This window comes from Pseudorhizobium banfieldiae (assembly GCF_000967425.1).
GTDB lineage: Bacteria > Pseudomonadota > Alphaproteobacteria > Rhizobiales > Rhizobiaceae > Neorhizobium > Neorhizobium banfieldiae.
The window spans coordinates 3,007,501-3,063,924 of the sequence record NZ_FO082820.1 but is presented as its reverse complement, the minus strand read 5'-3'; the positions used below and the strand labels follow the sequence as shown (position 1 = coordinate 3,063,924).

Sequence of the window (56,424 nt, the reverse complement as noted above, 5' to 3'; positions counted from 1 at the left end):
AAATGGCTCGGTTTCCTCAAGAAGATCGTGAACGATGCCGCTGAATCGATCCGCCATCGTTTCGGCGTTCCTTTTCACGGTCGCGAACGGTGCGTTCGGTGCAATACCGCTGATTTTTCTACCTTGGCTAACTCGAGTTTTAAGTCCGACTGAGTATGGTCTCGTGACGATGTTCACCATCGTAAGTCAACTCTTTACGGCTCTCACCGGACTAAGTGTTCAAGGTGCTGTTGGCATACGTTACTTCAAGCGCGATGAAATCGACTTTCCCCGCTACGTGGCCAGTTGCATGGTGGTTTTGATCGGAAGCACGCTGTTCGTGATCGCCCTCGTCCTTGCAACAATGCCGGTTGTGGAGCGCGTCACGATGCTCCCCGCGAAGTGGGTTGTAGCGGCAATCGTTGTGTCGAGCTGCCAGTTCGTGATCCAGATTCAGCTCGCGATCTGGCAGTCCGAGCGGGCCGCGGCCAAGTTTGCATCAATGAGGCTAAGCCAGGTGGGCCTGGACATTGTCGCGTCAGCCTCACTCGTGATTGCACTTAGTTACGCTTGGGAAGGCAGGCCGATGGGGGTGATGATAGCTTCGTTCGTGACTGCGGTTTGGGCGCTGTACCGCTTGAGGACCAATGGGTGGCTAAAGTTTCCGGCAGCGCGCGAGCATGTTGCAGACGCATTACGATTCGGAGTACCGCTTGTTCCCCATGCGCTTGGCGGCATGCTGATTGCCTTGGCGGATCGTCTTATCATTACGAACCTCTTGGGCCTTGCCGAGGCAGGCATATACACAGTTGCCGTCCAGATCGGCCTGGCCGTGCTTCTTATCGCGGACGGAATGAACAGAACGGTCGCCCCATGGATATTTGAGACGTTGAAGGACGATGATCCGACTGCCAAAATACGGATTGTGAGACTCGTTTATGCTTTTTTGGGGATCATGGCTTTGGGAGGTCTTCTCGCGGGCGCGATCGCCTACTACCTTTTGCCTCTCTTTGCCGGTGACGCATTCGGCGAGGCCGCTTCGTTCATGCCGATGATCGCATTGGGGCAGGCGGTCGGCGGCATGTATCTGATGATGTCCAACTTCGTCTTCTATGCCAGCGCCACTGCTCGCCTAGCGAGCGTGACACTCACAGCTGGGCTCTTGAACATCGGCATGTCCTACATGCTGGTGCGCAGCGTTGGCCTGCAAGGCGCGCCATTCGCGTTTCTTGCGGCTCAATTGGTACTGTTCGTAGGCACTTCTGTTCTCGCCATCCGAGTATCCGACCTGCCCTGGCTCAGCCCGCACAAAGTGCGAAAGCGCGTCTGACTTGCCGCTCAAGCGGAATCTATTTGGCAGCTGTTTGCTGGCGTTTCTGGGACGTGGCGCATGCGGCGCCGTAAGCCGGCCCATGCGATCACCACGGAAAAGACGATCGCGATATGAGGATGTCGCAGCAAGTTCTGGAACATGGATCCCGCCAGAATGAAGAGAGCGAGGGGGATCAGCGTATCGGACCACCGCAGTAGGAAAAGCGGTAGAAGGATCAGGGTCATATAGATCGCAAGACCGATCAAGCCTGTCCTGACAACAACTTCAAGGTACGAGTTGTGGAACGAGGCTGCCCCCAGATGGCCAACCCTATAGTCGAGCAAGACGCCGCCTACACCGGTCAAAGGACTCTCAAGCATTAGATCGATGGAACTCCAGAGGATGGCCAACCTGTCCGATATCAAGAGGAGGCGCGCCGCGAATTCGGAGTCGAATGTGCCGGCCAAGAGGATGGTAAGCAGCGCGGCGGCGCCGATAGAAGCGGTGATGACGGCGGCAAGTCGAATTGCGGTGTAGCGCTGCTGACGGAGCATGACGTGCCAGGCAAGGAAGATGGCGACAGCCAGAAATACTGTCCGCGACGTTGTCAAGATAGCGGCCATCAGGCACAGCAAACCGACCAGCCACCTACGCTGGAAGGTCATTGCTGCGATGAAGGCTATGCAAAGCATGGCCGCAAAGAAGTTCGGCCAATCCGGGAAGATGTCCGCACCCCAAAGCCGGAACTCTGGAACTGAGAAGACCAGCATTCCCGCCCACCATGGCAGAAGGAAAACGGATGCAACGATGATCAACGCCGCCTGCACGGCCATCGCGTCGACAAAGCCTTTGAAAAAGCGCCCATAGTTAACGATCGCAAAGAGGTGGCTCGGGAAATCTGCACAGCTAGGATAAGTGGAATTTCTGCCTGACTTCGGCTTAGATGCCGGGAACAGGAGAGACCATGACGAGACGACCCCGCCGGAACCACAGCCCGGCTTTCAAGGCAAAGGTGGCGCTCGCCGCCATTCGAGGTGAGCAGACGCTGGTGGAATTGTCCCAGCAGTTCGACGTGCACGCCAACCAGATCAAACAGTGGAAAGACCAGCTTCTTGAGGGGGCGACAGGCGTTTTCGGCGATGGAACGAGGACGGAACCAGCGGGTCCGACCGTCGACGTCAAAACGCTGCACGCCAAGATCGGCGAACTGACACTGGAGAATGATTTTTTATCCGGTGCGCTCGGCAAGGCGGGATTGCTGGGCGGAAAGAAATGATCGTCCGCGAGCACAAGCTATCCGTGGTGCGCCAGGCGAAGCTTCTCGGCTTCAGCCGTGGCAGCGTCTACTATTCTCCACGTCCGGCGCCTGATGGCGACCTTGCCCTGATGCGGCGGATCGATGAACTGCATCTCGACTACCCGTTCGCGGGAAGTCGGATGTTGCAAGGGCTCTTAAGAGGAGAAGGGCTGGAAGCTGGGCGGCTGCACGTCGCCACGCTGATGAAGAAGATGGGCATTGAGGCGATCTATCGCCGCCCAAACACCTCGAAACCAGCGCCTGGGCACAAAATCTACCCCTATCTTCTGCGCAAGCTGGCGGTCACGAGACCCAACCAGGTCTGGGCGATGGACCTGACATATGTTCCGATGGCGCGGGGCTTCGTCTATCTCTGCGCCGTCGTCGACTGGTTCAGCCGGAAGGTCCTGTCATGGCGGCTGTCGATCACAATGGAAGCAGCCTTCTGCATCGAAGCCGTCGAAGAGGCACTTGCTCGTTATGGCAAGCCCGATATCTTCAATACGGATCAGGGATCGCAGTTCACCTCCATCGACTTCACTGCCGTGCTGAAGAAGGCGGAGATCGCCATCTCGATGGATGGCAAGGGCGCGTGGCGGGACAATGTCTTCGTCGAGCGGCTCTGGCGTTCGATCAAATATGAGGAAGTCTACCTCCATGCCTACAAGACTGTGTCCGAGGCCCGCGTCGGCATTGGCCGATATCTGACCTTTTACAACGCCAGACGCCCACATTCATCCCTTGACCGGCAGACGCCGGATCAGGCCTACTTCAACGCGCTGGCACCAATGATGGTGGCGGCATAATCGAGGCGGAAATCCACTTAGCAAAACGCCCGAAACTGTTCAGACAAACCGAGCCACCTCTCAAGACCGCAGATAAAAAAGAGGTAGAAAAAACTCGTTGTGCTAATCCGGGCGGGGTCGAGCAATTCCCGATAGGGGCTGGAAAGGCTGGACAGAATGGCAATAGCGCACATCAAAATGCCGGCTGCGGCGGCGAAGAGCGCAATATCACTGAGCGGCCTCGTCATCCGCATGAACAGTGCCATAACGCAAATCAAAAGGATAGCGAATGCAAACAAGTAATAGGGTACGGTCGGATAGCTTATAGGAATTGCGGCCAGAACACCCAGCCAGTAAGCGAGGCGATCGTCGCTCGGCGTTCTATCGTGCACGATCACGGTTCTCAAGGCGACCTCGCCAGGGGCCTCTTTAGCCCCAAAAGTGCTTCATGTTGGCGTTGCTGTTCCTCGTCAAATCTATTGCCAAGAGCGCTGGCTGGGTTGCCCGCGACGATACTGTAGGGGGCAACATTCCTCGTTACAACTGAACCCGCTGCTACGATCGCGCCTTGGCCCATCGTGATACCGTTGAGGATAATGGCCCCATGACCGATCCAGCAATTGTCTTCGATCGTGGTTCGGCGCCAATGTTCTCGCGGCGCGGCGAATGTGGCTATTCCTGGGGTGCGAAAGATGTGGTCACCTCCAACAATGGCAACATTGTTTGCCAACATGACATCATTTCCGATTGAAATGTCTCCGTCCAGGTATGAGTAAGCGCCGATATAAACATCTGTTCCAACAGATACGCGGCCTTTGGAGACAAACAATCGCTTGCCTAAACGAACGTTCTCGCCGACCTCACGAAAGTCGTAGATTAGATTAATCTGGAACCATGTGAGCGTTCTTATCGCAAGTCGCTTAAGACGAACTCTCATCACTCCCGCCTCGCTGCACCGTGGGATTTCACCCAGCCTTCGATCGTTGGTGCAAGGGTTTGCAGATCGAAATGTTGATACTCGCCTTCCAGATAGAGCTCAGGGGAGAAGGAGACGTCCTTGAAAACGGCGATGTCCCCCGCGCCGATCAGATCATAGAACGCGGTGGAATTGATCATCAAGAAGAGGCAGCGGCCAAACTCAATATGATTCCACTCTGTAGCAACACTGCAGTCTCTCAATCTTCCGCTTAGGTGCTGAGGGTTCGCATTGGGATGTACCTTCACATATTTGGAGACATGGGCCGGAAGCTTCAGCGCGTCTAAGCGTTCCATGATCTGTTCTTCTACATCGGCTTCCGCCGGCAGCCCCGCACCGCGGAAGTCCTGATGAACGAAAACCACTGACGCGCGGCCGTTCGTCGGAGACGGCGGTTCCGCCAGAACGAAGTTAGCGGTCTGCCGAGGTACGAATTGCGTTTCCGGAGAGCTCCGGCCGTAAAATTCTCGCTGGCTGGCCGTAAGGTACCTGAAGTGACTGTAGGCCGTGCGCGGACAATAAAATCCAACACCATGAGCTGAGTTCACATAGTGCAGGCCGGCCACGCGGAATGCCTGACCTGCGGCTACGGCACCAAGCTCGAACTCGTCGCTCGTGAAGACAGGCCCAGCGCCAGATCGGACGACCTCCGAAGCAAAGTCGACAAACGCGTCGCGTTCGAACTTCGCCATGGCGAGAGCACGGTCGTTTCCCCCGGCAGCAATGAGACCGGCTGCTGAGGAAAGACGATAGGGCAGGCCATCTCGCGTCCAGTCGATCCGCTGGCGCCTCAACTCGTCGAGGAATTCCTTCTGGCGGTGCCGATTGAGCGGAAAGGGGAAAACGCGAACCTGAGCGTTCTTGACCTCACGTGCGTACATCTTCAGCGTCACTTCGACCCACGCGCGAACCACCGCCTTACCCCCGACATAGGGCCTCCGCCTCATCCTATAAAGACGGTGAGCGATCGCTTTTGCTGCTGTTGTCAAGGCTGCCCTTCTGCTGACCAGTTCCGCGTTAAGGCTCTGATTCTCAACGATCGGCATCTGAGGCCGGAAGCGTCTCAAAACGGCACTGATGTTCGGCGCTACCTGCAGTTCCGTGACGGCTTCTGGATCTCTTTCAAAGACGAACAATGCTGCACTCACATCGCGAATAAGGGGCGACTTCAGAGCCAGCAGATTATGTAGCACCGGTTCAACCCCGGGGGAGGTGCATATTGCCTGCGCGTACGCACCTGCCAGATCGTAATGCGCTTGCCGTTGGAAAACGTCTGCGGATAATTCCTCCCGCAGGCTCCAACCATCAACGGAACGGCCATCGGCAAACCGGACGATAACTGAGCGCGCTGTCACGTCGCCGACCTCGGCTCGCTTTCGCCGAACGCATCAATAGCGCGGCTCAGATCGTCTGGCTTTCCGACATCAAGCCAATATTCGTGCAAGGGGAACGCGACCCGGCGGTCGGGGTGGACTTGGTCGAAGAGGGAGGGCATGTCGAAAAAGCGATCGGGCGGGATCAGGTCCAAGATCTCGGGACTGATGACGTAGATGCCGGCGTTGACGAAGAAGTCGAAGACCGGTTTTTCCGAAAAGCCAGTGATGTGGTGTTTTCTCACGTCCACCACGCCGTAAGGCACCTGATATTGGTAGCGGTTAAGGCCCATCGTCGCCAGCGCGGCGTTCTCGTAGTGGAAGGCCAGCATTTGGCCGAAGTTTATTGATGTGAGGATATCGCCGTTCATCACGATCAGCGGCTTTTCCGGCCGCTCCCCCAGCAGCGACAGCGCCCCGGCAGTGCCCATGCGCTTGGTTTCGCGGACATAGTCGATCTGAAGGCCAAACGCCGCGCCGTCGCCAAAATGGCCCTCGATGATTCCGGCGAGATGATTGACACACAGTGACACCTGACGGAAGCCCTGCTCGCGGAAACGCTCCAGAATTCGCTCCAAAATCGGGCGCCCGCCCACCTCAATCATCGGCTTCGGCACCGTCTCAGTGATCGGGCGCAGGCGCGTGCCGAGCCCACCTGCCATGATGACGACCCGGTGCGCGGCGGGATCGGGGAGCTCAATCTGGTCAGCGAGGTGCAGGCCGACCACAACACCCTCTGCGTCCACCACTGGCATCTGGAAGATCATCTCGCGCTTCAGAATGGCGGCGATTTCGGCCATCGGGGTGCCGAGCGGGACGGAGCGAGGATGGCGGTGCATCACGTCGCCGGCGGTGGATTCCAGCGTCGCGCCTCGCAGGATCGCGCGTCGGATGTCCCCATCGGTGATTGTGCCGATCAGGCGGAATTGCTCATCGACGACCAGCGCGATCTGGCCGCCACTCGCCTCGATGCGGGCGACGGCGTCAGCGAGCTTGTGCGTCTCGCTCAAACTGATCGATTTCAGCGTGCTCGTGTCCATTCTGTTCCTGACCTTTTGCGGCCCCGTGTACTTGCCATTAGCGCGCCGGCGTTCCCTTGACCAAGGCTCCGGCTGCTACCCCGCGGACCACCGTTGACCCGGCGGCGACAGTCGCGCCGCGCTCGATGCGCAGGTTCTGCAGGATGACTGCGCCGGCTCCGACGTGGCAACCGTCCTCAAGTAAAATGCCGCCCGACAAGACGGCGCCGGGGGCAACATGGACATGATCGCCGATCCGGCAGTCGTGGTCGATGGAGGCGCGCGTGTTAACGATAACGTTGCGGCCAATTTCGACTCGGGGCTGGATCACAGCACCTGCCATCACGATGGTGCCCTCGCCGATAAGCGCCGACCTGGCAACGATCGCTGACGGGTGAATTGCGGTAAGGGGCGCGAGGCCGGCGGCTTCGCCCGCAATGAAGAGCCGCGTGCGCAGCTCGCCCCCACCCCTAGTTGAGCCGACCGCGACGATGTAATGAGTGAGGAGGCGTGAGGCAACAAGATGCGGAAGATCCGCATCCGTCCCGATGCACGGCAGACCGAGAATAGGTTGCGCAGCGCCCGTTTCGTCGGTGAATCCGGCGATCTCCATATCAGCGGCGGTGCTCACAATTGCCTGCAAGGCATCGATCACGACGACGGCATGCCCGCCACCGCCAATGCAGACGATCCGTCTCGTCATGTCGCGAGGAAGCGTTCGAGGATCCTTTGGCCGGCCCGGCCGCTGCGCTCTGGATGGAACTGCAGCCCGATGATATTGTCCCGACGTATCGCCGCGGTTACCTCAAGCCCGTCATAGTCAACATGCGCGATGCGCTGGGCCGGATCGGCCGGAATGCAATGATAGGAGTGGACGAAGTAGACGGCATCGCCCGTCTCATTCGCGCCTTCGAGCGGCGTTGCCTCCCAGTCCTCGCCGTTCGATGGTAGGAGCGACGCCCAGCCGATATGCGGCACGCGCAGATGCTGGCCTGATGGACTCTGTGGCGCGATGCGCTCGACGGAGCCGGGCACGAAGCCCAGCCCTTCGGTGTTGCCAAACTCGCTGGAGCGGTCCATAAGCACCTGCATGCCAATGCAGATGCCCAAGAATGGGCGCCCGGTAGAAACGAATTCCCGCAGTGCGTCGGAGATTCCCTTGCTGTGAAGTGCGTCCATGGCGCGTGCAAATGCGCCGACGCCCGGCAAGATCAGGCGGTCAGCGTTACGGATGGCCATTAGGTCGCCCGTCAACTCCGCCTCGCTGCCGATGGCGCGCAATGCGTTGCAAACCGAGAAGACGTTTCCGATGCCGTAGTTGACGACGATTGTGCCGCTCATGCCACCTTCTCCAGTCCTACGTGCCGAGTGCTGATGCCCGCTGCGTGGCAGGCATCGCGGAAATCGCCGAGCGTGTGCTTTTCAAGGTGCAGATCACGGGCGACGGCGACGGCACTGACGTCCGGGTTCTTCAGCACGTCGACAACGTGGCGCGGATTGCCTACACCGCCGGATGCGATGACCGGAATGTCGACCTCGCGGGCGATAGCGGAGATCAGTGCCGCATCCATGCCGCGACCGGTTCCGTCTTGGTCGATGGAGGTGACGAGAAGCTCACCCGCGCCAAGCTTTTGACCCTCGACAGCCCAGGCCACTGCGTCGCGGCCCGAATGGTTGCGGCCGTTGTCGGTCATAGCTTCCCAGCCGCCGGTTACCTGCTTCTTCGCCTCGATCGACAGAACGGTGGCCTGCGAGCCGTAGGTATCGGAGATCGCGCGCAAGATGTCAGGATCCTGCGTGGCGGCCGTGTTGACGGCGACCTTGTCGGCACCGACCGACAGCATCTCCCGGACTGCCTCCAAGCTGCGGATGCCACCGCCCACTGTAATCGGGATGAAGACTTCCGAGGCGACTTCGCGCACGATGCCCGAAAGGTTATTCCGGCCATAAAGGCTGGCAACGACGTCCATGTAGAGGAGCTCATCGGCACCTTGCTCGTAGTACAGCTTCGCGCGCTTCTTGGGGTCCCCCACTTTTCGCCAGCCTTCCAGATGTATGCCCTTGATCAGGTGCTCCATCTTCACGTCGAGGCGTGCAATCAGCCTTCTATTCATTATGGGTCTCAGTTTTCCTGGAAGACGGTGCGGCGCAGCTTCCACTCGCCGTTGTCATAGGCCCAAAGATGCGGTGAACGAAACCGGTTGGCGAGGGCGTCGAAGTAGTCGCGATCCATAATAGGATCTTCGAACTGGGCGGAAGCCTCCGGGAACATCTCGGACGGCAGGCTCAGATACTCGAACAGTTCTTCGGCGAAGCGCTCGGGGAACTCGCCGTCATAGCGCTTTACAAGCGCCACGCCTTCCTCGCGCTCGATGTCGCCAGAGCGGATCTCCTGCGCAGCATCGTAGCTGGTGCGACCAATGCCGAACTTCACATGGGTGGTATAATAGTGCAGGTCGTCGATACGGTCGTCAATCGAGTTGTACTTGGAATACGTGCCGGGAGTACGTTCCGGCGAGGCCTCGAAGCCGCCGTGCTCGACGGCGAAGTAATACGCCGCCTGCGGGTGCCACTTCAAATAGTAGCCGAGATAGTGGACCTCGATTCCCTTTTCTTCCAGAATGCGTGGATCAGACGGCATGTATGCGGACAGATCCGCCTTGCGGACGCCGAATTTCGACTGGAGATCGGCGACGGACACGCCGCCCAGATAGGTCTCCTCATCAGAGGCCATCGAGAAATAGTCGTAGTCGCGCTTAGCGCTTTCGTTGTCGGCGATCGGGTTGCCATATTCCGCCTCGTTCTCGCCGTAGAATATCAGCGGGATGCCCATCTTTGCCGCGAAGCCCGGCGCGAAGCCCTTCTGGCCGATGATGAAGGGCTGAAACGGGTGAAACAGGTTTTCCACGGCCAGCCGCGTCATCAGGCGTTTGACGCGGCCATTCGGCGTCATGAGATAGTTGTCGAAGCCGGAGTGAATCCAGCGGTTGAAATTACGCCAGCCCCAGTCGGTGTAAATGTGCGGGGCCCAGGTGCAGGTTAACGGGTTCATGCCAAATTCGTATTTCAGCATCCACGACTGGTAGAACGAATCCTTGCCGCCGGAGCCGGGAACGAGGCAGTCATAGGAGCCGTTGCGTGAGCGGTACCTGTCGCACAGTGCGACCAGTTCGGCGCGGCGGCGATCCCAATCAATCACCGCGTGCTTGCGCTCGGCATTGCGGCAGGCGTCGCAGACGCCCTCATCGTCGAAAGCAATTACGGTCTTCTTACTCTCAGCCGTGTGCTTGTACTCGACCGCCGAATTCGGCCGCTGATTCGAGATCACGCATTTACGGCAAAATTGAACGTGTTGAGGAAGACCATACTTAGTTGCACTCGGTGCCACGTCTGGGCCGTACAGCGACAGGTCGATCGATTCTCTCCGGGGATCGGGATAAATCATACTGGGACCTTCTTGTAGTTTCTCGATTTTAGCGTTGCGCTACTAGCCGCCCACTTCATTGTCAATCCAGCATCGACCAGTCGAGCGGCTCACCCATCTTGACAGAGCGGCTCAGGCGCATCCCGGGCAATCGGGAAAAATCGGCCGGAGAGATGCCTGTTGCAGGGCGCAAGAGAACGCAGTCCTCCATCCCCAGAACTTCTCCCGCCTCAAGGTCTCGTGCCGCTTTCACACCCCGTCTAACGAGTGAACGAGCTTCCAGTTCGGCTGCGCGCGGTACCTTATGGCCGTCGCCCATGATCGCCTCTACCGTTGCAATCGAGTCGATCATTGCCCGTAGCTCGTTCGGCTCCAGGGACGCCGCATGATCCGGCCCCGCCATGGTGCGGTCGAGGGTGACATGTTTTTCAATAACAAGTGCACCGGATGCGACGGCAATCGGCGGTACAAGAATGCCCTGTGTGTGATCTGAATATCCAACCGGAACGCCAAGTTCCGCCGCCATGGTCGCCATTGCACGCAGATTCACGTCGTCCAGCGCTGTTGGGTAGGCACTTGTACAATGAAGAACCACCAGCCGGGGGAGGCCCCCAGGATCCTTGGGCAGATGCGCGGGCATGGCTTCATGTAGGGTCTGCACTGCTGCACGCACCTCACGTAAATCGGCCATCCCGGTCGACAAGATGACAGGCAATCCGCGCCGCGCGCAGTCCTGCAGATAGGGGATGTTCGTCACCTCACCGGAAGGCACCTTGATGCGGCGAATGCCGATGGTGCACAGCAGATCGAGGGAAGCGCTATCGAACGCTGTCGACATAAACTCTATCCCACGATCGGCGCAGTGCGCCGCAATCTTGTGGTGATCCTCATCGCTTAGTTCGAGCTTTTTAAGCATAGTGTGCTGGTCGTCACCCCCGGCGACCTTTTGATAGGCAACCGTCGCGGTGTTGCGCGCGGTGATCGTATCTGCCTTGAAGGTCTGAAACTTTGCTGCCTGCGCGCCTGCCGTTGCAGCCGCATCAACGAGCTTCAAGGCCAAATCAAGACTGCCGTTATGATTGACGCCGATTTCGGCGATCACGAATGTCTTCATCACTCCATCCTTTCCCGGCAGCAAGGCGTTTCACGAAGCTGTTACAGGCACTGCTCTGCGGTGGCAAGCCGGACATCCCATAGTGGCGCACAGGTTCCGATTACCGGCGCGATAGATGTTGCGTATGTGATTTCAGCACCGCCGTTTTCCTGCTTACGCCGTCGCCAAGCACCTTCTGCCAGGGCGGCAGCTAAACTGCCAGCGGAGCGCGCTATGACCCATGGATTACGCTATGTGAGATTTCCTCGACCTGTTGCGTTTAGTTGCTTCTACGGTCAAGAAGGCAGGAATCGAAGGTGTCGGCGCTGTGCCCGCAACCGGTTCAACTTAACCTCCTGTTCATTGCGAGCCGTTCATGGCAGCAAGATGGTATTATAGAAATAACACTCCTCCGCGTAGAGAAGCCATGCGTCGATTACTAATTACAACTGCGGGCCGTTCAGATTATGGGATCTATCATTCGATCCTCAATCGTATCGAGGCGGAGCCAGAGCTCGACTATTCCCTACTCGTCACCGGGCAGCACCTTTCGACAGCCGGTGGTGAGACGGTGCGCGAGATCGAGCGTGACGGTCGACCCATCGCCGCGCGCATTCCTCTTCCGGAAACCATGTCCAACTGCGCCGCCGTCGCTGATGCTATGGCGGCAGCGCTCGCAGGAACAGGCGCACTTCTCGCTAGGGGCGCGTTCGATATCGCAGTGGTGCTTGGCGATCGTTTCGAAATGTTCGCTACGACGGCAGCCTGCGTACCCTTCAACATTCCTATTGCTCATATCCACGGCGGCGAAGTTTCATTCGGCGCGGTCGATGATTCTCTCCGCCATGCCATGACGAAAATGGCGCATCTGCACTTTGTTGCAACTGATGACTACGCGCGCCGTGTTCGGCAAATGGGCGAGGAAGACTGGCGGATAATGGTTTCGGGCGCGCCTGCGCTCGACACGATCATGAATGCAAACCTCCCTGACCGAGCGGCACTCTCTAGTAAATTCGGCATTTCTCTCGACGAGCCGCCTCTGCTCGTGACCTTCCATCCCGTCACTCGACAGTTTGGAGAGGCCGGACACCAAACACGCGCGCTGCTGGCTGCGCTCGAGGCGGTGGATCACCCCGTCGTACTAACCGCGCCTAATGCGGACGTCGAAAGCGACGTCATCCGCATGCTCATGACGGATTTTGTAAGGCGGAGGCCTGGCCGCTCTTGGCTTGTCGAGAGCTTTGGTGCACTGAACTACCTCGCTATGCTGCGCGAGTCACGAGCAATGGTTGGGAACTCATCGAGCGGCTTGATCGAGACACCGGGTTTCCAACTTCCAACTGTCAATATAGGTGATCGCCAAAAGGGGCGCACGCGCGCCGCCAATGTGATCGACTGTGCGGCCGATAAGAACGCCATCGAGGCTGCCATCTATAAGGCCATCGGTCCGGTTTTTCGTGCCTCACTGGCGAGCATGGCCAATCCTTATGGCGACGGGCACGCGGCAGACCGCATCGTTAGCCGGTTGCGAGATATACCTATAGACCATCGGCTGATCGCAAAGAGCTTTGTCGATCTATAGAGCAGACGATTCAAACCATTCGAGCACCGTTTCGATTACCTTATCTTGTTCAGCTCTCGTCAGATGTGTAGAACACGGTAGCGTAACGACTCCCCGCCACAAGGTATCGGTGACCGGCATTTTGGTGCGTGGAGCGGAGGCATAAGGCTTTTGGTCATGCATCGGTTTCCAAAAGGGCCGGGCATCGATACTCTTCTCGCGCAGATAGGCACGCAGAGCTCGGCTTTTCTCGCCTCCATCTTCGCCTTGAAAGGCAAATCCAGAAAACCAGGCTGGACTCGTTGCATATTCCGGATCCGGAAATGGTCCAATGCCATTCAACCCGCGAAAACCTTCTTCGTAGCGAGCTGCGATACGGCGCTTCGCGGCAACGAACTCGTCCAGCCGTTCCATCTGCGCACATCCAACGGCCGCCTGCAGATTTGTCATGCGATAGTTAAAGGCAACAACGTCATGGTCGTAGTCTGTTCCGACGCGACCGGTCGTGGTCAAATGGCGAAAATGCGCCAGAACAGCGTCGGAGTCACCCGCTACTGCACCGCCGCCACCAGCCGTAGTCGTCTTGTTGCCGTTGAAGGAGTACATCGTAAGGTCGGCACCGAGTGCTCCGGATTTTCTACCTTTATATAGCGCGCCAAGCGCAGCAGCGCCGTCGACGACGACCTTCAGGCCGTATTCGCGCGCGGTCGCGAGAATTGGATCCATGTCTGCCGGGATGCCCAGTGTAAATACTGGCACGATTGCGGAGACACGCCGACCCGTCTTGGCGTGGAAAATCTGGCCATCGTGTCGCTGGGTCTCTTCAGCAAGTTCGCGTGACAACAGTGCAGGGTCGAGCGTCCAACTCGCAGGGTCGACGTCAAACAGCCATGGAGTAGCGCCGGTATGCGAAATTGCGTTGGCGGACGCAATGAACGTTAGCGCTGGGCAAATGACAAGATCATCGCGCTGGACGCCGACTGCAATGAGTGCGGCATGAAGAGCAGTCGTGCCTGCCGACGTCGCAACGGCACCTTGTGTCCCTGCAGCCTCCGCGACCATTGTCTCGAAGCGACTGACGAAAGGACCTATGGTGGATACAAAGGTCGAGGAAACGCACTCTGCCAGGTACCTCCCCTCGTTGCCTGAGATATTCGGGACGCAAAGCGGTATCATCTGTCTTCCTCGGAGAGTTCTTGTCTTATCAGCCTAGGTCGTCCTGAGGGGGCCGTAAATTAGCCCATGCGTACCCGGTCGCCGCTGCCAGCGCGCCGGAAAACCGTGCAGTAGATCAAGTGTAGATCACCAAGGAATGACCGGTTGGCGAGATATTCAGCGTCCTTATCGGCGAGCCGGACAGGATCTGACATGTCGATGTTGTTCACTTGCGCCAAGCCGGTGATTCCCGGCAACAATGCCAGCACACCTCGCTGCCGACGCTCCTCGATCAGTTCTGCCTGCGTCGGGAGGCATGGCCGCGGACCCACGAAGCTCATCTCACCACGGATGATGTTCCACAACTGCGGAAGCTCGTCCAATTTGCTTCTACGCAATAACGCGCCGACACGTGTGATGTGCGCACCGCTTGCGTGATGGGTTGGTACGTTGGGCGCATTCACAGTCATGGTGCGCAACTTGTAGCAACGGAATAGCCGCCCATCCAGTCCGACACGTTCCTGTGAAAAGATCACCGGACCTTCCGACTCTCGCCGGATCAAAACCGCGAGGACTGCAATCACGGGCGCTGCAAAAATGAGACCGATTAGTGCGCTCGAGAGATCAAACACCTTCTTCATTTCAGATTGCACGTACTTCCATGTCGCGGGCTACCTGCACCTTGGAAGCGAGATCCGCAGTGCTGTCCTTGTATTCCGGAACAATATGGCGAAGCAGTTCCAGTGCGCGCTTTTCATCCTCGGCCAGTACCGCGGCCTCAATGCCATCTAACGTCCGCATCAGGAAAGCACTATCCACCACTCTGGGGTTCGCCACAACGTAACCATCCTTTGTTGTCGCGTCCTGTACTTCGCTCGGATCGAACAGCTCTTCATAAAGTTTCTCACCTGGCCGCAGCCCGGAAAACACAATGTCGATATCTGCGTTCGGTTTGAAGCCAGCAAGTTGGATCATCCGCTCGGCGAGATCGACGATCCTAACGGGATCACCCATGTCGAGCACTGTGATTTTCCCGCGCTCCGATTGCGCGTTGAGGCCATGAGCAGTGGCGTGCAAGACTAGCCGTACGGCCTCTGGGATCGTCATGAAGTAGCGCACGATGTTCGGATGCGTGACGGTAACGGGGCCGCCAGCGGCGATCTGCTCCTGAAAGCGCGGAACCACCGAACCATTGGAGCCGAGCACATTGCCAAAGCGTACTGTCTTGAAGCGGGTCTTTTGCGAGATCGCCAAATCCATGGTCTGGCAATAGGCCTCTGCCGCTCGCTTAGTCGCCCCCATAACGTTAGTCGGGTTCACCGCCTTGTCAGTGGAGATCATGATGAAGGTCGAGACATGATTCTCGATGGCCGCATCCACCACGTTACGGGTTCCAAGCACGTTGGTTTTTATGCCCTCGATCGGGTTCTCTTGAACGAGCGGAACATGCTTCAGCGCCGCTGCGTGGAAGACGACATCAGGCCGACACCGTGAGAATAGCTCGCGCAAGCGCGCCTTGTCGCGGACGCTGACCAGCCGTGTGACAACGTTGAGATCCGGATAAGCTTCCCTGATCTCCTTGTCGAGCATATAGGTGTTGTATTCCGAATTATCCGTCAGCACGAGCTGACGCGGGCGGAACTGGGCTATCTGACGCACAAGTTCCGATCCGATCGATCCGCCTGCGCCAGTCGCGAGGACACAGCGCCCGGAAATCAACGTCGCCACACTGTTGATGTCCGTCTCGACCTCGGCCCTACCTAGAAGATCGCGCAACTCGATCGGTTTCGGATCCATCAGTGTAGCGCTGGTCAGAGCCGCAGGGTCAGTAAGATCCGGGATACGCGTGACCTTCAAGCCCGCCGCCGTTGCTCGCTGGACGATGTCGCTCAGGCGCTGCCTACTGGGTGAATTCTCCGCAATGACCAACTCGGTCAAGGAGACACCGCGTTTCTCAAAGCGTTCGATCACCTCAGCTAAGTCACCAAAGCTGCCCACGACCTTGACGCCCTGGACTAGTTCCTTGCGTGAGGATTCTGCAGAATCCAGAATGCCTGCCACGTAAAACTTTGACTGGCGTGTACGCCGCCACGCTCGGATAAAGCTCTCGGCCGTATTCGTGAGGCCAAGAATTAGTACGTTTCGGGCACCTTCCTCCGGCCGGCGGCCCCCTAGCGGATTGAGCCAGTGTCCTTCAACCGCCAGCCGATAGACTAGTCGCGGCGTTACCAGTCCGACCACAAGCAGAAGCCCACTCAAGACAATGACACTGCGTGGTATGTGTGTACCGCGCGAGACAAGAAATGCACCTACCGTGTAGATAGCAACCGTCGCAGCAGCCGTCTTGACCAAGTTGAGCACGTCAGGGAGCGATACATAGCGCCAAGTTCCACGATGGACGTCGAATATGAACAGCGCAATGGCGAATAACCCGGTAAAGGCAGCGGCGTTCTCCCACAGCGCCGGTACAAAGTTGAGCGCAGTCGTGTCATATACGATGACGTAAGCGCCGTAGAAGGACGCCCACGCTACGGCGAGATCAAGCAAGACGCTAATCAATCTCCACGCCGCCAGTTTGAAACGTCTATTGAACATGAGCATTGTGCGTTCGTATCCTAAAGCGCGGCTACTATGGGCTGCGGCATGGGCATACAATGTGAAGCGATGCGAGACAACTATCAGTTCGCAGCACGTTTCTGACGACCCAGCGTTGGCCCCGAGGCGTCCGATTCTTCGCCACAAGAGGGAAGGCGGCCGACATCCTTACCTCAGTCTTCTTTCTGCAAGCTTGCAAATCAACTAGGGTCGCTGCGGCTAACACTGAAAGCAGATTAAAAGATGGCAAGAGTTCTCCTGACGGGTTCAACCGGTTTCGTCGGACGAAGGGTGGCCCGCACCCTAAGCTCCGCGGGTTTTTTGGTCACTCGAGCCGTACGAAGTACGGGCGATAAAGATGCGATCAAGGTCGGGTCGATAAACGCAGAAACCGACTGGCGCCCAGCACTCGATGGATGCGATGCCGTCGTGCATCTCGCCGCGCGAACACCGGCAGCCGGAGTAGATACAGAAGAGTTCACCGCGGTAAACGATCTAGGAACAGCCCGCCTTGTCGCGCAGGCGCGGGAAACAGGCGTTGAGAAGTTCATCTTGATGTCGAGCATTTTTGCCGTAACGGCGAATGCGAATGAGGAAGTTGTCGACGATTTCATGTCAACTTGCACAACTCTTCCCTACGGCCGTTCGAAGCTCGCTGCCGAAGCCCACGTTGCGGCTTTCGCCAGCGGAGGCAGGACCGGCATTTCGCTTCGCCCTCCGCTGGTCTATGACGCGACCGCTAAAGGCAATTGGTATCTCCTGCAAAAGCTTGCTGCGACGGGCCTGCCCTTGCCCTTTGGCCGAGCCCATAATCGGCGATCAATGATTTCGCTCGCCAATCTAACGGACGCGGTGCTCGTTGCCCTGCGAGGAGCGTGTCCGGAGCGTTCCGGAGCGTATGCGGTCGCCGACAACGAGAGCCTAAGCCTTTCGCAGATTCTTACGCGCCTGCGTGAGGGGATGGGAAAATCTCCCCGTCTGGTGCCTCTTCCCCTGAGCCTGCTTGAGGCGCCACTAAAGCTAGTTGGCCGCGGCGCCGTTACACAAAGCCTCTTCGGCACTCTGGAGATTAATTCGACGCGGTTTCGTCAGACGTTTGGCTGGTCGCCGCCTGAATCTGCGCAAGAGGCGATACTTCGTTCCGGCCGGGAGTTCTCCGATGTGCACTAGGGATGTACGGCGCGCTTCTTTGCGGACCTTCAGGCCCCAAGGAAGACGAATGGCGTATGTGACAGGATCTGCTCTGTCGCGGAGAGGTGCCGTAAATCGGAAGCTGACAACTAAGCGGCTCTGACCATCTTGCGCTGCGCCGGAAGCCGTACGAAATGATCATGTGGATGCTGGTAGCCGCGCGCTGCCTCCAAGCCTCCGCTCTATAATGTGATGCACCAACGTGGAAAAGGCGAGAGTAGTAATAACGGTCAGCCCGATTCGAAGTGAAGGATTATCCTTCACTAAAGGCGAAACTATCCCAAGATACATGATCGGGTGAAGTAGGTAGATTGGGTAGCTCAGCCTGCCGAGCCATTGGGCTACCCATAGTGTGTGGCCACTTGGCTCCTTCGCAAATGCCACGGAGGAGATCATTAGGAGCGTTGAAGACATCAATAGTGCGCCTTCCCAGCCGGTCAGCAAGCTAATATCATTGTCCACTTGTACAAAAAAGAATGGAACTGCCGAGAGCCCAATCATAGGAAACCAAAGCCAGTGTCCTTTTAGCGCCTGCCGGTAACGCAGGTAAGCTTCGCCGAGCAGGCATCCGAAGGCGAAGTATCCCCAAAAGGCGATTGGCTGTGTATAGGCGCGCCACAACTCGCTCGTCATCTGCTCTTGGCCGGACAAGGTGCTGTTGAGGAAGATCGCCATAAGGATAATGCTTGCCGTAGCAACGGTTGACAAAAGCACGAGTTTGCGATTCGTGAGGATCACGATGACAGGGAAGGCGACGTAAAAGGCCATCTCGATACCGATTGACCAGCCGCCCATCACCATCGATGATGAGTCAGGATTGGCAAATCCGAACATCAGAGACATGTTGAGCATGACCGTCTTCCAGTTCGGCGAGTCAACCAACAGCATCTGCAACAAACACGCTAGATAGAACAGCGGCGCGATACGTCTGAATCGCTTGACCGCGTATGCGCGTACATCACTCATGTTTATCAGACGGTTGACATAAGTGATATATAATGAAAAGCCACTGATGATGAAGAAGGCATAGACGAAATAATAGGCAATTCGCTCAATTGCCACGATCTGCTCGCCGTAGAGCAGATGGTAGAACATTACACCGGTCGCAGCTATGCCTCGTGCTAAGTCTACGTTTCCACGCGTTGCGCTTTCACGTCACTACCTATGTTCGCGGAGCACTCGCTCCGAATGGCCATTTGGGAGCAATATACGAAAACAGATGTCTCTCACAATCCGGGCATCTTGCAGCGGCTTGGTCTCCAAAATCGTCAGAACGGACTTATTACCGGCGAACCCCGCCCGTCGTGGAGCGCCGTCGGAGTTGAAGCAGCGAAAGAAGAGAACCGGTCTGACGGGGTCGCATCGAAGCGTTGGATGAGCAGCGGAGTCGGATGCAAAACTCATGAAGAGAGTTCTTCATAGCGGCCTGCTCTCAGATTCAGATTGCAGTTGCCCTGTAGTCTTGGAAGCGCCACTCCTGACACCGATCCCGCCAGCTCTTGCCATCAATGTAACACGTCATGTAACAAGCGGTGTAGAAAGAAAACTGCTTTTTGGGCCAGAAGCTTAGGCGGCGCAGGCGTTTTCGTGGTAACTGGAGGAGAGTCCCACCCTCTCCGGCTAAATCTAATCGATTTCTCCCCTCGCGATTGCGTGGAAGAAGCTGCCGCTGACGAGGCCGCGGCGGGCGCCGGAGGGGCCGATGGGGGTGCCGAGGCCGTCGGCGATCTGGGCGAGAGGTTCGTCGTGGCCGGGCGATACGACCCGCGCGTAGTGGAATTCGTGGCCACGGATCCTGTCGCCCTTGCGTCCGAGCGGGCCATCGACAAGGAGCGTTGCCTGGCGGTAGCCGAGGTTCATCTTGCGCTTTGCAAAGCTCGTACCGTGCGAGAGCAGTCCGGCCATCCGATGCGTCACGCCGTCGGCATCTTCCAGCTTCTCACCAAGCACCATATAGCCGCCGCACTCACCATGAACGGGATGTCGTTCGGCAAAGCGCGCAAGTCCGGTACGGAAGTTGTCGGCGGCGGCAAGGCGGCCTGCATGAAGTTCAGGGTATCCCCCCGGCAGCCAGCAGACGTCGCATCCGTCTGCAGGCGCCTCGTTGGCCAGCGGCGAGAACGGCACCAGTTCTGCACCGCAGGCTCGCCAATGGCGACCGAGGTGAGGGTAGAGAAAGGTGAAGGCGGCATCCTGTGCCAGTGCGATGCGTTGTCCTGGTGGTGCGAGCGCCAACTCCGCAGAGCCTGAGGGTATGTGGAGCGGGGCCGCCGCTGCAAAGATCGCATCCAGATCCAGTGACGCTTCCATCGCATCCGCCAGCCTGTCGATATGGGCATCGACTTCGGGATGCTCATGGGCCTGCACCAGACCCAGATGGCGCTCCGGCAGGGTCAGCGACGGATCCCGGAGAACGGTGCCGACAACGGGTAGCCCGATGTCGTTGATGGCATCCGTGCAAAGGTGGCGATGGCGCTCGCTGCCGGCGCGATTGAGGATGCAGCCGGCAATGCGAACCTGCGGGTCGTAATGGACAAATCCGCAGGCTATCGCTGCGGCCGTCCGCGACTGACCCGACACATCGAGCACGAGCAGGACGGGGATCCCGAAGAGGCTTGCGAGATCGGAGGCGGCACCAGTACGGCCTGGTTCGCTTCGGATACCATCGAAAAGTCCCATGGCACTTTCGATGATCAGAAGCTCGGTATCCTCGGCGTGTTCACTTACCAGGTGGCGAAGCAGTTCAGGTGCCATAGCCCAGCTGTCGAGATTGAGGCCGGGCGCGCCGGTAGCGGCTTCATGAAAGCCCGGGTCGATGTAGTCCGGGCCGGTCTTGATGCCGCGAACCTTGACGCCGCGGCGGGCAAAGGCCCTCAGCAAGCCGATGGTGACGCTCGTCTTGCCGGAGCCGGATCGCGGGGCGCCGATGATCAGCGCGCGCGCACTCATGAGCCGTCCCCGGAATTGAGCACATTCCGCATGGAGACGATGTCGCCGATGACGATGAGCGCGGGTGCGGCGAAGTCCTGCCGCTGGACCTCCGCTTCCACCGTCGCAAGCGTTGCGACGAGAAGCCGTTCATCAGGTGTCGTGGCGGACATCAGGACTGCCGTCGGTGTCTCGGGCGAAAGTCCGCCTTCGATCAGAAGCCGGCTGATCTCGCCGATCATCTTCAGCCCCATATAGACGATGATGGGTTCCCCGACGCGGGCGAGCGCGCGCCAGTCCAGATCATCCGGAGTGCCGGCCGCATGGCCTGTGGCAAGCGTAATGGAGCGGCTGATGCCACGCATGGTGACGGGAATATGCGCGGACGCGAGGGCGGCGAGCGAGGATGTGAGGCCAGGCAGGACGCGGAATGGGATGCCCGCCTTCGCCAGTGCCTCTGCCTCCTCTCCGCCCCGGCCGAAGACGAAGGGGTCGCCCCCCTTCAGGCGAAGAACCCTGCGACCGGCGCGGGCGAGCTCAATGAGTGTTGCGGTTATGCTCTCCTGAGTGGCAGACGGCTTGCCGCCACGCTTGCCGGCGAAATGCAGCTCCGCGGTTCCTGCGAGAGCGAGAACCTCGGCCGAAACCAGCGCGTCGTAGACGACGCAGTCGCACTTTGCCAGCGCGTCCGCGACCTCGAGGGTCAGGTAGCGGGGATGCCCCGGCCCGGCGCCCGCGAGCCAGACATGACCTGATGCGAAATCGGGCGTTGCGGCGCAGGCCGAGGCGATCATGTCAGTCAAGCTCATGCGGAAACCTTTTGCCGGTGACGCTCGCGGCCGGCGCAGTTATAGAAGCGATCATGGATGTCGAAGGCAAGAACCTGCGCCGCGGCTGGACGACGGGAACCTGTGCGGCTGCGGCCAGCAAGGCGGCCTGTCAGGCGCTGCTCGGAGGTGAATTTCCGGCCCTTGTCGAGGTGACACTGCCGGGCGGGCAGCGTCCGGCCTTTGCGCTTGCCATGGAAGAGCGCGACGAAGGCCTTGCCCGAGCCGGCGTCGTCAAGGATGCGGGTGATGACCCGGACGTCACCCATGGGGCACTGATCATCAGCACGGTCCGGGAAGCGTTCCCGGGCTCGGGCATCACGTTCCGGGCCGGCCAGGGCGTGGGCACGGTAACGCGGGCGGGCCTGCCGCTGGCGGTCGGGGAGCCCGCCATCAATCCAGTTCCACGGAAAATGATTGCCGCCGCGATCGCCGAAGTGGCCGGACCCATGGCAGACCTGGAAATAGAGATCTCCGTTGCGGGCGGTGAACTGCTGGCGGAAAAGACCCTGAACCCGCGGCTCGGTATACTCGGCGGGATCTCCATCCTGGGCACGACCGGCATCGTCATTCCATTCTCCTGCGCGGCATGGATCCATTCGATCTGGCGGGGCATCGATGTCGCCCGTGCTGCAGGGCTTAGCCATATCGCAGGCTCGACCGGCAATACGTCCGAGAAGGCCGTGGCGGCCTATCACGGTCTGCCGGAGATCGCCCTGATCGATATGGGAGATTTTGTCGGTGGCATGCTCAAATATCTGCGCAGCCATCCGGTCGAGCGGGTGACGATCGCCGGCGGCGTCGCGAAGATGACGAAGCTCGCGCAAGGCATGCTCGACGTTCATTCCAAACGCGGTATGGCCGATCTTGCAGCCCTTGCGGAGCTTGCAAGAGATGCCGGCGCTTCCGAGGCCCTGGCGGCGCGGATCGCCGCGGCCAATACGGTAGCCGGCGCGTTCGAAGAGGCTGAAGCAGAGGGATTGGACCTCGGAGAACGGGTCGCCAGACTTGCCTGGCGAACCGCGGCCAAGGCCCTTGGGCGCCCCGACATCGCACTCGAGATCCTGGTGTTCGATCGTGAGGGCAGGCCGAAGGGCAGGGCACCGTTTACGCCGAGCGATCATTCCGAGGCCTCTTCCTCCTGAGGCCAGCCCGGGCGGAATCGACGGACGTAATCCGCGTCATAGAGCCGGCTCTCGCGGAAATTCGTTGTACGCAATCCCCTGCCGACGAAGATCAGAGCCGTGCGTTCCAGCGGTTCGGCGGCCAGCCTTGCTTCGATGTCCTTCAGCGTGCCCTCGACGATCCTCTCTTCCGGCCATGAGGCCCTTACGACGATCGCGACCGGGCAATCCTCGCCGTAGTGCGGGGTCAGCTCGCTCACCACCCTATCGAGCGCATGGATCGCGAGGTGGATGGCGAGTGTGGCGCCCGTCGCCCCGAAGGCGGCCAGGGTTTCACCGTCCGGCATCTTCGATGCGCGGCCCGAGATCCGTGTCAGGACCACGCTTTGTGCCACTTCCGGGATTGTCAGTTCCCGCCGCAGAGCGGCCGCGGCGGCGGCGAAGGAGGGCACGCCCGGCGTCAACGTGTAGTCGATGCCGTGCTTCTCAAGGCGCCGGATCTGCTCCGCTACGGCACTCCATACGGAAAGGTCGCCGGAATGCAGGCGGGCTACGTCCTGACCTTGCCGGTGGGCGGCCAGGTACTCCGTCTCGATTTCCTCGAGGGAGAGGGAACCCGTATCCACGATTCGTGCATGCGGCGGGCAATAGGCCAGCAGTTCCCGCGACATGATCGAGCCGGCATAGAGGCAGACGGGCGAGCGGGAGAGAATGTCGCGTCCGCGTACGGTGATCAGATCGGCGGCTCCGGGGCCCGCGCCGATGAAGTGAACTGTCATGGTATGGTTCTCGATTGAGCAAGAGCACATGTGGCGCCTTCGGCTATCACTCGGGCTACCAGCAGGACGGCCGGACCATCTACTCCAGCCAGGGCCGCGGCTTCGGAAAGGCTGGGGGAGGATGTTTTCGCCAGGCTGTGTCGCGAGACGGTCTGCGTCAGCGGCGCAGCTTCCCGCAGTTCATCGTCTCGGGCAATATGAAGCGGCAAGTTCAGCCGTGTCGCGAGCTGCAAAATGCCCGGCTCGTCCTCCTTGATTGTGCCCGTCGCCAGGGAGTCGATCGACGACAAGTCGATCCCGGCCTTGCTGCAAGCAAGGATCAGCGCTACCTCAACGTCGTCCGCGCTCGTTCCTCTGCGGCATCCGAGCCCCGCGACGATCATCGGTTCTCTCCCGGCTTTGTCCAGATCCATTGCGTGACTGGCATGGCCGAGCGCCAGCCATGCATCGTGCCAACATCCCCGAGGCGACTGACCTGAAGCCGCACCATGCTGCCGCCAAGCCGGGCCTGGGCAGCCAGCAGAACCGCCTCCATCTCGCTTGTCACGGCGTTTGCCACCAACCGCCCAAGGGGTTTGAGCTGTTCGACAGCTGCATCCAATACGCCGGGTGCGCTTCCCCCACCGCCGATGAAGATCGCGTCAGGCTTTTCGGGGTCGTCGAGCACTTTAGGTGCCTTGCCGTGAACGATCCTGAGACCGGGAACGCCGAAAGCCTGGGCGTTCCGCAGTGCGCGTTCCGCTCGAACAGGGTCAGCCTCGAATGCGATAGCGCGCATGGAGGGATCGGCGAGCATCCACTCGATGCCGATCGAACCTGAGCCGGCGCCGATGTCCCAGAGCAGCTCTCCACGGCGTGGTGCGAGCGCGGAGAGCGTCACTGCGCGGATTTCTCGCTTGGTGATCTGGCCATCATGTTCGTAGAGATCATCGTCAAGGCCGGCGGTGAGCGGAAGGATACGCGCATCCGCCCGTGCCTTGATTTCGACTGCGACGAGGTTGAGGTCGTGGATATCGGAGGACGGGAACCCAAGGGCCGTGTGGGCTCGGATACGCTCACCTGGACCTCCCAGCGCCTCCAGTACGGTGAGGTTTGAATCTTCAAAACCGAGATCACAGAGTAGCTTGGCTAGGATCTTCGGACCGTTCCCATCCGAGGTCAGCACCAGCAGGCGGCGGCCAGGATGCAGCAGCGGCCGGATGAGGTCGTCGGGCCGACCGTGCAGCGACAGCGTCTCCACCTTCTGCAGGGCCCAGCCGAGGCGTGAGGCGGCGAGCGAGAAAGCCGATGGGGCCGGGAATGACGCGAATTCATCCGGCGCGACTTGCCGGGAGAGGGTCACGCCGACGCCGAAGAAGAACGGATCGCCGGAGGCGAGCACACAGACAGGCTTTCCCCTCAGAGCCAATAGGTCATTCATGGATGCGTCGAAGGGGCTCGGCCAAGCTTGGGCTTGCCCCTTGATCAGAGGTTCTGCCAGTTGCAGATGCCTTCGCCCTCCGAAGACGACTTCGGCGGAGGCAATCGCCAGTCTGGCGTTTTCTCCCAGCCCCGCAACTCCGTCCTCGCCAATGCCGACGATGGACAGCCAGCGCCTGCGCGGTGCATGGTTGGCGGGTGATTCAGGAGGCACTTTGAAACACTCCATCCTCATTCTGGGCGGCACGGGAGAGGCGCGCCGGCTTGCAGGCCGTCTTGCGGACGATCCTCGTTATACTGTCGTGCTCTCGCTTGCCGGTCGAACCCGAACTCCAATCGAGCACCCGGTTCCTGTTCGAGTGGGTGGCTTTGGCGGAGCGGAAGGTCTCGCGCAGTATCTTCGGGAGAAGAAGATCTCCATCCTGATCGACGCGACGCATCCCTATGCCGCTCGAATATCGGCGAATGCGGCGGAAGCGACGAAGAAGGCATGTGTGCCGATGATCGCGCTCCGCCGTGCGCCTTGGCAACGCCAGCCGGATGATCGATGGACCGAGGTGAGCAGCATCACTGAGGCGGTCCAGCTGTTGGGCGAAGAATCGCGGAGGGTATTTCTTACCCTTGGTCGGCAGGAACTCCTGCCGTTCGAAGCCGCGCCCCACCACCGCTATCTCGTTCGTAGCGTCGATCCTGTCGAGCCGCGGCTTGCGGTTCCCTATGCCGCCTACCTGACGGAGCGCGGGCCGTTCGAGGCAGCAAGTGAGAAGGCGCTGCTGCAGGAGCATGGTATCGAAGTCATCGTGGCAAAGAATAGTGGAGGCCCCGCCAGCTACGGGAAGATCATCGCGGCTCGCAAGCTGGGGATCGACGTGATCCTGATTCGCCGCCCGCGGCTGGCGGAGGTTCCGGCAGTCGACTCCGTGGAAGCGGTCCTGGATCACCTCGCTCATGCACTGCCACCCCTGTAGCTGCGCGGTGAATAGACCAAAGGCTCCTTCCCGCCGCGTTCGATGACCCGCGTATCGCTCGTACCCACAATGATGCAGGTGGCCATGTCTGCCATCTCCGGCGCGGCATCGGTGAGGGTAACGGTCCTGATCATCTCATCCGGGCGTCCAGCAGCCCTGCCGAAGATCACCGGCACCGAGGGGGGCAGATGATGGCGAAGCAGGTCGAAGGCTTCGCCGAGCTGATGCGGGCGTGCCTTGCTGATCGGGTTGTAGAAGGCCATGACGAAGCCAGCCTTGGCCGCCGCAACGATGCGCTTTTCGATGACGTTCCAGGGTTTCAGGTTGGTCGAGAGGGATATGGCGCAGAAATCGTGCCCCAGTGGTGCGCCAGCTCTCGCTGCCACCGCGAGCATGGCGGTGACTCCGGGAACGATCGAGAGATCAATGCTGCGCCATTCCGCGGGTCCCGCCTCGATGGCTTCGCAGACGGCCGCGGCCATTGCGAAAACGCCAGGATCGCCGCCCGAAACGACGCAGACTTTCCCTCCTGCCGCGGCCATGGCGAGCGCTTCCCGCGCCCGCGCCAGTTCCTCGCGGTTGTCGGATGCGTGCCGACGCTGGTCATGGCGCAGGGAAAGCCGGTCGAGGTAGGGGAAATAACCGAAGAAATCCTCAGCCGCGGCAATGGCGGCGGCGGCCTCCGGGGTCATCTGCTCGGGGTTTCCAGGCCCCGTTCCCACCACAACGAGCGACCCGGTCATGGACGTGTTTTCCAGCCGGGAACGAGGATTAGCGAGAAATATGGTGCCGGGGTCTCATCCCGTTCCTCAAGCCGGCATACCTTGCCGGCCGCCATCGTGCCGCGTTCGACATAGACGGCCTGTGACAGCTTGTCGGCCGACTGAAGGGCACGCCGGATTTTCGGCAGGTTGCGGCCGACCTTCATGATCACGGCGCCGTCCGTTCTTGCCAGCCGCTCTGCCAGTGATTCCTCCGGCAGCGTTCCCGGCAGGATGCTGAGGATATCATCGCCCTGGACCAGCGGCAGCCCGGCGACTGACCAGCAGCCCGACATGGCCGTGACGCCGGCAACAACTTCCGTCGTATAGCGGTGCGCGAGCCGCACATGAAGATGCATGTAGGATCCGTAGAAGAGGGGATCACCCTCGCTGAGGACGGCGACATTTCGTCCTTCCTCCAGATGCCTGGCGACATCCTCCGCCGAGCGATCGAAGAAAGCGGCGATCGGCTCCTTGTAGTTCAGGTCTTCCTTATGCGTTTCCGTCGTTACCGGATAAACGAGCGGCAGTTCGATGACCCCAGGGCGGAGATGAGCGTCCACGATGGCGCGGCCATTTCCGGCGCTGCCCTTCTTGCAGAAGAAGGCGACGACATCGGCTTCCTGGAGCGCGCGCACCGCCTTGAGGGTCAGCAGTTCGGGATCGCCGGGACCAGTGCCCACGCCCGTCAAGCGGCCCTTCACGCTGGCTGTCAAAGCCCGGTCCTCGCGAGCGCGTTGACCGCTGCGGCTGTCATTGCAGACCCCCCCATGCGTCCGCGGACGACTGCGTAGGGAATCCCGAGGGGTGCTGTCATAAGCGCTTCCTTTGATTCTGCGGCTCCCACGAAGCCCACAGGCATGCCGATGATGGCGGCAGGCCGGGGCGCGCCGGCATCGAGCATTTCGAGCAGCCGGAACAGCGCGGTCGGCGCGTTGCCGATCGCCACCAGCGCCCCTTCCATCTCGTCCCACAGGTCCAAGGCCGCGGCCGAGCGGGTGTTGCCAATCGTCTTCGCCAGTTCGATGGTGCGGCTGTCGCGAAGCGTACAGATTACCCGATTGTCGCCGGGCAGTCGGGCGCGCGTGATGCCATGGGCGACCATCTCCGCATCGCAGAAAATCGGCCTGCCGGCATGCAGTGCACCGCGGGCCTTCGATACGAAATCCGGAGAGAAACGGAAATGCTCAGCAGCTTCTACCAGGCCGCAGGCATGGATCATCCGGACCGCGATATCGACTTGATCTTCGCTGAAGGACGACAGGTCAGCCTCTTCACGGATGATCGCGAAGGACTTCCTGTAGATGGCGTCGCCCTCGCGAATATAGTCGTAGGTGGTCATGTGCGTCCTGACGTGATGGAGAGGGCGAGTTGCTCTCTGCCGAGCCTTGCGATGCAGGCCGCCGAAGTTTCGTCCTTGAGGCGCTCCTTTCGGACGAGCGCGGCGATGCTGCGCAGTGCATTAGCGGATTCGGCGGCCGGAATGGAAGCGAATGATGGATCCGACGCCTTGCCCACGATGAAGGAGATGTCGCTTCCGCTGCCGCATAGGACCAGTGAAGTTGCCTGGGGATGGGCACATCCCTTGGCGCAGCCCGTTATATGCAGGTTGAAGGACCCGTCCAGCAGCTCTTCGAGTTGCTCAAATGCGAGATGCGCCAGGCTATGAGTGTCGATGGCGGCAGAGGTACAGGAAGGGCTGCCGGGGCAGGCGGCAATCATGCCGCGAGGATCGGTGTCCTCGGTGATGAAGCCGGACCTGCCGGCAAACACCTGCATGGTATTGCAGGCAGAATGGTCGCCGAACAGGATCAGCGCGTGTCCGAACGCCGGTCTGACGGCGCGGATATGTTGCTTCTCAGCCTCGGTGCATAGAGCCGCGAGCTGCACGGCGGTTATCTGGCCGAACGGGAGCCCGATGCCGACGGCCGCGTCGTCCCCTTCCAGCAGCGCGAGATCCAACGATGAGAAGCCGTCCTCCATCATCGCGCATGGCGGCATGGCATCGGTCACAAGATCGCGGCCGCGGGACGTGGGGCCGAGGCTTGAAAGCCTCTGCAACAGGCTCAGTGCCTCGTCTATGGCTTGCTGCGCCTGGAATGTTCCATGGACACGACCATCGGCTTGTGTTCCTCCTAGAAGGACCTGCCAGCCCACGTTGTTGGCCGATTTTGTCGCGACGAGCCTGACATCGGCCAGCAGTTCGGAAAGGCGCATCTGGCCGCTGCCGTCCACGACCACGGACATTTTGGGCGCGAGCCCACCCAGACCTTGCGCCCCGGCGCGGATCGCATCGGCCAGCGGACGGGGGTCTGCAATCTCTGCCGGATCGAGGCCCGCCAGGGGAGGTACTTCGACCGCCAGACCCTCCCGAAGGGGCAGGTTGAGGCTTCTGATGTCGCCCTCAAACTTCCCGGCTGTTTCGGTGGTCAGGCCCCTGACCTGCAGATTCCCGCGTGCGGAGATGTTGATCACGCCGTTGCCGTGTGCTTCGCAGAGGCGGCAGATCGTCGCCAGTTCGGCCGGGCTGATCGGTTCGCCAAGGGATATGCGGCTCAGCAACCCGTCGCCCGTCTGCATGGGGGCGGACAATGCGGGGCAGGCTCCTCTGCGGAAGTCCAGTTTGTCGGCTTCAGCTGCGACCAGTCTCATGACACCGGCTCCGCAAGCAGCATTTCGAGTTCCGCGTCCACGGCGTTCCGACGAGGATGCCAGAGGCCGCGACGCAGAGCCGACCGGAAGCGCTCGGCCATGAAGCGGGTGCCTTTGGGGTTCTGCGACAGCAGGAAGTCGCGCACCTCTTGGCTGCCGAGGTAGGCGTCATAGAGCGCCTCGATCAGCGACTGCGGGATGGCTTGGGTCGTCTCCGCAAAGCCGATCAGGCGGTCGACGGCTTCGACGAGTTCAGCCGCACCGCGCGGACCATGGCGCATCTGCCCTGCGATGAAGCGCGGATTGACCGCTCGGCCACGCACCACGCGCGTGATGGCTTCCGTGATCGACCGGGCGCGCGGCCGTGCCGGATCGGTCGTGTCGAGGGCAATCACCTCGGCGTTGTTCCCAAGGGCGGCGGCGGCGGCCGCAAAGCCGCCGATGAACGCCACGTCTGCCGAGCCATCGAGAAGATCGCGTCCAGGGTCATCGCCCGGGTGAACGAGCAGGTCTGCTGCTTCCACCCGACCCGCGAACTGTCCGCACGCCTCCGTCGCCTCGCCGTCGGCACCCATGTAAGCGTGGCTGGTGGCATCAAGATACAGGCGGCCGAGCTCTTCCCGTTCGCTCCATGTGCCGTCGGAGAGCTTTTCCTCGATGCCAGACCCGAAGGTTCCGGGCGCGGAGCCGAAGATGCGCAAGGGCACATGGCCAAGACGCCGCGCGTCTTCAGCCAAGGGATTGTCGCCAGGCGCCTCGTCACGGGCGGCGATTGCGCGCATCGCCGCGTCCAGCAAGGCAATCAGCGCCGGGAACATGTCGCGGAAGAGACCGGAGATGCGCAACGTCACGTCGATGCGCGGACGACCGATCACAGCAGGAGGCAGGATCTCGATCCCCGTGACACGACCGGTCGCGGCGTCATGGACGGGCCTCGTACCCATGAGCGCGAGCACCTGCGCGACCTCCTCGCCGCCGCTACGGAGTGAGGCGCTGCCCCAGAGGTCGAAGACGAGGCTCGTCGGCCATTCACCATGGTCCTGAAGATAGCGTCGAAGGACCTCATCGGCGGCCTTCTTGCCGAGCTCGAAGGCTGTCGGCGTCGGCAAGGTGCGGGGATCGCTTGCAAACAGGTTCCGCCCCGTTGGCATCACATCCTGACGGCCGCGCGAGGGGGCACCGGACGGCCCGGGCCGGACATGCCGGCCATCCAGGGCAGCGAGGAGCCCCTCCCGCTCGCTCGCCGCGCTTTCGACCCGCAGAGGGTCGTCGTCCCCCGGAGCGACTGCTCCCAAGACATGTTGGCCGTCCTTGATGGCGAGGTCCTTCAGGTCACAGAGGAAGGCGTCGATACGGGTGAGGGCGCTGTCTGGATCGTCGTCGGGGGAAATGCCCACGTCCGCTGCGAGGCCGATCTCGTAAGCTTGCTCGACAATCAGCCTTGCCAGGCGGTCCCGACGGCGACCATCGAGCCCGTCTGCCTGGCTGTACTCATCGACCAGCAGCTCAAGCTTCTTCTGATCGTCGGACAGCCCAGCATCGGTGAGGACGGGGGGCAGGTGGCCGAGGGTAACGGCTGCGATCCGACGCTTGGCAACGGCTGCCTCTCCAGGATTGGAGACGATGAAAGGATAGATGACCGGCACACCGCCGGTCACAATCTCTGGGAAGCAGTTCCGCGAAAGCGCTACATTCTTGCCCGGCAGCCATTCGAGCGTTCCGTGAGCCCCTATGTGCACGATGGCGTGAGCGCCCCAACCATCCGCCATCCACCAGCCGAAGGCCAGCAGAGCATGGCGCGGGGGAAGAGCCGGGTCATGATAGTCGGCGCGGCGATCGGCATTGCGCCCGCGATCCGGCGCCAGCGCAACGGTGATGTTACCGAAGCAGGCAGCGCGAACGTGGAAGGAGTCCCCGCTCAGTTCCGGATACTCATCGGCCGGTCCCCAGGCAGCTTCCACCGCTTCACGAGCATCGGGGGGGCAGGCGGCAAGCCGCGACCGGTAGGTTGCCAGCGAGAGCCCTCGGCCGCCTTTCTCTACCTGGTCGAGCAGATCACGCGGCGATAGGGGCAGGTCGTCGACGTGATAGCCGGCGTCACGTAGCATGCGGAGGATCTCCAAGGCGCTTTGCGGCACATCCAGACCCACGGCATATCCGGTTCGGCCAGGGGCACTCGGATAATCCGGCAGGATCAACACCAGCTTGCGCTCCCGTCGTGGCGTTGAGCGGAGCCTCAGACATCGGGCGATTCGGTCCGCGACCGCTTCTATGCGTTTCAGCTCCGGGCTGTTCACCAGATTTGATGAATTGGTGCCGTGCTTGAAGGATATGGCACCGGCCAGAATCCGTCCGTCGAGTTCGGGCAGGACGACATGCATGGCAAGATCGGAAGGATTGAGCCCGCGCCGTCCCTCAAGCCAGCCGCTGCGTTGTGTGGTCGCGACGATGATCTGGAAGACCGGGACGCCGATGTGATCGAAGAGCGTGTGTCCATCGCCGTCGGTTCCGCTCGCGAAGGCGGTTGCCGCGAGAATGGCATCGGGGCGGACCGATCGAAGGGCCTGCTCCACGAACGTGAGCGAGCCGGCATCCTTCAGTCCGCCGACGAAGATCGGAAGGGGAGCAAAGCCCCGCCTCTCCAGCTCGGCGAACAGGGCATCTATCGGCGCCACATCGTCGGCGAGAAGCATGGAACGGTAGAAGATGATCGGTAGCCGCGGCGCAGTCTCCTCGCGTCCTTCCAGCAGCGCCGTGAGTTCGACAATACCCAGCCCAGGCCGGTAGAAGCCAGCCTTGGGCATTGCGGTAGCAGCGCCCGGCCCGACAGTTCGATCTGCGGCGAGGGCGACCAGTCGATGCGCGAGCAGGCGCATATTGTCCGGGCCGCCTTCACGGAAGCAGGCAAGGATCGCCGCCTGCTCCTGCGAACTCACAGTTGATGCGGCCGCCAAACGATCATCCCGGACACTGCATTCGCCGGGCAGCAGGACGAGCTTCAGGTTTTTATGGCGGGCAAGCCGGGACAGTTCCTCCACTCCATACTGCCAGCGGTCATACCCTCCCAGAATGCGAACCAGGATGACCTTCGCCCGCGACGCCGTCTTGTCGAGCCAAAGATCGACCGACATGGGATGCCGCAGCTCGCTGAGGTTGGCCACCGACAGCGACACCATCCCCTGTCTATCCCAGCCGGCGGATAGCCCGTTCAGGTCGCTGCCGGAGAAAGACAGGACCACCACGTCTGCCGGTGACTGATCAAGGTCCACGGGTTCGATAAGGTCATCCAGAGACGACGATGTGGTGGCCAGGATATGCATCTTTCAGAGCCTCAGGCGGCAAGCATCCTTTCGATGGCGGCCCGATCCATCCCCCTTTCGCCAATAACGACGAGGCGGCTTTCGCGCTTCTCGCTAGGCGCCCAGGCACGATCGAAGTAGTGATTGACGCGCGATCCTACTGCCTGGACCTGCAGGCGCATAGGCTTGTTGGCGACGTCCACGAAGCCCTTGATGCGAAGCACATTCTCTGCCTCGGCGGTGGCTGCGATCTTGCGCGCAAGCTCTTCGGCATCCGTCACGGAAGAGAGTTCCACCACGAAGCTGTCGAAATCGTCATGCTCGTGATCGAACTCGTCGTCATGATGGGTCTTGCGGTTCTCGATGTCGTCCTCGACGGCGAGACCGAGGCCGATCAGGACTGCCGGGTCGACGGTACCGTTGGCGCTGACGACGATCTTCACCGCCCGTGGCAGGTGCGCTGCGACGCGCTCCCTTGCTGTTGACAAACCGTCGCTGCCGAGGAGGTCGCTCTTGGTCAGAACGATCATGTCGGCGCATGCGATCTGGTCTTCGAAGACCTCCTCGACCGGATTGTCGTGGTCGATCGAATCGTCCGACTGCCGTTGCGCCTCCAGTGCTTCATGATCGTCGGCCACGCGGCCTTCTGCCAATGCCAGTCCATCGACGACGGCAACGACCCCGTCCACCGTTACGCGCGCCTTTACTGCCGGCCACTGGAATGCCTGGACAAGCGGCTTTGGTAGCGCAAGACCGGAGGTCTCTATGAGAATGTGATCGACTCGCGGCTCGCGTGCCAGGATCTGGTCGATCGCCGGCACGAAATCATCGGCGACCGTGCAGCAGATGCAACCATTGGCCAACTCGATGATGTTTTCTTCCGGGCAGCTTTCGATGCCGCAACCCTTCAGGACGTCGCCATCAACTCCGACATCGCCGAATTCATTGACGATGATCGCCACGCGCTTGCCGTCGAGGTTCTCGATGAGGTGGCGGATCAAGGTTGTCTTGCCCGCTCCCAGGAAGCCGGTGACGACGGTGCATGGCACTCGTTTCAGGTTGACGCTCATACGGGCATATCCTCGTGATGATGGAAGGGTGGAATGCGCGCTGACATCCCATTGCCGCGGAGGCAGGCGGGGCGGCCGCGAAGCGGAAGGAAGCCGCGCTCGTCGTCTGCAAGCATCATGGCGCCGGTAACGATGTCCTCGACGTTTTCGACGCTCAGGTGACCGAATACGTAAGACCATCCGGTGCGGTGGGAGAAGGCGGCGCTGGGGCTCTTCTGGCAGTTTGCGAGGCAGGTCACCGGCTTGACGCTCAACGGCTTGTCCGCGATCGCTTCACGCAGGGCTGCGATCAGGGCGACGCCCGGACGCAAGTCGCTATCAGACGCATCACGGCAGTTCGTGCATACGAAAATGGTAACATCTGCTTCGCTGGATCGGTCGTCACACAAGGCCGCGTTCCTGCCAGAATCGATATTGGTGGGGCGCGGGACGACCAGCAATACCGATCATCGTGATGTTTCGCCTCGCCCGGAGCACCCCGCCCGGAGAAACGTATTTTTGTCGACGGCAGGTCTCCTGGCTCTCGGGTCCTGACCGCCTGCTGCCTTCCCGGGTTTGCCCAGTGGCTCGTTTGCAGTGGCTCGCCGATTACAGTTGCGGGGGCAGCCGCGGCATTGATCCTTTGGAGGATCGCACCGCATTCCCTTTTAGCCTGTTCCGTTGCCGGGCAGGACCGTCTGGAATGTCAGTAAGCCGGCTGCGGCTGTCATGTCAATGCGGCGAAGGTGATTGCCTGGGCGACCATTTTGGCTATAGTGATCTCGTCGCTGGTGCCTGTTCGGGCCCAGAGGGAACGTGGTGAGACAAGAGATCAATGCCACGGCTGCCCCCGCAACTGTAAGCGGAGAGCTCACGTCCACAAGCCACTGGGAGATCCCGGGAAGGCGGACGTCGAGCGCATGATCCGCAAGCCAGGAGACCTGCCGGCGGCGAGTGCAGATCGACGACCCTCGGGTGGAGGGTGAAAGGACAAGATCCATGACGACCAAATCGGCTTCAAACGTTGCCGTGACCTCAACTTCCAGGACGCTCTCTCTCAGCATGTCCGCCCTGCTTGGGCTGTTTGTCGTAGGGTTTGTGGGCTTCTCGCACATGGACGTCGTCCACAACGCTGCCCACGATTCGCGCCACTCGCTGGCCTTTCCCTGCCACTGAGGACGTCCGACATGTCGCTGTTTCGTAACATCGTTTTCACGGCGGTGGTCGCCGGGCTTTTGTCCGGACTGCTGCTGACGGCAATGCAGAGCTTCTCTACAATCCCCCTGATCATGGAGGCCGAAACTTTCGAAGGCGCCGGCGACCCTGTTGCTGCGGGTGAAGGGTTGTCGGCGGCGCAACCGTCTGTCCCTGCTGCCCTGGAAGTCGAGGAAGAAGCCTGGATGCCCGCGGATGGCGCCGAACGCCTCATCTATACGGCGGGCGCAAACATGCTGGCTGGCATCGGTTTCGGTCTCGTCCTTTTATCCATTGCAGAAGCACTGGGTGGCATCAGAGGTTGGCGCCGGGGCCTCCTGTTGGGGATCGCGAGCTTCGTGACCGTCAGCCTTGCACCTGGCCTCGGCCTGCCGCCTGAGTTGCCGGGGATGCCTGCTGCCGAACTCGGGCCGCGTCAGGTCTGGTGGATGGCTTCCGTTGTTTCGACCGGTCTCGCTCTCGGGCTGCTTGCCTACACCCGATCGGCGGGTCTGGCAGCGCTTGCGATCGTGCTGCTGATTGCCCCGCATCTTGTTGGGGCGCCGCTGCCGGTGAGCCACGACACTGCCGTGCCACATGAATTGCATGCGCGTTTCGTGAACGCCGTCTATGCGACCAACCTCGTCTTCTGGGCCGTGCTCGGTGCGTCCGCCGCGCTTTTGCGTGAGAGGTTCCGGTCCGGCGAGGACGTGGTTGTGGCGAACTCCGACCGCGTGGCCGTCCCGTGAAGCCGGTCGATGATGCAACGGTCGAGCGCCATCGGGCAAAGATGGCGAACCGCAAGGCTGTTCAGGATGCGGAAGTGGCCGAGAAGACCCTGGAGAAGGGTCTGCTCATGGTTCATACCGGCCCGGGCAAGGGCAAGTCGACGGCAGCCTTTGGGCTTGCATTGCGGATGCTCGGCAATAATCGCCGAGTCGGTATCGTCCAGTTCATCAAGGGAGCCTGGTCCACGGGCGAACAGCCGGCTTTTGCGGCTTTCGGAGACCGCGTCGTCTGGCACACCATGGGCGAAGGCTTCACCTGGGAGACCCAGGATCTGAAGCGCGACATCGCCGCGGCCGAACGCGCCTGGGACAAGGTGAGGGAGCTGATGGCCGACAACAGCATCGGGCTGCTGGTCCTGGACGAGCTCAACATCGCTCTTCGTTATGAATATCTCGACCTGGAAAAGGTTGTGGCGGAGCTGACGGCGCGACGACCCGATCTCCACGTCGTGGTCACCGGCCGCAATGCGAAGCCCCTGCTGATGGATGCCGCCGATCTGGTGACAGAGATGACGCTGGTGAAGCACCATTTCAAAGCCGGCGTGAAGGCCCAGGCTGGTATCGAGTTCTGACATGGCCGCCCGGGCGCTGATGTTCCAGGGGACAGGCTCCGATGTGGGCAAGTCTCTGGTCGTGGCGGGGCTTGCCCGCGCCTTCACGCTGCGCGGGCTGCGAGTCTTGCCGTTCAAGCCGCAGAACATGTCCAATAATGCCGCCGTCACTGAAGACGGCGGCGAGATCGGCCGTGCTCAGGCCCTGCAGGCAAGAGCAGCCGGCGTTTCTCCGAGCGTCCACATGAACCCGGTTCTGCTCAAGCCGCAGAGCGAGGTGGGTGCGCAACTGGTCGTCCAGGGGCGCGTGTCGGGGAATGCAAAAGCAGCGGAGTACCAAACGATCAAGCCGACGCTCATGCCGCGGGTGATGGAAAGTTTCGGCATCCTGAAGGAGCAGGCGGATCTTGTTTTGGTGGAAGGAGCCGGCAGTGCTTCCGAGGTCAATCTACGCCGCAATGACATCGCCAATATGGGTTTCGCACGCGAGGCCGATGTCCCGGTCATCCTGATCGGCGACATCGACCGCGGCGGCGTGATTGCCAGTATTGCCGGTACTAAGCTCGTCCTTCCACCAGACGACGCCCGGATGATCGAGGGTTTCATCATCAACCGCTTCCGGGGCGATCCCTCCCTGTTTGCCGATGGGATGGCGACGATCAGCAGCCTGACAGGCTGGGAGGCCATCGGCCTACTGCCCTTCTTCGCGGATGCGGTCCGTCTGCCTGCGGAGGATGCGCTCGGCGTTCACGTTGAAAGAACGAGAAAGACCGGCGCCAAGGTCAGGATTGCCGTACCGATCCTGCCCCATGTCTCGAACTTCGACGATCTGGACCCACTCGACGCCGAGCCGGATGTGGAGCTGGTTCGTCTGCGGCCGGACCAGACCATACCAGGAGACTGTGATCTCGTGCTGCTCATGGGCTCCAAGGCGACGATTGCGGACCTTCAGGTGCTGAAGGCGAGCGGACTTGACGTCGACATTCGCGCACATGTGCGCAGGGGAGGGCGGGTGCTCGGTCTGTGCGGCGGCTATCAGATGCTCGGGCGTACCATCGCCGATCCCGAGGGCATTGAAGGCACGTCTGATCGCGTCGAGGGGCTCGGTCTACTTCAGGTGGATACGGTGCTTGCCGGCGACAAGAGACTGGAGTCGGTAACGGGACGAAGCTTCGACGATGAGCCGCTACAGGGATACGAGATGCATATCGGGCGAACCACTGGGCCTGATTGTGCGCGACGCTTTGCCGAGTTCTCGGGATCGACGGACGGAGCCATGTCCGCGGATGGGCAGGTTGTAGGCACCTACCTGCATGGGCTCTTCACAAACGACCGCCAGCGGACGGCCTGGCTGCGGCGACTCGGTGCCGAACCTGCTGGAATGGACTATGAAGCTGGCATCGATGCGATCCTGGATCGGCTTGCAGCCCACATGGAACAGCATCTCGACCTGACGGGACTGCTCAGGCTCGCAAGATAGCCAGGGCTGCCAGCCCGAAGATGCCGATCAGCAGCGCGTCGGCGACCCTTGCGACCCGAAGGGCGCGACGGATATCGGAGGCGTCGAGATTCGTCCGGCCACCTTCGCCCATGAAGCGGACCTCGATCATGTGGCCGCCATAGCTTCGCGGTCCGGCAAGAGCGACGCCCAATGCTCCGGCCATCGCTGCCTCCGGCCAACCCGCGTTCGGCGAGCGGTGGTATCTAGCATCGCGTCGAATGGCAGCGATTGCGCGACTTGGCGAGGCCCCGGGGACCAGGCAGGCCGCGACGACGAAAAGTACGCCGCTCAGGCGCGACGCGGGCAGGTTCACCAGATCATCGAAGCGTGCCGACGCCCAGCCGAACGCCTCATGACGGTCAGTCCGATGGCCAATCATGCTGTCGGCCGTGTTGATGGCCTTGTATGCTACGCCACCCGCAAGTCCGCCGACCCCGAGCCAGAATGCGGGAGCGACGATCCCGTCCGAGAAGTTTTCCGCAAGGCTTTCGATGGCAGCGCGGCATACGGCGGGTGAATCGAGGTTCTCCGGATCGCGCCCGACGATCATCGAGACTGATCGCCGTCCAGCGGGCAAGCCTCCCATCTCCATCGCAGCTGCAACAGCCTCGACATGTTGCTCCAAGCTTCGCTGGGCAGGAAGACTGGCCGCAACCAACACAACTAGAATGAAGCCAAACGGGACGGCCAGCAGCAGGCTCTCGAGCAGCAGAGACAGCGAAACAACCACTGCCAGTACAACGGCGAGAGCGAAGATGCCCCACAGCCTGCGATGCGAGGGCGTATCGCCTTCCCTGTTCCATCGTGCATCCAGTGCTGAGATGAGTTTGCCAATCCAAGTGACGGGATGCCCGATCAGGCGATATACCCAGTCGGGATAACCGAAGATGCGTTCTGTCAGCAGGGCGAGGAAGGCGAGAGAAAGGTACATGGAGCCGATGGCAGCTGGAATTTCCTTGGGCGGTAAAATCGAGCACGGCGGCAATCTTGCGCGTGCCCGTGCGCTGTTTCCCCACGCGCCCGAGCCCTGGATCGATCTCTCCACCGGCATCAACCCGAACTCCTATCCGCATTCGCCGTTGCCGGGCAATGCCTTCTCGCGATTGCCGGACCCGGAGGACCTGGGAAGGCTGAAGGAAGCGGCCGCCCGTTCCTACGGCGCACCGTCCGCCGCGCATGTCGCAGCGGGACCGGGCACGCAGATCCTTCTGCCCATCGTGGCGAGACTTCTGAAGAATGGGGGGAAAGCCGCGATCCTCTCTCCGACCTATGCGGAGCATGCACGGGCGGCCAGGTTGGCGGGATACGACGTAAGGGAGGTCAACGACCCCGAAAGGCTTCTCGAGGCGGATCTTGCAGTTACCGTCAATCCCAACAACCCGACCGGGCGGATCGTCCCCCGGCCGCAGCTTCTCGAACTCGCAGCGCGGTTACGTGAAAAGGGAGGTCTTCTGGTGGTCGACGAGGCCTTTCAGGATGCCTCCGACAGCGAAAGTGTCGCGGATGCTGTGGATAGCGGAGGACTGCTGGTGCTGCGGTCTTTCGGCAAGTTCTACGGGATGGCCGGCGTCCGGCTCGGCTTTGCGATCTCGCATCCCGGTCTGATTGCGCGAATCGAAGATGAGCTTGGGCCCTGGTCGGTGTCTGGGCCCGCCCTCCGCATTGGCAGCGAGGCGCTAGTGGACAAGGAGTGGAAACGTGCGATGCGGGAACGGTTGCACCGGAGTGCTGTTCGCCTTGATGCGTTGTTTGAACAACGAGGCATATCCGTGGTGGGCGGAACATCCCTGTTTCGCTTCGTTCGTCACGCCGAGGCCCAGCGGATCTTCCATACCCTCGGTCAGGAAGGCGTCTTCGTCCGACGTTTCGCAGATCGACCGGAGGAACTGCGCCTTGGGCTTCCAGCCGACGATCAATGGGGGCGTGTGGAAACTGCTCTGGCGAAGTTCACTTGCTGACGCTGCTGCCGAAGCGATCTCGCCACGACGGCTGAGCGTTCGCCACCGGCAAAGCAGTTGCCTCGAAAACCCCGCGTGCGATGGCGCGCGAGGTAACCAGCGCTGCCAGATGGAGTATTTCCATCAGGTCCCGCGCCTCCTTCACCTCTTTCTCGGCGGTTGCCGCAGAAAACACAGTGTCGCCGTCAAAGGGCAGGTGAACCGGCACGATGGCACGCGCAAGGCCATCATGCGCAGCCAGGGACAGCCGGTGGGCCTGTGCCTTGGTCAGGACTGCATCGGTGACCACTACGCCGATTGTCGTCGCCGTGATTCTCACGCCCTTGATGCGGAAATCGGTGCGAGCGGGAAACGGTAAGCCCAGTCTGCCGAACTCGTTGTCGACCTCGTAGGGCGCTGCCCAGAAATGCGGTCCATCGCCAACGGTCGCGGAACCCAATGCGTTGGTTGCGACCAGTGCCGCGACGACATGGCCGCTGGAGGTCACTGCGCTGGCGGATCCCAGCCCGCCCTTGACCGTTGCTGTCGTCGCCCCCGTGCCGGCACCCACTGTACCAAGAGGAAAAGCGCCGCCCGTTGCCGCCTTGAATGCTTCATAACCCATGTCGCGATAAGGCGAATGAAGGCCCCAGCTCTTGTCGCCGCCGTTCAGGAGGTCCATCAGGATCACCTGCGGGACGATGGGAACACGAACGTCACCGACGGGAAAGCCGCGGCCGATCTCCCGCAGGCCCGACTGGACCCCACCGGCGGCGTCGAGACCGAACGCGGAGCCGCCCGACAGGACGAAGGCATCCACTGTCTCGACCGTCATCGAAGGGTCGAGGAGCGACGTCTCCCGTCCTCCGGGAGCGCCGCCCAGGACTGTCCCCGAAGCGATCGCCGGCTTGTCGAAGACAACCGCCGTCACGCCTGAGCCGAGAACGAGATCAGTGGCGTGGCCGACGGCCACACCCTCGATATCGGTCAGGAGGTTGAGCGGTCCCGGCATGCCTCAGATGACGTCGAACTTGACGCCCTGGGCAAGCGGGAGGGTGCGCCCGTAGTTCAAGGTATTGGTTGCACGACGCATGTAGGCCTTCCAGGCGTCCGAGCCGGACTCGCGCCCGCCGCCCGTTTCCTTCTCACCTCCGAAGGCGCCGCCGATCTCGGCACCGGAGGGGCCGATGTTAACGTTGGCGATGCCGCAATCGGAGCCTCGGTCGGAAAGGAAGGTTTCGGCCTCGCGCATATCATTCGTGAAGATGGATGAGGAGAGGCCCTGCGGCACGTCGTTGTGAAGCCGCAAGGCATCCTCGAAGTCGCTGTACTTCATGACATAGAGGATTGGCGCGAAGGTTTCTTCCAGAACGGGTCCGGTCTGTGTTGGCATCTCGATGATTGCGGGACGGACATAGTATGCGTCCGCGGCGTTATCCTGATTTACCCTTTCGCCGCCGGTCACTTTGCCGCCGGCGAACTTGGCGGCTTCCAGCGCCTTCTGCATCTTCTCGAATGCAGCCTTGTCGATCAGCGGTCCCACCAGATTGCCACCTTCGAGCGGGTTGCCGATGGTGACCGACTGATAGGCCTTGGCGAGCCGCGGTACGAGCGTTTCGTAGACGCTGTCATGGACGAAAAGGCGCCGCAGCGTCGTGCAACGCTGGCCAGCCGTTCCCATGGCGGCGAAGGCCACACCCCGGAGCGTCAGGTCGAGATCTGCCGTCGGAGCGACGATGGCCGCATTGTTGCCGCCCAGTTCGAGCAGCGAGCGCGCAAAGCGCTGCGCCAGACGCGGGCCGACCGCGCGGCCCATGGCCGTTGAACCGGTTGCGGAAACGAGCGGTACCTTCTCATGGTCGACCAGTACCTCGCCGATCTCCCGTCCCCCGATCAGCAGGGTGGAAAGGTTCTCCGGAGCCGTATTGCGTTCGGCGACGTAGCGGGAAAGGGCCCGTTCGAAGATCGCCTGAGTTGCCAGTGCGGTCAGCGGTGTCTTCTCAGATGGCTTCCACACCGTCGCATTGCCGCAGACGAGTGCCAGCGCTGCGTTCCAGGACCAGACCGCGACCGGGAAGTTGAAGGCGGAGATGATGCCGATGGCGCCAAGCGGGTGCCATGTTTCCATCATGCGGTGATCGGCCCGCTCGGTCGCGATCGTCAGGCCGTAAAGCTGGCGGGACAGACCGACCGCAAAGTCGCAGATGTCGATCATTTCCTGAACTTCGCCCAGACCTTCCGAGGTGATCTTGCCGACTTCGATGGACACCAGACGGCCAAGGGCTTCCTTGGAAGCACGTAATTCCTCGCCCAGAAGGCGGACCAGTTCGCCCCGCTTCGGCGCCGGCACGAGGCGCCACTCGAGGAAGGCCGCATGGGCTTTTTCAATCGCTGCAGCGGCATCCGTGGCCGTGATCTCCGGAAGCCTGCCGATCTCCTGACCGGTAATCGGGGAGCGAACAGCAAGGGTCCCACCGGTATAGCTTTCGGGCTTGATGCCGAGTTCGCTGAAGATCTTCTTCACGTCCTGGGTGAGATCGAGATTGGCAAGCGTCATGTCAGTCCTTCCGGATGTCGAATTGCGGTCAATGTACTGATCGGCGGCGCTTCTGCAATCAGAAGCGCTCACCAGCGAAGTGCGCGACCTGCGCACCGAGTTCGTAATAGGCCTCCTTGACCGAGCGGACCGCCGGCAACTTCGGATCGGTGATCGGCAGCGGCAGATCCTTCTCGGCAACGCGGCCGAGGATGTGCTCCGCAAGGATCTTGCCGAAGGTCGTGCCGGGGGAAATGCCGCGACCATTATAGCCGCAGAAGCCGAGAACATTCGGCGCGAACTTGTGGAGGCGGGGCAGGGCGTTGTCGGTCATTCCGATCATGCCATACCATTCGGCCTCGAAGGGGATATCGGCAATCTGCGGGAAGATCCGGCGGATGGATCGGCGAGCCCATGCCTTGTGAATGGATGTTCCGGTGCCGCGCAAGGCGCCGACGCTGCCGAAGACCAGCCGGCCCGCCTGGTCCATGCGAAACGAGGAGAGGATTTCCCTGGTGTCCCAGCACCCTTCGCGGCCGCGCAGGATCAGCTGTTGCTGTTCCCGGGGCAGCGGAGTGGTGGCGAGATTGAAGTAGGGGAGATAGACCTGCTCCTTGCGGATGACTTCCCACGGGCCGGAACTATAGGCTTCGCTGGCGACGATAACCCAATCCGCCCTGACCTCACCCCGAGCGGTGCGCAGGACGTGTGCGCCGTTCCGTTCCTGATGATCAAGTACCGCACTCTTGCTGTAAAGCCGGGCACCCGCGTCGATGGCGGCCCGTGCTAACCCGCGGGCATAGGCAAGGGGCTGCAGGGTGCCGGCCCGCATGTCGAGCATGGAGCCCGCATAGGCAGCGGACCCCACCCGGCGTTCGGTCTCGACAGCATCCAGCAGGGAAACCGGTGCACCTCGCGTCTGCCATTGCGCCGCCCGTTCCGCGAGTTCCTTCAGCCCCTCGTCTCCGACAGCGAGATGCAGGGTCCCGTTGCGCTCGAGCTCGCAAGGAATGTTGTGACGGTCGATGAGATCGCGCACGAGGTAGGGACCGTTACCGAGCAGTTCCAGCAAACGCTCTCCGTACTGCGGTCCCAGTTCCTTCGGAAAATCGTCCGGCATGACCCACATGCCCGCATTGATCAGACCGACATTCCGCCCGGCTCCCCCGAAGCCGAATTCCTGAGCCTCCAGAAGCACGACATCGGCTCCGGCTTCGGCTAGGTGCAGCGCTGCGGACAGACCAGTGTAGCCGCCGCCGACAATCGCGACCTGGGCGGATACGCCTTCCTGCAGCATTTCTGTGGAGGGTGCTGGTGGTGCAGTCATTTCCCACAGTCCGTGGGAGCGCGGGTCATTGAGCATTTCAAAGGTTCCGGATGAAATTCCGAACGGACTTTACAGAGGCGGCACCAACGTGAATATCGACAGTTTCTCAATAGGTCATTCAACGGAGGAATGACGTGCTGCCGCCCAGGCGATTTCTGCCCTCGTTCTCTCTGCTGGCTGCCTTCGAGGCGGCTGCCCGCACCGGCAGCATCACTGCGGCTGCCAATGAGCTTGGCCTTACCCAGAGCGCCGTCAGCCGGCAGATTTCATCTCTCGAGAAGCAACTGGGGGTCCCGCTTTTCAGACGGGAGCGGCAGACGATCAGATTGACCCTTGCCGGCGACGGATACGCTCGCGAAATACGGGAGGGGCTTCGGCGCATTTCCACCGCCTCCCTCAACCTGCGGGCCCATCCAAAGGGAGGCGTCATCAATATCGCTGTCCTTCCGCTGTTCGGCGCCCGCTGGCTCGCGCCTCGTTTGGGCCGTTTTCTGGACCGTAATCCGGACGTGGCGGTCAACCTGATCAGCCGCCTTGAGCCCTTCGATTTTCGCTTCGACTCGATCGATGCTGCCATCCATTTCGGCGAAGGGCGTTGGCCAGGAGCGGAACTGACCTTGCTGATGAAGGAGCAGACGGTGGCGGTGTGCAGTGCCGACTTCCAGGCGCGCTTCGGACTGCGGCGCCCTGCTGATCTTCTGGAGGTGCCCTTGCTGCATCTGAGTAGCCGTCCCGATGCCTGGGAGAACTGGTTCAGGAGTGAGGGCGTGGGGTTCGATCAGCTTCACGGGATGCTGTTTGATCAGTACATGACCATCGTCGAGGCCGCGGCAGCCGGAATGGGGGCCGCACTTCTTCCGGCATTCCTGATCGCGCCCGAGCTCGATATGGGCCGTCTGGTGATGGCGACGGATGCAAGACACCGGGAGACGGGCAGTTATTATCTCGCCCATCCTGCCGAGCGGGCTGATTATCCGCCATTTGCCTCGTTCAAAACATGGCTCTTGAACGAAGCCGGCGAGGAGGGGGCGCAGGCCCGGGTTGAAGTGGACGAAGGCATGGGCCAATAGTTGATCGAAAGCGTGCCCTCGCGGCGCGGCAACCGATAAGGACAGGACATGAAGCCGATCTTCGTTCAGCTCAGATGCAAGCCAGGAAAGACGTATGAGGTGGCAGACGCTATCTACAAGACCGAACTGGTGTCCGAACTGTATTCAACCAGCGGTGACTGGGATTTGCTGCTCAAGATCTACATCAAGGAGGGCGACGAGGTGGGGCGCTTCGTGAACGAGAAGATTGCAGCGATTCCGGGGATAGAACGCTCTCTGACCACGCTCACCTTCACGGCGTTCTAGAAGAAGCGACGCCGTCCGATTTGCGGAACAGCGTCGCGGGTGAGGCAGGCACTAGACATGGATTGCCGCGTCGGCATTGCGGCCGCGTACCAGATCACGGATGGCCAGCCGCACCTCGTCCGCCGACCTGAACCGGCGTTCGTCGAGATCAATGACGTGAAACTTGACGGCGATGAACTTCAGCCTGTCTTCATCCGGAACGACGATCCCTACTGGCTCGCCGCCGTATTCAATGACTTGCTTCTGCATGAGCAGACTCCTCAGTGGCTGTCGGCGACAGCTCTGACGAATGAATTTTCTGGAAAAGTGTGATCCGGATCGTTACATTCGACAGCACATGAGAGACGCAAGCTCCGTGCCATTCACTTTGAACGCTACCTGACGAAAGGTGGCGACGCGTATCATATCAAACATGTCACTCTCCCTAGGTGGTTGCGCTTCTGCGGGCGAATGCAATCGCCAACAATCCGGACGGTAACCCGGATTGGATTCATCGGCAACGAAAATCACCTTAGACAGGATATTTTTCTTTCCGATGACAGAACTGCGGCGGCAATGAGAATTCTATTGCGCATTCGCCGTGGCTACTGCCAGAGATAGATAAGGCTATAGAACGGGCCCGCAAGGCTTGCGGGAAGATAAATGTGACCTCCGCCCGCATGCCTCCTGCTGCTGCTCCGTGTGTATCAACCCATGCGCTCTGATGCGTAGCTTCCAGGGCTTGGCGGAAAGACGATCGTGCGGTTGCCGTTCAGGAACACCCGGCGGTGGATGTGGGCATGAATTGCGCGGGCAAGAACCTGGCTCTCCACATCCCGGCCGAGGGAGACGTAATCATCCGGGCTTTGCGCATGCGTGATGCGTACGGTGTCCTGTTCGATGATGGGGCCTTCGTCGAGATCCGCGGTGACATAATGCGCCGTCGCGCCGATCAGCTTCACGCCGCGCTGGTATGCCTGCTTGTAAGGGTTCGCACCCTTGAAGCTTGGCAGGAATGAGTGGTGTATGTTGATGATCTTGCCAGACATCTTCGCGCACAACTGATCGGAGAGGACCTGCATATAACGGGCAAGAACAATGAGCTCGGTGCCGGTCTGTTCGACCAGTTCCAGGAGCTGCGCTTCTGCCTGCGGCTTGTTCTCCTTTGTCACCTTGATGTGGTGGAAGGGGATGTCGTGATTGACCACAACCTTCTGATAATCGAAGTGGTTGGAGACCACGCCCACGATGTCGATGGGCAGCGCGCCGATCTTCCATCGATAGAGTAGATCGTTGAGGCAGTGACCGAAGCGCGACACCATCAAAAGGACCTTCATCCGGTCGGAGGCGTCATAGATTTCCCAATCCATTTTGAACCGGCCGGCGACAGGATTGAATCCTTCCACCAGTTCGCGATGGGTTGCTCCCTCCTCCGATATGAAGGAAATCCGCATGAAGAATTTGCCGGTATCGAGGTCGTCGAACTGCGAGGAGTCGATGATGTTGCAGCCCTTTTCCGCCAGGAACCCCGAGATGGCGGCAACGACGCCACGGGTCGAATCGCAGGTTACGGTCAGGACATAGCTCGTCATAGAATTCTCTCCGACATCCTAGAATGGGATTTGTATACATAAATGTGGTGTGCAATCAAATCCACTGCCTCGAATCAGGTGTGGCCGCATGCGCCCCAAGCACGGCGGATACTAGGGCCTCAGCTCTTGGCCGTGAAGGCTACCGATTGATCGCGCTGCCTTGCGTCCTGAAAATATTCGTCTTCCCTTGGCGAAGCGTCCGGAACCGATGATCCAGCAGTGGTGATTGGGTCACTGACACGCGAGTCTAGGCGACTGATTGACGGCGTTCGCCAAGAGGAAGGATATGCGCAGCAAACGTCGCAGATGTGAAGCATGTATACAGCACGGCTTTCTAGCGCCTCAGGAAGTTGGCGGGTAAACATGCTCCGCTCCTGCGAAGTCGGTTACTCTATAGGCGCCGTCCTCGGCGCGGATCGAACATTCGCCGATCGGAGCCTTTCCATGGCCCCCGGGGATATCGAGCACGTAGGTCGGTTGACAAAGGCCCGATAGCCGACCACGGAGGGCGGCCAGAATGCGCTGGCCTTCGGCAATGTCGAGGCGAAAATGGCTGGTGCCGGGGGCGAGATCCGGATGATGCAGGTAGTAGGGCTTCACACGCGTCTCGACGAAAGCCCGCATGAGGTCCGCCAGAAGCGCCGGGTCATCGTTTACGCCCTTGAGGAGAACGGTCTGGCTGACCATCGCGATGCCGCGATCGATCATCCGTGCGCAGGCGGAGCGGACAGCTTCCGTCAGCTCCCGGGGGTGGTTTGCATGAAGAGCGATGTAGGTGGTCTTGCCGCTGGCCGTGAGGGCATCGACGAGATCCTCGTTCACGGCCCAAGGATCGACGACAGGCACCCTTGTGTGAAAGCGCACTATCTTCACGTGCGGGATGGTGGCAAGGCCATGCATTATTTCTCGCAGCCGGCGAGGGGACAATACAAGCGGGTCGCCGCCGGTAAGGATGACCTCCCAGATCTCACCGCGGGAGCGGATATAGGCGACAGCAGCCTCCAGTTCCTCGGCCGTCATCATGCCATCGCCCTGCGGCCCAACCATTTCCCTTCGGAAGCAGAAGCGGCAGTAGACCGGACATAGATGCACCGCCTTCAGCAACACGCGGTCCGGGTAGCGGTGCACCACGCCTCTTACGGGGGTGTGTGCATGGTCACCGATCGGATCGGCGCGTTCTTCCGGCGTGGTCTCGAGCTCGTGCGCACTGGGGACGAACTGCCGGGCAATCGGATCTTCCGGATCGGCAGGATCGATCAGCTTCGCCACATCGGGAGTGATTGCCAGTGCGTAACGTCGCGTGACCGTTTCGATGTCTTCAAGTTGGGCGCGACCGGCGAGTCCTGCCTCAACAATATCTTCTGCCGACTTGAGTGTCGTGGATCGCGTCATTGTGGCGGTTCCGCAACTGGGGCCCACATCACTGCATCGATCCGGCTCGCGCCTGTCGCAAGCATGACGAGGCGGTCGAATCCCAACGCGGCACCGCTTGCTTGCGGCATGCCCTGCAAAGCCCGCAGAAAATCCTCATCGATCGGATAGCTGTCTCCGTAGATGCGTGCCTTCTCGGCCATCTCATGCTCGAAGCGCCGACGCTGCTCGACGGCATCGGTGAGTTCGCCGAAGGCATTTGCGAGTTCGACGCCGCAGGCGTAGAGCTCGAAACGTTCGGCAACCCGGGGATCATTCGGCGAAGGTCGCGCAAGCGCTGCCTCCGCCGCCGGATACTCGCAGAGGATCGTGGACCGCTCCAAGCCAAGGTTCGGCTCGATTTTCTCCACTAGGACGCGACTGAAGAGATCGGACCAGGTATCGTCATCGGCAAACCGGATACCCGCCTGGACGAGCCCGTCGGCTAGTTGTTCGCGGTCGGTCTGCCCATCGTCTGTGATGGATGCAAGAAGATCGATGCCTGCAAAGCGGTGGAAAGCCTCCGCCAGGGTGATGCGCTCCGGTTCCGCAAAGGGGTCTACACTGGCGCCTCGATAGCTGAAGCGGCGCGTTCCGGCTGCCTCCGCTGCCAATGCCAGCAGATCGGCGCAGTCGTCCATCAGTTTCCGGTAGTCCTCATCAACGCGGTACCACTCCAGCATGGTGAACTCCGGGTGGTGAAGCGGACCGCGTTCGCGATTGCGATAGACGTGGGCGAAGGAGAAGATCCGCCGTTCGCCGGCTGTCAGCAGCTTCTTGCAGGCAAACTCGGGAGACGTGTGCAGATAGAGAGGAGACCGGAGCCCGTCGATCGTCACCGCCTCTGTCGCAAAAGCATGAAGATGCGTCTCGTTTCCCGGCGAGGCCTGAAGGGCGGCGGGATCGATCTCGATGAAGTCCTCGCCGTGAAAGTGTGCGCGCAGGCCGGCCTGTATGCGATTGCGCGCCAGGAGGAACGGGCGACGGTCGGCATGCACCTGCGGCTCCCACCAGGGAGAGCGATCGGATGTGGAACCTGAGCGGGGCATGCGATGATCCTGATCGTCAGCTTTTATGGGGTGCCTTGCTGGCCAAGGCTTCCTATTTGGCGGTTTTTGAGCTAGGTGCGCCGAGAAAGTCTTATCCGTCCGCCGGATCGGCCTGTCGGTCCTCTACGACGCATCTCCGGCGGTGACAAGCCGGCAGCTAAAAGGGAATACTCATGGTCAAAGTCATCGCTTCCTCCGTCCGCAAGGGCAACGTCCTCGATGTGGACGGCAAGCTTTATGTGGTGCTCACGGCGCAGAACTTCCACCCGGGCAAGGGCACGCCTGTCACCCAGGTGGACATGCGCCGCATCGTCGACGGAGTGAAGGTTTCGGAGCGCTGGCGTACGACCGAGCAGGTCGAGCGTGCCTTCGTGGAAGACGTCAACTTCCAGTTCCTCTACGAGGATGGCGAGGGCTTCCATTTCATGAACCCCGAAAGCTACGACCAGGTGGTCGTCGATGTCGAGACGATGGGTGACCAGAAGGCCTATCTCCAGGAAGGCATGACCTGCATCCTGTCCATCCACGAAGGCGTGCCGCTGGCCGTGGAACTGCCGCGGCACGTCACGCTGGAGATCACGGAGACGGAGCCGGTAGTGAAGGGGCAGACCGCTTCCTCGTCCTACAAGCCTGCCATGCTCTCCAATGGTCTGCGCACCATGGTGCCGCCGCACATCAACGCCGGTACCCGCGTCGTGATTGCCACAGAAGACAATTCCTACGTCGAGCGCGCCAAGGACTGAGCGACGCCAACCGATCAAAAGAAAACCTCCGGTGCTACGGCACCGGAGGTTTTTTGTTGTCTATGATGCTTCCGTTATTTCGTCGGCATGGCCGCGGCCGAGGCAACTACGGTCGTAGTTGGCGCGCCATAGGCATAGCCGCCGCCCACGGCGACGTTCAAGGCCACGAAATCCTGCGCCATCTGCTGGACGGCCTGCGCGAGGTTTGCCTGGGCCGTCGAAACCTGCCGCTGTGCATCGAGTACGTCAAGCAGCGACGAGGCGCCATCGCGATAGCTGGCCGTCGCCAGGTCAAGCGCTTCCTCGTAGGAGCGGACGGTATTGCGAAGGGCATCCACCGTACGTGCGTCGCGTGCTACGGCGGCAAGCGCGTTCTCGACCTCTTCGACCGCACCAAGCACTGTTTCCTTCCAGGCGAGGTAGGATTCTCGTGCGGAGGACTCGGCGCTGCTCAGGTTTGCCTTCAGCGCGCCGCCGTCAAAGATCGGCAGAGAGAGGCCCGGTCCAAATGACCAGCTCAGGATCCCGCTTTCGGAGCCGCCGGCGATGCGGGTGTAGGAGGGGCGGATCGAGCCGCCCAGGCTGATCGCCGGATAGAGCTGCGCCTGCGCGACGCCGATCTCGGCGACCGCCGCTGCCAACTGCCGCTCGGCGGCGCGGATGTCCGGACGGTTGCGAATCAGATCAGCAGGAACGCCAGCGCTGACCTTGAAGCGTGCCACGGGCTGACGGGCACCCCTCTGCAGTTCGGGAAGAAGGGAGGACGCGGGAACACCAAGCAGGGTAGCAACCCTGTGGGCTGCCCGTCGGAACTGCGTTTCCAGGTTGGGCAACTCAGCCAGCGTGCTGTTCACCAAACCTTCCGACTGGACGACGTCAAGGCGCGAGGCGGCACCGGCCTCCAATTGCAGACGGGTCAGGTCGAGCGTTTCACGGCGCGAAGAAAGGTTCTGGCGCGCCAGCGCGATCCGCTCCTGATAATAACGGACGTCGATATAGGCCGATACCAGCTGCGACAACAGTGTCAGCCGGGCAACATCGACGCTCGCGTAGGCAGCGTCCAACTGGGCCAGTGCGCTCTGCTTGGAACGCTTGTAGAGGCCGAAGAGGTCGAGGAACCAGGAGGCGTCTAGCGAACCGGCGACGGTCGTCTGCGCGGATGTCGACGTGGGGCTCAGAGGGCCGCCGATGTCCTCGGTGCCACTCCGCTCCGCCTGTGCGCCCAAATCAAGTGAGGGCAGAGCTCCTGCTCCGGCCTGGACAACGCCTGCCTGAGCCTGATTGATTCGCTCGAGCGCCTGTAAAACGTTGAGGTTCTGCGCCAGGCCCTGATCCACATAACCATTGAGCCGGCTGTCGCTGAAGGCCGTCCACCAGGCTACCGTGGAGACGTCACCATTGCTGGTCCTCGAACCCTCAGCGAACTTGGCGGGGAGGGCGATTTCGGGGGGGGTGTGCTCGGGCCCGACGACGCAGCCGGAGAGGAGGAGCAAGGCGAGCGGAGCCGCTGCGTGGATCGATCTCATAATCTTTGTCCCAAATGCCCTATCAGAAACACGAGTGCGCCCGTACCGTCTGAGCCGCTTCCCCGTCTGGACCGAAAGCCCGTTAGCGAGGACACGCTACTCATCTGTTAACGGATGTCACGATGTCATCTCGCCTTTTTCACGCTTTGATAACCGCCTGACCACAACAAAGAAGGAGGGAACGAAGAAAATTCCGAGCAGTGTTGCAGAAAGCATACCCCCCAGGACGCCGATGCCGATCGCATTTTGCGCTGCAGAACCGGCGCCGGTCGCGACGGCCAGCGGCACGACCCCCAGGATGAAGGCAAGCGACGTCATGACAATCGGGCGCAGGCGAAGGCGTGCTGCTTCAAGCGTCGCCTCAATGAGGCCCTTGCCCTGCTCTTGCCGGTCCTTTGCGAACTCGACGATCAGGATCGCGTTCTTCGCCGCAAGACCGATCGTCGTAAGCAGCCCTACCTTGAAGTAGACGTCGTTCGCCTGGCCGAAGAGATAGGCAGCCCCCAAAGCCCCGAGCACGCCGACTGGAACGGCCAGTATCACGGAGAAAGGTACCGACCAGCTCTCATAGAGCGCCGCAAGGCAAAGGAAGACGATCAGCACCGACAGCGCGTAGAGAAGTGGCGCCTGCGAGCCTGACAATCGTTCCTGATAGGAGATGCCCTGCCACGCGACCGAATAGCCTCCGGGAAGCTCGGCCGTCAGCCGTTCCATTTCATCCATTGCCTGACCAGTACTCACGCCGGGGCCAGCAGCGCCCTCGAGGGAAATTGCACTGGTACCATTGTAGCGGGCAAGCTGCGGCGTGCCGCCTACCCATTGGACGGTGCTGAACGAAGAGAAGGGCACCATCTCACCTGCGCTGTTTCGCGCATACCAGTATTTCAGGTCGTCCGGCTGCATCCTGAAGGGAGCGTCCGCCTGCACGTAGACGGGTTTCAATTCGTTATTGAGTGTGAAGTCATTGACGTCGCGCCCGGCGAAGATGGTGGCAAGCATGGAGTTGACCGTTGCGAGATCAACCCCCATCGCCCCAAGCTTTTCCTGGTCGAGCAGGATCTTGAGCTGCGTCTCCGATCGCTGGCTGTTGGTGCGCAGCGAGCTGATGTTCGGATTTGTCGTCGCCGTCTGTGTCAACTGCTGTGAGACGGCGGTGAGTGCATCGTTGCCGTTGCCCCCGCTATCCACCAGGTACATGGAGAAGCCGCTCGACGTGCCGAGACCTTGGATTGCAGGCGGAAGGAGTGCGAAGACCTGTGCGTCACGCAGCGTGAAGAAATAGCCGCTTGCGCGCTGCACGATCTCCGCCGCTGACTGGCCCGGGCCCGTCCGCTGATCGAAGTCGGTCAATTTCGTAAAGACGATGGCGTTGTTCTGGCCACTGCCGCCGAAGCTGAAACCGAGAACGCCGAAGACGTCAGACACATTCTCTTTTTCCTGTTCCAGGAAGTATTGCTCGACCTGCTTGACGACCGCGTCGGTCCTCGCCGTCGTTGAGCCGGCCGGCGTCTGGACGATGGTCAGCAGGACGCCTTGGTCTTCCTGCGGCAGGAAGGAGGTCGGCAGGCGGGTGAAGAGCCAGGTGCAGCCGGCAACGACGAGGGCGAAGACCACCACGACCCGCAGGGGACGCTTGAGAAGGTAACCGATCGTCGAGACATAGCCCTTGGTGGAGCGATCGAAGCCACGATTGAACCATGCGCCGATGCCGCGACCCTTCTTGTGATGGTCGATCGGCTTCAGCATGGTCGCGCAGAGGGCCGGGGTCAGAACGATGGCAACGACCGCAGAGAGCAGCATTGCGGACACGATCGTGACCGAGAACTGGCGGTAGATGATGCCGGTGGAGCCCCCGAAGAAGGCCATGGGAATGAACACTGCCGTGAGGACGAGGGCGATGCCGATTATCGCCCCGGTGATCTCACCCATGGATTTCTCCGTCGCCTCCAGCGGCGGCAGCCCTTCTTCGTCCATGATGCGTTCGACGTTTTCAACGACAACGATTGCGTCGTCCACTAGAAGGCCGATCGCCAGCACCATGGCGAACATGGTGAGCGTGTTGATTGAGTAGCCGGTGAGGGCCAGGATGCCGAAGGTGCCAAGCAGCACCACTGGGACCGCGATCATCGGGATCAGCGTCGCGCGAAGGTTCTGGAGGAAGATAAGAAGCACGACGAAGACGAGAATGATCGCCTCGATCAGAGTATGCACGACCTTCTCGATCGAAAGCTCGACGAAGGGGGTTGTATCGTAGGGATAGGTGATCTCCACGCCTTCGGGCAGGGTAGGAGCGATCGCCGACAAGGCAACCTTCACACGATCCGCAGTATCCAGCGCGTTCGCACCGGTCGCAAGGTTGACGGCGAAACCGGTAGAGGGAAGGCCGTTCTGCCGCGAGCTCGAACCATAGCTTTCCTGCCCAATCTCGACACGTGCGACGTCGCTCAACCGTACCGTCGCCCCGTCCTGCTCGACCTTGAGGATGATCGACTCGAAGTCGTCGACGGTCGTGAGCTGGCTCTGGGCGGTCATGGTAACGGTCAGCTGCTGGCCCGCCACGGACGGCTGGCCGCCGAGGGAGCCCACCGACACCTGCGTATTCTGCGCCTGAATGGCGGATGTCACGTCCGTGGGGGTAAGCTGATACTTCTGCAGCTTCAGCGGATCTAGCCAGATGCGCATGGCATAGCCGGAGCCGAAGATGTCGATGCTGCCGACCCCTTCGAGCCGCTTGATCTGGTCTTCAATGCTGGTCGTGAAGACGTCGCCGAGGTCGACGGAACTGCGCTTGCCGTCGGTCGACACGAGGGCGCCGACCATCAGGATGCTCGATGTCGAGCGCGTCACCGAGATTCCCGCCTGCTGAACAACGTCGGGAAGCTGCGATTGAACGAGCTGCAGCTTGTTCTGCACCTGCACCTGGGCGATCTCAGGATCGACCGTGGTGCCGAAGGTAAGTGTGATCGAGGCGCTTCCGGTGCTCGATGACGAGGTCATGTATGTCAGGTCATCGAGGCCGGTCATGCCGTCCTCGATGATGCTGGTGACCGACTTCTCGACGGTCTCCGCACTTGCGCCCGTATAGAATGCGCTGACGCGAACGGTCGTCGGGGCGATGTCCGGATACTGCGAGATCGAGAGCGTCGAGATCGCGAGCGCGCCACCGAGCATGATGACGATTGCGATGACCCAGGCAAATACGGGCCGCCGGATAAAATACTTGGCCATTTGAAAATCCCTTGGCGCCGGGCTTACGGCATCTCTGGAAGGACGAGGATCGTCACTGGGCGGCGGGTTCGGCGGCCGCGTCCGTCGGCGCGGTCACAACGAGACCATTTTCATTCACGGTGGCCTCGACGGGTGCAACCGTGGCGCCATCGCCGATCCATTGAAACCCGTCGACGATCAGACGATCGCCTTCGGCGACACCATCGGTGACGAGCCAGTTATTGCCAGAAACCTGGCTCACCGGAAATACGCGGGTTTCCACTTTGTTGTCGTTCGTCGCGAACTTCGCAGAAAGCTCCCCCCGCGCATTGCGCGTGGCAGCTCTCTGCGGGATCAGGTATCCGGCTTCCGTGCCGAGTGTGACCTCCGCCCGTACATACATGCCGGGTAGGATGATCTCGTCAGGGTTTGGAAAAACCGCACGTATCTGGTAGGTCCCGGTTGTCTCGCTGACCGCCATTTCCGACATGTCGAGCTTGCCCGTGTGGGGATAGATGGTTCCATCCTCGAGCTTAAGGGTCATCTCGGCCTCGCTCGGATCGCCGGTCAGGCGTCCCGATGCCATTGCCGTGCGGAGCTCCAGGAGGTTGGTGCTGGACTCGGTGAGGTCTATGTAAATCGGATCGAGCTGGCGAAGCGTGGTCAAGGCATCAGTCTGGTTCGCAGTGACGATGTTGCCGATGCTCACGTTCGAGATGCTGGTCACGCCATCGAAGGGTGCACGGATCTTTGTGAGGTCGAGATTGATTTCCGCAGTGCGCAACGCCGCCTTGGCCTGGGCCACGTCCGCTTCGGCCTGGAGCAGGGTGACGCGGGCGTTCTCAAATTCGATCTGGGTTGCCCCGCTGTTCACCAGTCGCTCGTAGCGAGCAAGGTTGGCCTGGGCACTCGGAATCGAAGCCTCAGCCTTGGCGACGGAAGCGCGAGCCTCTGCAAGGGCGGCGCTGTACGTATCGTCCTCGATCTGGAAGAGCAGGTCGCCGGCTTTGACCGCGCTTCCTTCCTTGAAGGCGATCTCGCGGATGGCGCCCGTAACCCGCGGGCGGATGCCCGTTTCCTGGAAAGCCGCAGCCCGGCCCGGCAGAATGCGGGTGATGGGAAAATCTCCCTTCTCCATCGTCACGATGCTGACGGGGGTCGGAGGCCGCTCCTGCGCAGCGCTCCCTCCTGCAGGTGCGTCGGTTCCCTGCTTTGCATCGCTGCAGGCCGTCAGGGCAAGCGACAGAAATAGAGGAAGGAGAAAAGTACGTCTGTTCATCAGCGTCATCCAAAGGCTGCGGCAATGTAAAGTGAGCGCACCTTAGCCGCAAGAAACGGAGGGCCATGGTGGAGGAATGTGATTGGCTTGAAGCGGCTCGGGAAGATCCTGTTCTGGAAGTGACGTATATCGGAAATCGTCACTTTGCAAGCGGACTTTGCAATGCAGCATTGACAAGCCCCGCTATGCCCGCACAGCGGGCCTTCAGCTCCTCTTCGGTTGCTTCAGCGAGGAAGACCGGGTGCAGAACGCTCGCAAACGCCGCGCTCACATGCTGGGTCACGGCGTCGAGATTGTCGCAACGATAGACGCCGCTCTCGATCCCGTCCCTGATCACATCTCGAAACAGTTCCTCGATAAGGTCACGGTAGCGCTGCCCGCTGGCGAGATCGGTCTTCGGCATCAGGAAGATCAGTTCAAGGAAGAACGGGTTGTCGCGGATATCTTGGAGATGCGCCTCCATCAGCTTGCAGACGACCAGCGGCAGGCGCCCCGGTGCTGGTGCCGGATCGTCGAAGCTGCCGAAGCGATCGACCATGCGGCGGACATGACGGTCGCATATCGCGTCCACCAGCGCACCCTTCGTGTGGAAGTGCTTGAAGACGTTTGCGGGGGACATTCCCAACTGCTGAGCTATGTCGGCAATAGACGATTTGGCAATGCCCTGCTTCCTGAAGAGCGTTTCCGCAGTTGCCAGGATGTCCTCTCGTGTCTCTTCCGCTTTACGTCTCGGTCTGCGCAATCGATCCTCTCTTCGCTGAACGCGGGGGCTGTCTCAGAAATAGGGCTGCAGGTTCTGCCGGATACGGTCGAGGATCGTCGCACCGCTCAGGTCAGGCTGGAAGCTCAGTCCGGTGATCCTCTGGTAGGCGCTCCGGTAGACG

Annotated in this window: 52 protein-coding genes, 3 pseudogenes and 2 riboswitches (1 of these 57 only partly in view); of the genes and pseudogenes, 15 read left to right on the top strand and 40 right to left on the bottom strand. The window is 60.9% G+C overall.

Annotation, left to right across the window (positions count from 1 at the left end):
* Positions 1-34 precede the first annotated feature (34 nt).
* Entirely contained in the window at positions 35-1,309 is a 1,275-nt protein-coding gene (locus NT26_RS15035; protein ID WP_052639886.1) for a lipopolysaccharide biosynthesis protein, read from the top strand.
* Between the two features lie 8 nt (positions 1,310-1,317).
* Here NT26_RS15035 and NT26_RS15030 read toward each other — a convergent pair whose 3' ends face one another.
* Positions 1,318-2,124 (bottom strand): O-antigen ligase family protein, encoded by an 807-nt coding sequence (locus tag NT26_RS15030; RefSeq protein WP_052639884.1) that lies wholly within the window; start codon positions 2,122-2,124, stop codon positions 1,318-1,320.
* A 131-nt stretch (positions 2,125-2,255) separates the two neighbouring features.
* Between NT26_RS15030 and NT26_RS15020 the strand changes: the two genes are divergently transcribed.
* A protein-coding gene (locus NT26_RS15020; RefSeq protein ID WP_172974136.1) for an IS3 family transposase occupies positions 2,256-3,394 on the top strand; the annotation gives its coding sequence in 2 pieces (ribosomal slippage) (positions 2,256-2,514 and positions 2,514-3,394; 1,140 coding nt in all).
* Between the two features lie 17 nt (positions 3,395-3,411).
* On the opposite strand, the gene NT26_RS22800 is transcribed toward NT26_RS15020, so the two are convergent.
* Positions 3,412-3,780, bottom strand: a complete 369-nt coding sequence (locus NT26_RS22800) for a hypothetical protein (protein WP_052639878.1) — start codon at positions 3,778-3,780, stop codon at positions 3,412-3,414.
* Positions 3,777-3,965 (bottom strand): annotated as a pseudogene (locus tag NT26_RS23155) (LbetaH domain-containing protein); the annotation flags it as partial. The gene NT26_RS22800 and the pseudogene NT26_RS23155, both read right to left, overlap by 4 nt.
* Before the next feature lie 12 nt (positions 3,966-3,977).
* Between NT26_RS23155 and NT26_RS23150 the strand changes: the two are divergent.
* A complete protein-coding gene (locus NT26_RS23150; protein ID WP_244467738.1) occupies positions 3,978-4,124 on the top strand; it encodes a hypothetical protein in 147 nt (48 codons plus the stop codon).
* Here NT26_RS23150 and NT26_RS23410 read toward each other — a convergent pair.
* From NT26_RS23410 to neuB, 8 genes and pseudogenes are all read right to left on the bottom strand, one after another.
* Positions 4,125-4,310: pseudogene (locus NT26_RS23410) on the bottom strand (hypothetical protein); the annotation flags it as partial.
* Positions 4,310-5,704, bottom strand: coding sequence for a hypothetical protein (locus NT26_RS15010; protein WP_152338627.1), 1,395 nt, complete (start codon positions 5,702-5,704; stop codon positions 4,310-4,312). The gene NT26_RS15010 and the pseudogene NT26_RS23410, both read right to left, overlap by 1 nt.
* On the bottom strand, positions 5,701-6,762 hold the full coding sequence (locus NT26_RS15005; RefSeq protein ID WP_052639874.1) for a nucleotidyltransferase family protein: 1,062 nt from the start codon (positions 6,760-6,762) through the stop codon (positions 5,701-5,703). The genes NT26_RS15010 and NT26_RS15005 overlap by 4 nt, the downstream gene beginning before the upstream one ends.
* A gap of 37 nt (positions 6,763-6,799) precedes the next feature.
* Complete coding sequence (locus tag NT26_RS15000; protein ID WP_052639872.1) at positions 6,800-7,444, bottom strand: acetyltransferase; 645 nt, start codon at positions 7,442-7,444, stop codon at positions 6,800-6,802.
* Positions 7,441-8,082, bottom strand: a complete 642-nt coding sequence (gene hisH / locus NT26_RS14995) for an imidazole glycerol phosphate synthase subunit HisH (protein WP_052639870.1) — start codon at positions 8,080-8,082, stop codon at positions 7,441-7,443. The genes NT26_RS15000 and hisH overlap by 4 nt, the downstream gene beginning before the upstream one ends.
* Positions 8,079-8,855 carry an imidazole glycerol phosphate synthase subunit HisF gene (gene hisF / locus NT26_RS14990; RefSeq protein WP_052639868.1) on the bottom strand — a complete coding sequence of 259 codons (777 nt, stop codon included), beginning with the start codon at positions 8,853-8,855 and terminating at the stop codon, positions 8,079-8,081. The genes hisH and hisF overlap by 4 nt, the downstream gene beginning before the upstream one ends.
* A gap of 8 nt (positions 8,856-8,863) precedes the next feature.
* A complete protein-coding gene (locus NT26_RS14985; protein WP_052639866.1) occupies positions 8,864-10,186 on the bottom strand; it encodes an N-acetyl sugar amidotransferase in 1,323 nt (440 codons plus the stop codon).
* Positions 10,187-10,247: 61 nt separating this feature from the next.
* Positions 10,248-11,279 carry an N-acetylneuraminate synthase gene (neuB, locus tag NT26_RS14980; RefSeq protein ID WP_052639864.1) on the bottom strand — a complete coding sequence of 344 codons (1,032 nt, stop codon included), beginning with the start codon at positions 11,277-11,279 and terminating at the stop codon, positions 10,248-10,250.
* A 355-nt stretch (positions 11,280-11,634) separates the two neighbouring features.
* Here neuB and neuC point away from each other — a divergent pair, with 355 nt between their 5' ends.
* Positions 11,635-12,840 carry a UDP-N-acetylglucosamine 2-epimerase gene (gene neuC / locus NT26_RS14975; RefSeq protein WP_052639863.1) on the top strand — a complete coding sequence of 402 codons (1,206 nt, stop codon included), beginning with the start codon at positions 11,635-11,637 and terminating at the stop codon, positions 12,838-12,840.
* On the opposite strand, the gene NT26_RS14970 is transcribed toward neuC, so the two are convergent.
* The 3 genes from NT26_RS14970 to NT26_RS14960 are packed head-to-tail and all read right to left on the bottom strand — an operon-like array spanning position 12,835 to position 16,575.
* Entirely contained in the window at positions 12,835-13,995 is a 1,161-nt protein-coding gene (locus NT26_RS14970; RefSeq protein ID WP_052639861.1) for a DegT/DnrJ/EryC1/StrS family aminotransferase, read from the bottom strand. The two genes, neuC and NT26_RS14970, sit on opposite strands and share 6 nt — an antisense overlap.
* 59 nt (positions 13,996-14,054) lie before the next feature.
* Positions 14,055-14,615, bottom strand: coding sequence for a sugar transferase (locus tag NT26_RS14965; protein ID WP_052639859.1), 561 nt, complete (start codon positions 14,613-14,615; stop codon positions 14,055-14,057).
* Between the two features lies 1 nt (position 14,616).
* On the bottom strand, positions 14,617-16,575 hold the full coding sequence (locus NT26_RS14960; RefSeq protein WP_065814543.1) for a polysaccharide biosynthesis protein: 1,959 nt from the start codon (positions 16,573-16,575) through the stop codon (positions 14,617-14,619).
* 237 nt (positions 16,576-16,812) lie between these two features.
* On the opposite strand from NT26_RS14960, the gene NT26_RS14955 reads away from it, so the two are divergent.
* Complete coding sequence (locus NT26_RS14955) at positions 16,813-17,739, top strand: NAD-dependent epimerase/dehydratase family protein (RefSeq protein WP_052639857.1); 927 nt, start codon at positions 16,813-16,815, stop codon at positions 17,737-17,739.
* 159 nt (positions 17,740-17,898) lie between these two features.
* On the opposite strand, the pseudogene NT26_RS14950 reads toward NT26_RS14955, so the two are convergent.
* The 3 genes and pseudogenes from NT26_RS14950 to cobA all read right to left on the bottom strand — a co-directional run.
* Positions 17,899-18,882 (bottom strand): annotated as a pseudogene (locus NT26_RS14950) (acyltransferase family protein); the annotation flags it as partial.
* 504 nt (positions 18,883-19,386) lie between these two features.
* On the bottom strand, positions 19,387-20,709 hold the full coding sequence (locus NT26_RS14945) for a cobyrinic acid a,c-diamide synthase CobB (RefSeq protein ID WP_052639853.1): 1,323 nt from the start codon (positions 20,707-20,709) through the stop codon (positions 19,387-19,389).
* The gene (gene cobA, locus NT26_RS14940; protein ID WP_052639851.1) at positions 20,706-21,497 is read right to left on the bottom strand and encodes a uroporphyrinogen-III C-methyltransferase; all 792 of its coding nucleotides are present in this window, start codon (positions 21,495-21,497) and stop codon (positions 20,706-20,708) included. The genes NT26_RS14945 and cobA overlap by 4 nt, the downstream gene beginning before the upstream one ends.
* Before the next feature lie 53 nt (positions 21,498-21,550).
* Between cobA and NT26_RS14935 the strand changes: the two genes are divergently transcribed.
* Positions 21,551-22,660 carry a cobalt-precorrin-5B (C(1))-methyltransferase gene (locus tag NT26_RS14935; RefSeq protein WP_052642234.1) on the top strand — a complete coding sequence of 370 codons (1,110 nt, stop codon included), beginning with the start codon at positions 21,551-21,553 and terminating at the stop codon, positions 22,658-22,660.
* On the opposite strand, the gene cobM is transcribed toward NT26_RS14935, so the two are convergent.
* Genes cobM through NT26_RS14920 form a run of 3 tightly spaced genes read right to left on the bottom strand, consistent with a single transcriptional unit; the run spans position 22,636 to position 25,066 of the window.
* A complete protein-coding gene (cobM, locus tag NT26_RS14930; RefSeq protein ID WP_052639850.1) occupies positions 22,636-23,418 on the bottom strand; it encodes a precorrin-4 C(11)-methyltransferase in 783 nt (260 codons plus the stop codon). The genes NT26_RS14935 and cobM overlap by 25 nt on opposite strands.
* Entirely contained in the window at positions 23,415-23,801 is a 387-nt protein-coding gene (locus NT26_RS14925; RefSeq protein WP_052639848.1) for a cobalamin biosynthesis protein, read from the bottom strand. Before NT26_RS14925 ends, cobM begins: the two co-directional genes overlap by 4 nt.
* Positions 23,798-25,066 (bottom strand): bifunctional cobalt-precorrin-7 (C(5))-methyltransferase/cobalt-precorrin-6B (C(15))-methyltransferase, encoded by a 1,269-nt coding sequence (locus tag NT26_RS14920; protein WP_052639846.1) that lies wholly within the window; start codon positions 25,064-25,066, stop codon positions 23,798-23,800. The genes NT26_RS14925 and NT26_RS14920 overlap by 4 nt, the downstream gene beginning before the upstream one ends.
* Here NT26_RS14920 and NT26_RS14915 point away from each other — a divergent pair.
* Complete coding sequence (locus NT26_RS14915) at positions 25,053-25,805, top strand: cobalt-precorrin-6A reductase (protein ID WP_052639844.1); 753 nt, start codon at positions 25,053-25,055, stop codon at positions 25,803-25,805. The genes NT26_RS14920 and NT26_RS14915 overlap by 14 nt on opposite strands.
* Here the strand turns inward: NT26_RS14915 and NT26_RS14910 are convergent.
* From NT26_RS14910 to NT26_RS14880, 7 genes are read right to left on the bottom strand one after another with little or no spacing between them, the layout of a single operon-like run.
* Positions 25,784-26,548: a precorrin-3B C(17)-methyltransferase gene (locus tag NT26_RS14910; RefSeq protein ID WP_052639842.1), complete on the bottom strand. Its 765-nt coding sequence runs from the start codon at positions 26,546-26,548 to the stop codon at positions 25,784-25,786. The genes NT26_RS14915 and NT26_RS14910 overlap by 22 nt on opposite strands.
* A complete protein-coding gene (locus NT26_RS14905) occupies positions 26,545-27,282 on the bottom strand; it encodes a precorrin-2 C(20)-methyltransferase (RefSeq protein WP_052639840.1) in 738 nt (245 codons plus the stop codon). The genes NT26_RS14910 and NT26_RS14905 overlap by 4 nt, the downstream gene beginning before the upstream one ends.
* A complete protein-coding gene (locus NT26_RS14900) occupies positions 27,279-27,908 on the bottom strand; it encodes a precorrin-8X methylmutase (protein ID WP_052639838.1) in 630 nt (209 codons plus the stop codon). Before NT26_RS14900 ends, NT26_RS14905 begins: the two co-directional genes overlap by 4 nt.
* Positions 27,905-29,218 carry a precorrin-3B synthase gene (gene cobG / locus NT26_RS14895; RefSeq protein WP_065814542.1) on the bottom strand — a complete coding sequence of 438 codons (1,314 nt, stop codon included), beginning with the start codon at positions 29,216-29,218 and terminating at the stop codon, positions 27,905-27,907. Before cobG ends, NT26_RS14900 begins: the two co-directional genes overlap by 4 nt.
* Entirely contained in the window at positions 29,215-32,538 is a 3,324-nt protein-coding gene (cobN, locus tag NT26_RS14890; RefSeq protein WP_052639834.1) for a cobaltochelatase subunit CobN, read from the bottom strand. The genes cobG and cobN overlap by 4 nt, the downstream gene beginning before the upstream one ends.
* Positions 32,539-32,549: 11 nt before the next feature.
* Positions 32,550-33,587, bottom strand: coding sequence for a cobalamin biosynthesis protein CobW (gene cobW / locus NT26_RS14885; RefSeq protein ID WP_052639832.1), 1,038 nt, complete (start codon positions 33,585-33,587; stop codon positions 32,550-32,552).
* Positions 33,584-33,976, bottom strand: coding sequence for a DUF1636 family protein (locus NT26_RS14880; protein ID WP_065814541.1), 393 nt, complete (start codon positions 33,974-33,976; stop codon positions 33,584-33,586). Before NT26_RS14880 ends, cobW begins: the two co-directional genes overlap by 4 nt.
* Before the next feature lie 100 nt (positions 33,977-34,076).
* A riboswitch (cobalamin riboswitch) is annotated at positions 34,077-34,280 on the bottom strand.
* Positions 34,281-34,338: 58 nt separating this feature from the next.
* Positions 34,339-34,529, top strand: a riboswitch (cobalamin riboswitch).
* 36 nt (positions 34,530-34,565) lie between these two features.
* Here NT26_RS14880 and NT26_RS22195 point away from each other — a divergent pair.
* Genes NT26_RS22195 through NT26_RS14860 form a run of 4 tightly spaced genes read left to right on the top strand, consistent with a single transcriptional unit; the run spans position 34,566 to position 37,579 of the window.
* Entirely contained in the window at positions 34,566-34,742 is a 177-nt protein-coding gene (locus NT26_RS22195) for a CbtB domain-containing protein (RefSeq protein ID WP_065814540.1), read from the top strand.
* 11 nt (positions 34,743-34,753) lie between these two features.
* Positions 34,754-35,509, top strand: a complete 756-nt coding sequence (locus NT26_RS14870; protein WP_052639825.1) for a CbtA family protein — start codon at positions 34,754-34,756, stop codon at positions 35,507-35,509.
* Complete coding sequence (gene cobO, locus NT26_RS14865) at positions 35,506-36,120, top strand: cob(I)yrinic acid a,c-diamide adenosyltransferase (protein ID WP_082077712.1); 615 nt, start codon at positions 35,506-35,508, stop codon at positions 36,118-36,120. The genes NT26_RS14870 and cobO overlap by 4 nt, the downstream gene beginning before the upstream one ends.
* Position 36,121: 1 nt before the next feature.
* Entirely contained in the window at positions 36,122-37,579 is a 1,458-nt protein-coding gene (locus tag NT26_RS14860) for a cobyric acid synthase (RefSeq protein WP_052639823.1), read from the top strand.
* Here the strand turns inward: NT26_RS14860 and cbiB are convergent.
* Positions 37,563-38,531 carry an adenosylcobinamide-phosphate synthase CbiB gene (cbiB, locus tag NT26_RS14855; protein WP_052639821.1) on the bottom strand — a complete coding sequence of 323 codons (969 nt, stop codon included), beginning with the start codon at positions 38,529-38,531 and terminating at the stop codon, positions 37,563-37,565. The genes NT26_RS14860 and cbiB overlap by 17 nt on opposite strands.
* Here cbiB and cobD point away from each other — a divergent pair.
* The gene (gene cobD / locus NT26_RS14850; RefSeq protein WP_244467619.1) at positions 38,530-39,558 is read left to right on the top strand and encodes a threonine-phosphate decarboxylase CobD; all 1,029 of its coding nucleotides are present in this window, start codon (positions 38,530-38,532) and stop codon (positions 39,556-39,558) included. The two genes, cbiB and cobD, sit on opposite strands and share 2 nt — an antisense overlap.
* On the opposite strand, the gene NT26_RS14845 is transcribed toward cobD, so the two are convergent.
* From NT26_RS14845 to NT26_RS14835, 3 genes are read right to left on the bottom strand one after another with little or no spacing between them, the layout of a single operon-like run.
* On the bottom strand, positions 39,548-40,549 hold the full coding sequence (locus tag NT26_RS14845) for a P1 family peptidase (protein ID WP_052639819.1): 1,002 nt from the start codon (positions 40,547-40,549) through the stop codon (positions 39,548-39,550). The genes cobD and NT26_RS14845 overlap by 11 nt on opposite strands.
* A gap of 3 nt (positions 40,550-40,552) precedes the next feature.
* On the bottom strand, positions 40,553-42,094 hold the full coding sequence (amaB, locus tag NT26_RS14840; protein ID WP_052639817.1) for an L-piperidine-6-carboxylate dehydrogenase: 1,542 nt from the start codon (positions 42,092-42,094) through the stop codon (positions 40,553-40,555).
* A gap of 58 nt (positions 42,095-42,152) precedes the next feature.
* On the bottom strand, positions 42,153-43,436 hold the full coding sequence (locus NT26_RS14835; protein ID WP_052639815.1) for an NAD(P)/FAD-dependent oxidoreductase: 1,284 nt from the start codon (positions 43,434-43,436) through the stop codon (positions 42,153-42,155).
* Between the two features lie 98 nt (positions 43,437-43,534).
* Between NT26_RS14835 and NT26_RS14830 the strand changes: the two genes are divergently transcribed.
* On the top strand, positions 43,535-44,470 hold the full coding sequence (locus NT26_RS14830; protein WP_052639813.1) for a LysR family transcriptional regulator: 936 nt from the start codon (positions 43,535-43,537) through the stop codon (positions 44,468-44,470).
* Between the two features lie 48 nt (positions 44,471-44,518).
* Positions 44,519-44,755, top strand: a complete 237-nt coding sequence (locus tag NT26_RS14825) for an Lrp/AsnC ligand binding domain-containing protein (protein WP_052639811.1) — start codon at positions 44,519-44,521, stop codon at positions 44,753-44,755.
* Positions 44,756-44,806: 51 nt separating this feature from the next.
* On the opposite strand, the gene NT26_RS14820 is transcribed toward NT26_RS14825, so the two are convergent.
* From NT26_RS14820 to epmA, 4 genes are all read right to left on the bottom strand, one after another.
* Positions 44,807-45,004 (bottom strand): hypothetical protein, encoded by a 198-nt coding sequence (locus tag NT26_RS14820; RefSeq protein ID WP_052639809.1) that lies wholly within the window; start codon positions 45,002-45,004, stop codon positions 44,807-44,809.
* Positions 45,005-45,441: 437 nt separating this feature from the next.
* Entirely contained in the window at positions 45,442-46,326 is an 885-nt protein-coding gene (gene purU, locus NT26_RS14815; protein ID WP_052639807.1) for a formyltetrahydrofolate deformylase, read from the bottom strand.
* Positions 46,327-46,668: 342 nt separating this feature from the next.
* Positions 46,669-47,718 (bottom strand): lysine-2,3-aminomutase-like protein, encoded by a 1,050-nt coding sequence (locus tag NT26_RS14810; protein ID WP_052639805.1) that lies wholly within the window; start codon positions 47,716-47,718, stop codon positions 46,669-46,671.
* Positions 47,715-48,785: an EF-P lysine aminoacylase EpmA gene (gene epmA / locus NT26_RS14805; RefSeq protein WP_052639803.1), complete on the bottom strand. Its 1,071-nt coding sequence runs from the start codon at positions 48,783-48,785 to the stop codon at positions 47,715-47,717. Before epmA ends, NT26_RS14810 begins: the two co-directional genes overlap by 4 nt.
* Positions 48,786-48,958: 173 nt before the next feature.
* Between epmA and efp the strand changes: the two genes are divergently transcribed.
* Positions 48,959-49,528, top strand: coding sequence for an elongation factor P (gene efp, locus NT26_RS14800; protein WP_052639801.1), 570 nt, complete (start codon positions 48,959-48,961; stop codon positions 49,526-49,528).
* A gap of 74 nt (positions 49,529-49,602) precedes the next feature.
* Here efp and NT26_RS14795 read toward each other — a convergent pair whose 3' ends face one another.
* From NT26_RS14795 to NT26_RS14775, 5 genes are all read right to left on the bottom strand, one after another.
* Complete coding sequence (locus NT26_RS14795; protein ID WP_052639797.1) at positions 49,603-51,054, bottom strand: efflux transporter outer membrane subunit; 1,452 nt, start codon at positions 51,052-51,054, stop codon at positions 49,603-49,605.
* Positions 51,055-51,171: 117 nt separating this feature from the next.
* Positions 51,172-54,282, bottom strand: coding sequence for an efflux RND transporter permease subunit (locus NT26_RS14790; RefSeq protein ID WP_052639795.1), 3,111 nt, complete (start codon positions 54,280-54,282; stop codon positions 51,172-51,174).
* A gap of 52 nt (positions 54,283-54,334) precedes the next feature.
* Positions 54,335-55,540, bottom strand: coding sequence for an efflux RND transporter periplasmic adaptor subunit (locus tag NT26_RS14785; RefSeq protein WP_052639792.1), 1,206 nt, complete (start codon positions 55,538-55,540; stop codon positions 54,335-54,337).
* A 139-nt stretch (positions 55,541-55,679) separates the two neighbouring features.
* Positions 55,680-56,282, bottom strand: a complete 603-nt coding sequence (locus NT26_RS14780) for a TetR/AcrR family transcriptional regulator (protein WP_065814539.1) — start codon at positions 56,280-56,282, stop codon at positions 55,680-55,682.
* Between the two features lie 33 nt (positions 56,283-56,315).
* On the bottom strand, positions 56,316-56,424 hold the end of the coding sequence (locus NT26_RS14775) for a phosphoribosylaminoimidazolesuccinocarboxamide synthase (RefSeq protein ID WP_052639788.1). 833 nt of this gene lie beyond the right edge of the window; the window shows 109 of its 942 coding nt (coding positions 834-942); its start codon lies beyond the right edge, outside the window; the stop codon is at positions 56,316-56,318.

What these genes read in the sequence shown, in the direction of transcription:
- NT26_RS14985 (WP_052639866.1), bottom strand. Translation starts at nt 10,186, where the DNA reads ATGATTTATCCCGATCCCCGGAGAGAATCGATCGACCTGTCGCTGTAC.
- NT26_RS14900 (WP_052639838.1), bottom strand. Translation starts at nt 27,908, where the DNA reads ATGACCACCTACGACTATATTCGCGAGGGCGACGCCATCTACAGGAAG.
- NT26_RS14845 (WP_052639819.1), bottom strand. Translation starts at nt 40,549, where the DNA reads ATGCCGGGACCGCTCAACCTCCTGACCGATATCGAGGGTGTGGCCGTC.
- cobN (WP_052639834.1), bottom strand. Translation starts at nt 32,538, where the DNA reads ATGCATATCCTGGCCACCACATCGTCGTCTCTGGATGACCTTATCGAA.
- purU (WP_052639807.1), bottom strand. Translation starts at nt 46,326, where the DNA reads ATGACGAGCTATGTCCTGACCGTAACCTGCGATTCGACCCGTGGCGTC.
- hisH (WP_052639870.1), bottom strand. Translation starts at nt 8,082, where the DNA reads ATGAGCGGCACAATCGTCGTCAACTACGGCATCGGAAACGTCTTCTCG.
- NT26_RS14970 (WP_052639861.1), bottom strand. Translation starts at nt 13,995, where the DNA reads ATGATACCGCTTTGCGTCCCGAATATCTCAGGCAACGAGGGGAGGTAC.
- NT26_RS15000 (WP_052639872.1), bottom strand. Translation starts at nt 7,444, where the DNA reads ATGACGAGACGGATCGTCTGCATTGGCGGTGGCGGGCATGCCGTCGTC.
- NT26_RS14920 (WP_052639846.1), bottom strand. Translation starts at nt 25,066, where the DNA reads ATGGAGTGTTTCAAAGTGCCTCCTGAATCACCCGCCAACCATGCACCG.
- NT26_RS15005 (WP_052639874.1), bottom strand. Translation starts at nt 6,762, where the DNA reads ATGGACACGAGCACGCTGAAATCGATCAGTTTGAGCGAGACGCACAAG.
- cobG (WP_065814542.1), bottom strand. Translation starts at nt 29,218, where the DNA reads ATGAGACTGGTCGCAGCTGAAGCCGACAAACTGGACTTCCGCAGAGGA.
- NT26_RS14810 (WP_052639805.1), bottom strand. Translation starts at nt 47,718, where the DNA reads ATGACGCGATCCACGACACTCAAGTCGGCAGAAGATATTGTTGAGGCA.
- NT26_RS14795 (WP_052639797.1), bottom strand. Translation starts at nt 51,054, where the DNA reads ATGAGATCGATCCACGCAGCGGCTCCGCTCGCCTTGCTCCTCCTCTCC.
- cobD (WP_244467619.1), top strand. Translation starts at nt 38,530, where the DNA reads ATGGAGCCGATGGCAGCTGGAATTTCCTTGGGCGGTAAAATCGAGCAC.
- NT26_RS14835 (WP_052639815.1), bottom strand. Translation starts at nt 43,436, where the DNA reads ATGCTCAATGACCCGCGCTCCCACGGACTGTGGGAAATGACTGCACCA.
- NT26_RS14960 (WP_065814543.1), bottom strand. Translation starts at nt 16,575, where the DNA reads ATGCTCATGTTCAATAGACGTTTCAAACTGGCGGCGTGGAGATTGATT.
- hisF (WP_052639868.1), bottom strand. Translation starts at nt 8,855, where the DNA reads ATGAATAGAAGGCTGATTGCACGCCTCGACGTGAAGATGGAGCACCTG.
- NT26_RS14935 (WP_052642234.1), top strand. Translation starts at nt 21,551, where the DNA reads ATGGATGTCGAAGGCAAGAACCTGCGCCGCGGCTGGACGACGGGAACC.
- NT26_RS15035 (WP_052639886.1), top strand. Translation starts at nt 35, where the DNA reads ATGCCGCTGAATCGATCCGCCATCGTTTCGGCGTTCCTTTTCACGGTC.
- NT26_RS14825 (WP_052639811.1), top strand. Translation starts at nt 44,519, where the DNA reads ATGAAGCCGATCTTCGTTCAGCTCAGATGCAAGCCAGGAAAGACGTAT.
- neuB (WP_052639864.1), bottom strand. Translation starts at nt 11,279, where the DNA reads ATGAAGACATTCGTGATCGCCGAAATCGGCGTCAATCATAACGGCAGT.
- NT26_RS14820 (WP_052639809.1), bottom strand. Translation starts at nt 45,004, where the DNA reads ATGCAGAAGCAAGTCATTGAATACGGCGGCGAGCCAGTAGGGATCGTC.
- cobA (WP_052639851.1), bottom strand. Translation starts at nt 21,497, where the DNA reads ATGAGCTTGACTGACATGATCGCCTCGGCCTGCGCCGCAACGCCCGAT.
- NT26_RS14955 (WP_052639857.1), top strand. Translation starts at nt 16,813, where the DNA reads ATGGCAAGAGTTCTCCTGACGGGTTCAACCGGTTTCGTCGGACGAAGG.
- NT26_RS14925 (WP_052639848.1), bottom strand. Translation starts at nt 23,801, where the DNA reads ATGATCGTCGCGGGGCTCGGATGCCGCAGAGGAACGAGCGCGGACGAC.
- efp (WP_052639801.1), top strand. Translation starts at nt 48,959, where the DNA reads ATGGTCAAAGTCATCGCTTCCTCCGTCCGCAAGGGCAACGTCCTCGAT.
- neuC (WP_052639863.1), top strand. Translation starts at nt 11,635, where the DNA reads ATGGCAGCAAGATGGTATTATAGAAATAACACTCCTCCGCGTAGAGAA.
- NT26_RS22195 (WP_065814540.1), top strand. Translation starts at nt 34,566, where the DNA reads ATGACGACCAAATCGGCTTCAAACGTTGCCGTGACCTCAACTTCCAGG.
- cobW (WP_052639832.1), bottom strand. Translation starts at nt 33,587, where the DNA reads ATGAGCGTCAACCTGAAACGAGTGCCATGCACCGTCGTCACCGGCTTC.
- NT26_RS14870 (WP_052639825.1), top strand. Translation starts at nt 34,754, where the DNA reads ATGTCGCTGTTTCGTAACATCGTTTTCACGGCGGTGGTCGCCGGGCTT.
- NT26_RS14945 (WP_052639853.1), bottom strand. Translation starts at nt 20,709, where the DNA reads ATGAGTGCGCGCGCGCTGATCATCGGCGCCCCGCGATCCGGCTCCGGC.
- NT26_RS23150 (WP_244467738.1), top strand. Translation starts at nt 3,978, where the DNA reads ATGACCGATCCAGCAATTGTCTTCGATCGTGGTTCGGCGCCAATGTTC.
- NT26_RS14910 (WP_052639842.1), bottom strand. Translation starts at nt 26,548, where the DNA reads ATGACCGGGTCGCTCGTTGTGGTGGGAACGGGGCCTGGAAACCCCGAG.
- NT26_RS14790 (WP_052639795.1), bottom strand. Translation starts at nt 54,282, where the DNA reads ATGGCCAAGTATTTTATCCGGCGGCCCGTATTTGCCTGGGTCATCGCA.
- cobM (WP_052639850.1), bottom strand. Translation starts at nt 23,418, where the DNA reads ATGACAGTTCACTTCATCGGCGCGGGCCCCGGAGCCGCCGATCTGATC.
- NT26_RS14860 (WP_052639823.1), top strand. Translation starts at nt 36,122, where the DNA reads ATGGCCGCCCGGGCGCTGATGTTCCAGGGGACAGGCTCCGATGTGGGC.
- NT26_RS14785 (WP_052639792.1), bottom strand. Translation starts at nt 55,540, where the DNA reads ATGAACAGACGTACTTTTCTCCTTCCTCTATTTCTGTCGCTTGCCCTG.
- NT26_RS15030 (WP_052639884.1), bottom strand. Translation starts at nt 2,124, where the DNA reads ATGGCCGTGCAGGCGGCGTTGATCATCGTTGCATCCGTTTTCCTTCTG.
- NT26_RS14965 (WP_052639859.1), bottom strand. Translation starts at nt 14,615, where the DNA reads ATGAAGAAGGTGTTTGATCTCTCGAGCGCACTAATCGGTCTCATTTTT.
- cbiB (WP_052639821.1), bottom strand. Translation starts at nt 38,531, where the DNA reads ATGTACCTTTCTCTCGCCTTCCTCGCCCTGCTGACAGAACGCATCTTC.
- amaB (WP_052639817.1), bottom strand. Translation starts at nt 42,094, where the DNA reads ATGACGCTTGCCAATCTCGATCTCACCCAGGACGTGAAGAAGATCTTC.
- epmA (WP_052639803.1), bottom strand. Translation starts at nt 48,785, where the DNA reads ATGCCCCGCTCAGGTTCCACATCCGATCGCTCTCCCTGGTGGGAGCCG.